This window comes from Caulobacter zeae, assembly GCF_002858925.1.
Lineage (GTDB): Bacteria > Pseudomonadota > Alphaproteobacteria > Caulobacterales > Caulobacteraceae > Caulobacter > Caulobacter zeae.
This window is the reverse complement of sequence record NZ_PJRS01000018.1, coordinates 1-55222: the sequence shown is the minus strand read 5'-3', so window position 1 is coordinate 55222 and position 55222 is coordinate 1. Positions and strand designations below refer to the sequence as shown.

At 67.7% G+C, this 55222-nt stretch carries 53 protein-coding genes, 1 tRNA gene and 1 riboswitch (1 of these 55 cut by a window edge); of the genes, 21 read left to right on the top strand and 33 right to left on the bottom strand.

Annotated elements, in window-relative coordinates; genetic code table 11:
• The 4 genes from SGCZBJ_RS09345 to SGCZBJ_RS09330 form a co-directional block, all read right to left on the bottom strand.
• Positions 1-124 carry the beginning of an ATP-dependent Clp protease proteolytic subunit gene (locus SGCZBJ_RS09345; RefSeq protein WP_101717727.1) on the bottom strand. 506 nt of this gene lie to the left of the window's left edge, so 124 of the gene's 630 nt are visible here — the first part of the coding sequence; the start codon lies at positions 122-124; its stop codon lies beyond the left edge, outside the window.
• A gap of 185 nt (positions 125-309) precedes the next feature.
• Complete coding sequence (gene tig / locus SGCZBJ_RS09340) at positions 310-1668, bottom strand: trigger factor (protein WP_276308943.1); 1359 nt, start codon at positions 1666-1668, stop codon at positions 310-312.
• A 175-nt stretch (positions 1669-1843) separates the two neighbouring features.
• Positions 1844-1928, bottom strand: a tRNA-Leu gene (locus tag SGCZBJ_RS09335).
• Positions 1929-1937: 9 nt separating this feature from the next.
• Complete coding sequence (locus tag SGCZBJ_RS09330; protein ID WP_205685353.1) at positions 1938-3275, bottom strand: pentapeptide repeat-containing protein; 1338 nt, start codon at positions 3273-3275, stop codon at positions 1938-1940.
• Positions 3276-3647: 372 nt separating this feature from the next.
• Here SGCZBJ_RS09330 and SGCZBJ_RS25615 point away from each other — a divergent pair, with 372 nt between their 5' ends.
• Both SGCZBJ_RS25615 and SGCZBJ_RS09320 read left to right on the top strand, forming a co-directional pair.
• Entirely contained in the window at positions 3648-3824 is a 177-nt protein-coding gene (locus SGCZBJ_RS25615; protein ID WP_165799284.1) for a hypothetical protein, read from the top strand.
• A 79-nt stretch (positions 3825-3903) separates the two neighbouring features.
• Positions 3904-4005: riboswitch (SAM-I-IV-variant riboswitch) on the top strand.
• A 48-nt stretch (positions 4006-4053) separates the two neighbouring features.
• On the top strand, positions 4054-4971 hold the full coding sequence (locus SGCZBJ_RS09320) for a homoserine O-succinyltransferase (RefSeq protein WP_101717725.1): 918 nt from the start codon (positions 4054-4056) through the stop codon (positions 4969-4971).
• A 15-nt stretch (positions 4972-4986) separates the two neighbouring features.
• On the opposite strand, the gene SGCZBJ_RS09315 is transcribed toward SGCZBJ_RS09320, so the two are convergent.
• The 3 genes from SGCZBJ_RS09315 to SGCZBJ_RS09305 are packed head-to-tail and all read right to left on the bottom strand — an operon-like array spanning position 4987 to position 8584.
• Positions 4987-6456, bottom strand: coding sequence for an NAD(P)H-hydrate dehydratase (locus tag SGCZBJ_RS09315; protein ID WP_101717924.1), 1470 nt, complete (start codon positions 6454-6456; stop codon positions 4987-4989).
• A gap of 14 nt (positions 6457-6470) precedes the next feature.
• The gene (locus SGCZBJ_RS09310) at positions 6471-7040 is read right to left on the bottom strand and encodes a histidine phosphatase family protein (protein WP_101717724.1); all 570 of its coding nucleotides are present in this window, start codon (positions 7038-7040) and stop codon (positions 6471-6473) included.
• On the bottom strand, positions 7040-8584 hold the full coding sequence (locus SGCZBJ_RS09305) for an acetyl-CoA acetyltransferase (RefSeq protein ID WP_101717723.1): 1545 nt from the start codon (positions 8582-8584) through the stop codon (positions 7040-7042). The genes SGCZBJ_RS09310 and SGCZBJ_RS09305 overlap by 1 nt, the downstream gene beginning before the upstream one ends.
• A 246-nt stretch (positions 8585-8830) precedes the next feature.
• Here SGCZBJ_RS09305 and SGCZBJ_RS09300 point away from each other — a divergent pair, with 246 nt between their 5' ends.
• From SGCZBJ_RS09300 to SGCZBJ_RS26600, 3 genes are all read left to right on the top strand, one after another.
• Positions 8831-9169: a P-II family nitrogen regulator gene (locus SGCZBJ_RS09300; protein ID WP_035089775.1), complete on the top strand. Its 339-nt coding sequence runs from the start codon at positions 8831-8833 to the stop codon at positions 9167-9169.
• A 46-nt stretch (positions 9170-9215) separates the two neighbouring features.
• On the top strand, positions 9216-10625 hold the full coding sequence (gene glnA, locus SGCZBJ_RS09295; RefSeq protein WP_101717722.1) for a type I glutamate--ammonia ligase: 1410 nt from the start codon (positions 9216-9218) through the stop codon (positions 10623-10625).
• Between the two features lie 74 nt (positions 10626-10699).
• Positions 10700-10885, top strand: coding sequence for a GFA family protein (locus tag SGCZBJ_RS26600; protein ID WP_476695735.1), 186 nt, complete (start codon positions 10700-10702; stop codon positions 10883-10885).
• Here the strand turns inward: SGCZBJ_RS26600 and SGCZBJ_RS09290 are convergent.
• From SGCZBJ_RS09290 to SGCZBJ_RS09265, 6 genes are all read right to left on the bottom strand, one after another.
• The gene (locus SGCZBJ_RS09290) at positions 10816-13572 is read right to left on the bottom strand and encodes a TonB-dependent receptor (protein WP_101717721.1); all 2757 of its coding nucleotides are present in this window, start codon (positions 13570-13572) and stop codon (positions 10816-10818) included. The genes SGCZBJ_RS26600 and SGCZBJ_RS09290 overlap by 70 nt on opposite strands.
• 134 nt (positions 13573-13706) lie before the next feature.
• On the bottom strand, positions 13707-14711 hold the full coding sequence (locus tag SGCZBJ_RS09285) for a FecR family protein (protein ID WP_101717720.1): 1005 nt from the start codon (positions 14709-14711) through the stop codon (positions 13707-13709).
• A complete protein-coding gene (locus tag SGCZBJ_RS09280) occupies positions 14708-15298 on the bottom strand; it encodes an RNA polymerase sigma factor (protein ID WP_165799283.1) in 591 nt (196 codons plus the stop codon). The genes SGCZBJ_RS09285 and SGCZBJ_RS09280 overlap by 4 nt, the downstream gene beginning before the upstream one ends.
• Positions 15299-15479: 181 nt before the next feature.
• Positions 15480-17108 carry an ABC-F family ATP-binding cassette domain-containing protein gene (locus SGCZBJ_RS09275; RefSeq protein ID WP_101717718.1) on the bottom strand — a complete coding sequence of 543 codons (1629 nt, stop codon included), beginning with the start codon at positions 17106-17108 and terminating at the stop codon, positions 15480-15482.
• Positions 17109-17158: 50 nt separating this feature from the next.
• Positions 17159-17557, bottom strand: coding sequence for a putative quinol monooxygenase (locus tag SGCZBJ_RS09270; RefSeq protein WP_240621462.1), 399 nt, complete (start codon positions 17555-17557; stop codon positions 17159-17161).
• Positions 17542-17901 carry a Kazal-type serine protease inhibitor family protein gene (locus tag SGCZBJ_RS09265; protein WP_101717717.1) on the bottom strand — a complete coding sequence of 120 codons (360 nt, stop codon included), beginning with the start codon at positions 17899-17901 and terminating at the stop codon, positions 17542-17544. The genes SGCZBJ_RS09270 and SGCZBJ_RS09265 overlap by 16 nt, the downstream gene beginning before the upstream one ends.
• Positions 17902-18062: 161 nt before the next feature.
• Between SGCZBJ_RS09265 and SGCZBJ_RS09260 the strand changes: the two genes are divergently transcribed.
• From SGCZBJ_RS09260 to SGCZBJ_RS09240, 5 genes are all read left to right on the top strand, one after another.
• Positions 18063-19526 carry an amidohydrolase gene (locus SGCZBJ_RS09260; RefSeq protein ID WP_101717716.1) on the top strand — a complete coding sequence of 488 codons (1464 nt, stop codon included), beginning with the start codon at positions 18063-18065 and terminating at the stop codon, positions 19524-19526.
• Complete coding sequence (locus SGCZBJ_RS09255; protein ID WP_101717715.1) at positions 19526-20881, top strand: amidohydrolase family protein; 1356 nt, start codon at positions 19526-19528, stop codon at positions 20879-20881. Before SGCZBJ_RS09260 ends, SGCZBJ_RS09255 begins: the two co-directional genes overlap by 1 nt.
• 57 nt (positions 20882-20938) lie before the next feature.
• A complete protein-coding gene (locus SGCZBJ_RS09250) occupies positions 20939-21424 on the top strand; it encodes a GNAT family N-acetyltransferase (protein ID WP_101717714.1) in 486 nt (161 codons plus the stop codon).
• 3 nt (positions 21425-21427) lie between these two features.
• Positions 21428-22087 carry a hypothetical protein gene (locus SGCZBJ_RS09245; RefSeq protein ID WP_101717713.1) on the top strand — a complete coding sequence of 220 codons (660 nt, stop codon included), beginning with the start codon at positions 21428-21430 and terminating at the stop codon, positions 22085-22087.
• Positions 22088-22262: 175 nt separating this feature from the next.
• The gene (locus SGCZBJ_RS09240) at positions 22263-22823 is read left to right on the top strand and encodes a hypothetical protein (RefSeq protein WP_101717922.1); all 561 of its coding nucleotides are present in this window, start codon (positions 22263-22265) and stop codon (positions 22821-22823) included.
• A gap of 144 nt (positions 22824-22967) precedes the next feature.
• Here SGCZBJ_RS09240 and SGCZBJ_RS09230 read toward each other — a convergent pair whose 3' ends face one another.
• Positions 22968-24266, bottom strand: coding sequence for a M23 family metallopeptidase (locus tag SGCZBJ_RS09230; RefSeq protein ID WP_101717711.1), 1299 nt, complete (start codon positions 24264-24266; stop codon positions 22968-22970).
• Positions 24267-24450: 184 nt separating this feature from the next.
• Complete coding sequence (locus tag SGCZBJ_RS09225) at positions 24451-24837, bottom strand: hypothetical protein (protein ID WP_101717710.1); 387 nt, start codon at positions 24835-24837, stop codon at positions 24451-24453.
• A gap of 215 nt (positions 24838-25052) precedes the next feature.
• Here SGCZBJ_RS09225 and parE point away from each other — a divergent pair, with 215 nt between their 5' ends.
• Complete coding sequence (gene parE, locus SGCZBJ_RS09220) at positions 25053-27158, top strand: DNA topoisomerase IV subunit B (RefSeq protein WP_101717709.1); 2106 nt, start codon at positions 25053-25055, stop codon at positions 27156-27158.
• Between the two features lie 36 nt (positions 27159-27194).
• Here the strand turns inward: parE and recN are convergent, their stop codons facing one another.
• The 3 genes from recN to lpxC all read right to left on the bottom strand — a co-directional run bounded on the left by recN (position 27195) and on the right by lpxC (position 30938).
• Positions 27195-28907 (bottom strand): DNA repair protein RecN, encoded by a 1713-nt coding sequence (gene recN / locus SGCZBJ_RS09215; protein ID WP_101717921.1) that lies wholly within the window; start codon positions 28905-28907, stop codon positions 27195-27197.
• Positions 28908-29007: 100 nt separating this feature from the next.
• On the bottom strand, positions 29008-29937 hold the full coding sequence (locus tag SGCZBJ_RS09210; protein WP_101717708.1) for an outer membrane protein assembly factor BamD: 930 nt from the start codon (positions 29935-29937) through the stop codon (positions 29008-29010).
• Positions 29938-30041: 104 nt separating this feature from the next.
• Positions 30042-30938: a UDP-3-O-acyl-N-acetylglucosamine deacetylase gene (gene lpxC, locus SGCZBJ_RS09205; protein WP_101717707.1), complete on the bottom strand. Its 897-nt coding sequence runs from the start codon at positions 30936-30938 to the stop codon at positions 30042-30044.
• Positions 30939-31226: 288 nt separating this feature from the next.
• Here lpxC and SGCZBJ_RS09200 point away from each other — a divergent pair, with 288 nt between their 5' ends.
• A complete protein-coding gene (locus SGCZBJ_RS09200) occupies positions 31227-33293 on the top strand; it encodes an alpha/beta hydrolase family protein (RefSeq protein WP_101717706.1) in 2067 nt (688 codons plus the stop codon).
• A 131-nt stretch (positions 33294-33424) separates the two neighbouring features.
• Here the strand turns inward: SGCZBJ_RS09200 and SGCZBJ_RS09195 are convergent, their stop codons facing one another.
• The 6 genes from SGCZBJ_RS09195 to yajC all read right to left on the bottom strand — a co-directional run bounded on the left by SGCZBJ_RS09195 (position 33425) and on the right by yajC (position 38375).
• Positions 33425-34156, bottom strand: coding sequence for a squalene/phytoene synthase family protein (locus SGCZBJ_RS09195; protein WP_101717705.1), 732 nt, complete (start codon positions 34154-34156; stop codon positions 33425-33427).
• 88 nt (positions 34157-34244) lie between these two features.
• A complete protein-coding gene (locus SGCZBJ_RS09190) occupies positions 34245-34859 on the bottom strand; it encodes a urate hydroxylase PuuD (RefSeq protein ID WP_101717704.1) in 615 nt (204 codons plus the stop codon).
• A gap of 209 nt (positions 34860-35068) precedes the next feature.
• Positions 35069-35428 (bottom strand): Mth938-like domain-containing protein, encoded by a 360-nt coding sequence (locus SGCZBJ_RS09185; protein WP_101717920.1) that lies wholly within the window; start codon positions 35426-35428, stop codon positions 35069-35071.
• An 8-nt stretch (positions 35429-35436) separates the two neighbouring features.
• The gene (gene secF / locus SGCZBJ_RS09180) at positions 35437-36387 is read right to left on the bottom strand and encodes a protein translocase subunit SecF (RefSeq protein ID WP_101717703.1); all 951 of its coding nucleotides are present in this window, start codon (positions 36385-36387) and stop codon (positions 35437-35439) included.
• A 12-nt stretch (positions 36388-36399) separates the two neighbouring features.
• The gene (gene secD / locus SGCZBJ_RS09175; protein WP_101717702.1) at positions 36400-37995 is read right to left on the bottom strand and encodes a protein translocase subunit SecD; all 1596 of its coding nucleotides are present in this window, start codon (positions 37993-37995) and stop codon (positions 36400-36402) included.
• Between the two features lie 65 nt (positions 37996-38060).
• Positions 38061-38375, bottom strand: coding sequence for a preprotein translocase subunit YajC (gene yajC, locus SGCZBJ_RS09170; protein ID WP_101717701.1), 315 nt, complete (start codon positions 38373-38375; stop codon positions 38061-38063).
• Positions 38376-38495: 120 nt separating this feature from the next.
• Between yajC and SGCZBJ_RS09165 the strand changes: the two genes are divergently transcribed.
• The gene (locus SGCZBJ_RS09165) at positions 38496-39335 is read left to right on the top strand and encodes an ATP-binding protein (protein ID WP_101717700.1); all 840 of its coding nucleotides are present in this window, start codon (positions 38496-38498) and stop codon (positions 39333-39335) included.
• A gap of 18 nt (positions 39336-39353) precedes the next feature.
• Positions 39354-39602: a hypothetical protein gene (locus SGCZBJ_RS09160; RefSeq protein ID WP_101717699.1), complete on the top strand. Its 249-nt coding sequence runs from the start codon at positions 39354-39356 to the stop codon at positions 39600-39602.
• Here SGCZBJ_RS09160 and SGCZBJ_RS09155 read toward each other — a convergent pair.
• Both SGCZBJ_RS09155 and SGCZBJ_RS09150 read right to left on the bottom strand, forming a co-directional pair.
• Positions 39599-40501 (bottom strand): DMT family transporter, encoded by a 903-nt coding sequence (locus tag SGCZBJ_RS09155; protein WP_101717698.1) that lies wholly within the window; start codon positions 40499-40501, stop codon positions 39599-39601. The genes SGCZBJ_RS09160 and SGCZBJ_RS09155 overlap by 4 nt on opposite strands.
• 12 nt (positions 40502-40513) lie before the next feature.
• Positions 40514-41800: an adenosylmethionine--8-amino-7-oxononanoate transaminase gene (locus SGCZBJ_RS09150; RefSeq protein WP_101717697.1), complete on the bottom strand. Its 1287-nt coding sequence runs from the start codon at positions 41798-41800 to the stop codon at positions 40514-40516.
• 88 nt (positions 41801-41888) lie between these two features.
• Here SGCZBJ_RS09150 and bioF point away from each other — a divergent pair, with 88 nt between their 5' ends.
• The 3 genes from bioF to SGCZBJ_RS09135 are packed head-to-tail and all read left to right on the top strand — an operon-like array spanning position 41889 to position 44593.
• On the top strand, positions 41889-43043 hold the full coding sequence (bioF, locus tag SGCZBJ_RS09145) for an 8-amino-7-oxononanoate synthase (RefSeq protein WP_101717696.1): 1155 nt from the start codon (positions 41889-41891) through the stop codon (positions 43041-43043).
• Positions 43040-43702 (top strand): dethiobiotin synthase, encoded by a 663-nt coding sequence (gene bioD, locus SGCZBJ_RS09140; protein WP_101717695.1) that lies wholly within the window; start codon positions 43040-43042, stop codon positions 43700-43702. The genes bioF and bioD overlap by 4 nt, the downstream gene beginning before the upstream one ends.
• 3 nt (positions 43703-43705) lie before the next feature.
• On the top strand, positions 43706-44593 hold the full coding sequence (locus SGCZBJ_RS09135; protein WP_101717694.1) for a Gfo/Idh/MocA family protein: 888 nt from the start codon (positions 43706-43708) through the stop codon (positions 44591-44593).
• Here SGCZBJ_RS09135 and SGCZBJ_RS09130 read toward each other — a convergent pair.
• The 5 genes from SGCZBJ_RS09130 to SGCZBJ_RS09105 form a co-directional block, all read right to left on the bottom strand.
• Positions 44590-46842, bottom strand: coding sequence for a TonB-dependent receptor (locus SGCZBJ_RS09130; protein ID WP_101717919.1), 2253 nt, complete (start codon positions 46840-46842; stop codon positions 44590-44592). The genes SGCZBJ_RS09135 and SGCZBJ_RS09130 overlap by 4 nt on opposite strands.
• Before the next feature lie 698 nt (positions 46843-47540).
• Positions 47541-47723 carry a helix-turn-helix domain-containing protein gene (locus SGCZBJ_RS09125; RefSeq protein WP_101717693.1) on the bottom strand — a complete coding sequence of 61 codons (183 nt, stop codon included), beginning with the start codon at positions 47721-47723 and terminating at the stop codon, positions 47541-47543.
• A gap of 404 nt (positions 47724-48127) precedes the next feature.
• Positions 48128-48874 carry an NADPH-dependent F420 reductase gene (locus tag SGCZBJ_RS09120; protein WP_101717692.1) on the bottom strand — a complete coding sequence of 249 codons (747 nt, stop codon included), beginning with the start codon at positions 48872-48874 and terminating at the stop codon, positions 48128-48130.
• 43 nt (positions 48875-48917) lie between these two features.
• A complete protein-coding gene (locus SGCZBJ_RS09115; protein ID WP_133149219.1) occupies positions 48918-49250 on the bottom strand; it encodes an MFS transporter in 333 nt (110 codons plus the stop codon).
• Positions 49251-49841: 591 nt separating this feature from the next.
• Complete coding sequence (locus SGCZBJ_RS09105; protein ID WP_101717690.1) at positions 49842-50126, bottom strand: hypothetical protein; 285 nt, start codon at positions 50124-50126, stop codon at positions 49842-49844.
• 237 nt (positions 50127-50363) lie between these two features.
• Here SGCZBJ_RS09105 and SGCZBJ_RS09100 point away from each other — a divergent pair, with 237 nt between their 5' ends.
• Positions 50364-50900: a hemerythrin domain-containing protein gene (locus SGCZBJ_RS09100; RefSeq protein WP_101717689.1), complete on the top strand. Its 537-nt coding sequence runs from the start codon at positions 50364-50366 to the stop codon at positions 50898-50900.
• 80 nt (positions 50901-50980) lie between these two features.
• Here the strand turns inward: SGCZBJ_RS09100 and SGCZBJ_RS09095 are convergent, their stop codons facing one another.
• Positions 50981-51160 (bottom strand): DUF3008 family protein, encoded by a 180-nt coding sequence (locus tag SGCZBJ_RS09095; RefSeq protein ID WP_101717688.1) that lies wholly within the window; start codon positions 51158-51160, stop codon positions 50981-50983.
• 149 nt (positions 51161-51309) lie between these two features.
• Here SGCZBJ_RS09095 and SGCZBJ_RS09090 point away from each other — a divergent pair, with 149 nt between their 5' ends.
• Complete coding sequence (locus SGCZBJ_RS09090) at positions 51310-53403, top strand: catalase (RefSeq protein WP_101717687.1); 2094 nt, start codon at positions 51310-51312, stop codon at positions 53401-53403.
• Positions 53404-53478: 75 nt separating this feature from the next.
• Positions 53479-54378: an SDR family oxidoreductase gene (locus SGCZBJ_RS09085; protein WP_101717686.1), complete on the top strand. Its 900-nt coding sequence runs from the start codon at positions 53479-53481 to the stop codon at positions 54376-54378.
• Between the two features lie 31 nt (positions 54379-54409).
• Here SGCZBJ_RS09085 and SGCZBJ_RS09080 read toward each other — a convergent pair whose 3' ends face one another.
• A complete protein-coding gene (locus tag SGCZBJ_RS09080) occupies positions 54410-54892 on the bottom strand; it encodes a hypothetical protein (RefSeq protein ID WP_101717685.1) in 483 nt (160 codons plus the stop codon).
• A gap of 99 nt (positions 54893-54991) precedes the next feature.
• On the opposite strand from SGCZBJ_RS09080, the gene SGCZBJ_RS09075 reads away from it, so the two are divergent.
• A partial coding sequence (locus tag SGCZBJ_RS09075) for a hypothetical protein (protein ID WP_133149218.1) occupies positions 54992-55222 on the top strand: 231 nt, incomplete at its 3' end.

Here is a 55222-nt window from a genome sequence, read left to right as displayed (position 1 = left end):
TGAGGAAGATGATCCGCTCCTTCAGGAGGCGCGAGAAGATGTCGAAGGCGCGCTCGCCGCGGCTGGTCTGCTCGACCACCATCGGAACCAGATTCATCGCCGTCTCGACCGGATCGTACATCATGTAGGGTTCGCCCTTCTCGAAATGTCTTTGCGGGCGCGAATCAGCGTCGCGCCGGCGCACCCCACGCATATCGCGTGGCGCTTAACAGGTTGCAAGGCGCCCGCCCCCAACGAAAATGCGCAAAAGAAAAGGCGCGGACCTTGCGATCCGCGCCTTCTTGTTCGTGTCCCGAAGGAACGAGGCTTTTAGCCGCCGTAGCCTTCCGGCAGGTCGTCTTCTTCCAGGAGCTCTTCCTTGGAGACGGCCTTCTCTTCGATCTTGGCCTTGTCGAAGATCAGGTCGACGACCTTGTCTTCGTAGATCGGGGCGCGCAGCGAGGCCTGCAGGTCGGCGCGCTGGCGGTACATGTCGAACACCTGCTGAGCCTGGGCGCCGTACTGGCGGGCTTCGCGGACGATCGCTTCGTTCAGTTCCTGGTCGGTGACGACGACGTCGTTCTTGCGGCCGATCTCGGCGAGCACCAGACCCAGGCGCACGCGGCGCTCGGCGATCTTCTTGTACTCGTCTTGCAGCTGCTCTTCGGTCTTGTCGGCGTCTTCCGGCGGCAGGCCGCCTTGGGTCTTGTCGGCCTGGACCTGTTGCCAGATGCCGGCGAACTCGGCCTCGACCATGCGCGGCGGCAGGGCGAAGTCGTGCTTGCTGTCCAGCACGTCCAGCAGGGCGCGCTTGAGCTTGAAGCGCGAGCTGTTGGTGTAGCGGCCTTCCAGGTTGGACTTCATCAGATCCTTCAGGGCGGCCAGGTCGGCCAGGCCCAGGCGCTTGGCCAGCTCGTCGTCGGCTTCCGCGTCCACCGGGGCGCGGACTTCCTTCACGGTGGTGGCGAACTCGGCGTCCTTACCGGCCAGCTCGGCGGCCTGGTAGTCTTCCGGGAACTTCACCTTCACGGTGACGACGTCTTCCGGCTTGGCGCCGACCAGTTGCTCTTCGAAGCCCGGGATGAACTGGCCCGAACCGAGCACCAGCTCGGCGTCGTTGGCGGTGCCGCCGGCGAAGGCGACGCCGTCGATGGTGCCGACGAAGTCGATCAGCAGCTGGTCGCCGTCCTTGGCCTTCAGGCTCTTGCCCTTGCGCGGCTCATAGGTGCGGGCCTGCTTGGCCAGCTCGGCCAGGGCCTCTTCGACTTCCGAATCCTCGATCTTGTAGACCGGCTTGACCAGTTCGATGGTCGACGGATCGATCGGCTCGAATTCCGGCATGATCTCGACGGCCAGTTCGAAGGCCAGATCCTCGCCGCCGGCGATGACCTTGTCCATGTCGGACGTCGGCTTCAGGTCGGGCTGGCCGGCCGGACGCAGCTTGTTGTCGTCCAGGATCTTCTGGGTGGTCTCGTTGAGCGCCTGCTCGATGACTTCGCCCATCAGGCCCTTGCCGTACAGGCGACGCACGTGCGCGGCCGGCACCTTGCCCGGGCGGAAGCCCTTGACGTTCATCTGCGGGGCGACTTCGGCGATACGAGCCTCGAGACGCGTGGCCAGCTCACTCGCGGGCACCGTAACGCCGTAAACCCGGCTGAGGCCTTCGCCCGACTTTTCAACGATCTGCATCGACATTCTTAGCTTCTCGGATCCGGGCGCCCGCGCCCGTCGTCCGCCCCAGGGGTCAAAAAATCATAGCCGCCCACGTCACCGGGGCGGCGAAAGAGCGCCCTTATGTCACGACACTTCGCGTCGAGCAAAGGGGTATGGCGTCGCCGCGCGCAAAACGCTGCGCGCGGCGACATGGTGCGGATGAGAGGACTCGAACCTCCACGCCTCTCGGCGCTGGAACCTAAATCCAGTGCGTCTACCAGTTCCGCCACATCCGCGTGGGCGCGTCATCTAGCGCGAGTGATCGCGTTCGTCATCCGAAACCGTGCCCCTCGCCAATTTCCCCAGTTCTCGACGGTGAGGCCGATGTAGTCGTAGAGCTTCTTATGAATCGGGCCGCCCTCGGGCGCGTCGCCCCAGGACGCCCAGTCGTCGACAAACGCTTGGGGCAGCGCGCCCGAGAGCACCACCAGGTTGTCGACGGCGGCTACATCGAAGCTCTGCGCGTCCTCCACGGACATGACATAGAATCCGGGCGTCGCCTCAGCCCGCAGATCATCCGCGCCGCCGATCCTGAAGCGACGCGGAAGCGTCGATGCCCGCCGCCAGGCCTCGAGTCGGTCCAGCACCAGATGGTGATGGAAGGGCGTACAGATCAGGAAGCTCGTTTCGCTCGCCATCCGGAACTCGAAGTCCTCGGAGATGAATGCGCCGATCGCCTCCATGGCGACGTCCTCATTCATCCGCAGGGCGCTGCGCAACGCCGAAGCCGCGCCGCCCGCCTTGATGAACTCGACGGTGAGCCGCTTGCCCTCGACCTCCCGTCCCTCGAAGGCCATGGCGAAGCGCAGGTTGTGAGGGAGGTCCATGCCCACCGGAAGCCCTTGCGGTTCCCAGGACAGCACGCCGTGGATCCTCGCTGCGGGATAGGATCGCCTAAGATCAGTCAGATCGCTGGCGGGATGGACGTCGGACACGAACAAATGGCTGAAATACTGCTCTCCGGCCCATCGGTTCATCTGCGTCACGGACGCGACCTGGATCATTTCCGGATCGCTGGAGCCCCGCCGCCCGTCCAGTCCCGGCAGGCCCTTGGCTATGCTTTCCCTGAACTTGTCACGAAGAGCCCTGTGCGGCGCCACGAACACGCCGCGCTCGATCTCGTCCTGCGCCAGAAGCTCGCCGGCCACGCGCTCGAGCACCGTGGTCTTGCCCGCGCCCGACGGCATTACGGCCCATGAGACCTCCTGCCCTCGCAGCAGGGCGCGCGCCGCGCGGAGACGGTGATCGCGAAGAACCGGAACATCCCGGCGCGACCGCACCGCGGGTTTCGAACCGACCGAACCCGCCGCCCTCGCGACAGGAAACCTGGCCCCCTCCACCCGCGCATCCCTGAAACACGCGCCCTTTATACGCGCCTGGCTCAGGTCCGCGCCCGTCAGGTCCGCGCCTGTGAAATCGAATCCCTCCAGGTCAGCGGCGTCGAAGTCGACGCCTCTCAGATTGGCGTGGCGGAAATCCCTCTTCGGATCGAGGCCCGCCGCCGCCATCTGAGCGGCGAACCCCAGCCCCTGCGCCGCGCGAATCGCGCGCACCCGCTCCCGCTGCTCTTCGGTGAGCTCCACTTCCCGCCCCTTTCCCGCGCCGCGCCGCGCGAAACGAACGCGACCCAACGCAAGCAAAACAACCTTCGGTGCTCACTGAAGCTGATCTTGGCGGTCGATTGCAACGCCGCCTCGGCTCACGTGAAGATTTTTATCGCGAGCCCGGAACCGCGCTCTGGCGACGTCGTTTTCTCCGTGTCCCGTCGAGCGAAACGCCACGGGACATTGACCGGCCCGGGCCTTGCCCCCCCGACTGACGCCCGGGCCGGTTTTCCCCCTCCCCACGGATCGGATCCGGCGCGCCATTCGGTCGCGCTTGAACTTTCGTGGATTCGCACGCAACCATTCGCCATCAGCAACGGTTAACTGCGCCATGGCGTAGGAGAACAGCGTATGCGGACGATCGAGGTCAACCAGACCGACGGCGGTTGGGAAGTCACCTGCGACCATCAGGTGGTATTCACCGATTCCCTAGAGCAGCGATCGTTCCAGGCCGCCCTCGACTACGGCAGCAGGCTGTTCGACGAAGGCGTCCGCGCCGAGATCGTGCTGCACCGCCTAGAAGCCTAATCCGCCCCTACCTGCCTGTCCGTACCGCGAGCGCGACCCCGCGTCCCCTTGCGGCCGCGCCGCCGCGCCTTTAAAGCCACGCCTGCATCAAGAGTTGGGCTCGCCCAACGCCAACCTGCTTCCCGAGCAAGGTGGCGCCCTGTCGGGGGATGCGGCCGCGACGGCAACGAAACGGGTGAGCCCTAGAGCCGTCGCGAGTCTTTGGTTTTTCGACGGACGGACGCTGCCCATGCCCATCAAGATTCCCGACGACCTGCCGGCCCGCGCCTCGCTGGAAGCCGAAGGTCTGTCGCTGATGGCCGACACCGAAGCCGCGCGGCAGGACATCCGGCCTCTGCGCATCGGCCTGCTGAACCTGATGCCCGACAAGCCCAGCACCGAGCGCCAGTTCGCGCGCCTGCTGGGCGCCAGCCCCCTTCAGGTGGAACTGTCGCTGATCCAGCTGGCCAGCCATTCGCCCAAGACCACTTCGGCCGAGCACATGCTGGCCTTCTACCGCACCTGGGAAGAGGTGCGGCACGAGCGCTTCGATGGCCTGATCGTCACGGGCGCGCCGGTCGAGACCCTGCCGTTCGAAGAGGTCAGCTACTGGGACGAGCTGTCGCGCATCTTCGACTGGAGCCAAACCCACGTGCATGCGGGCCTGGCCGTCTGCTGGGGCGCCCAGGCGGGTGTGCGGCACTTCCACGGCGTGCCCAAGCACGTGCTGGCCGACAAGCGCTCGGGCGTGTTCCCGCACGCCAACATGGCCCCGGCCTCGCCCTATCTGCGGGGCCTGGCCGACGAGATCGACATTCCCGTGTCACGCTGGACCGAGGTGCGCCCCGAGGACCTACCGGCTGACGGCGGCTTGCGCGTGCTGCTCGATTCTGAAGAGTCGGGCCTGTGCCTGCTGGAGGACGCCCACCGCCGCTGGCTCTACATGTTCAACCATCCGGAATACGAGACCGGCACGCTTGCGGCCGAATACGCCCGCGACCGGCTGATCGATCCCTCGACCCCACCGCCGGCCCACTACTTCCCAGGCGATGACCCCAGCCGGCCGCCCCGCAACCGCTGGCGCAGCCACGCCCACCTGCTGATCGGCAACTGGCTGAACGAGGTCTACCAGACCACGCCGTTCGAGCTGGAGACCATCGGGGCCTGACGAGCAAGCCCCTCCCTATGGGAGAGGTTTCTGGTGGGCTTCCCACAGCCTCTTCAGCACCGCCGGCGCCAATCCGGGCAGGTCCTCCGCAATCAGCCCCGGGCCGTGCGCCGCGCCACATTCGGCATGGATCCAGGCGCCGGCGCAGGCGGCGTCGAAGCTGCCCATGCCTTGCGCCGCAAGGCCGGCGATGAAGCCTGCCAGCACGTCGCCCGAACCGGCGGTGGCTAGCCAGGGCGAGCCGTTCAGGTTCACCGCCGTGCGGCCGTCCGGCGCGGCGATCACCGTGTCAGGCCCCTTCAGCAGCACGATCGCCCCGGCCCGGCGCGAGGCCTCCCGCGCAGCGGCGATGCGCTCGGGCGAGGCCTTGAGCAGACCCGGAAACAGGCGCTCGAACTCGCCCGCGTGCGGCGTCAGAACGTCGTCCCGATCGAGGCGCGCAAAAAGCTCGTCGGGCGCGTGGGCGAAACTGGTCAGGGCGTCGGCGTCGACCACCAAGGCCGCGCCAGTCCCGGCCAACGCGGTCAGGTTGCGAGCCGTCGCCTCGCCCACGCCGGCGGCTGGACCGATCACGGCCGCCGCCGCGCGATCGGCCAGGACGGCGAGGTCGGCGTCGGTTTCGAACGGCGCCAGCATCACCGCTTCCAGATGCGCGGCGTTGACCGCCAGCGCGCCCGGCGGCGACAGCAGGGTGACCACGCCCGCTCCGATCCTCAGCCCCGCACGCGCCGACAGCCTTGCAGCGCCTGTGCTCCACGCCTCGCCGCTGACCACCACCAGCCGGCCGCGCGCATGCTTGTGCGCATCGCTGGACGGCCAGGGGAACCGCGCACCCCACAGGCCCGGATCGTTCTCGACCAGCGCTCCCGCGCCGGTATCGGAAAGGCCGATGTCGACCACCTCGACCTCGCCGCAGGCCGCCCGTCCCGGGGCCAGCACATGAGCCAGCTTGCGGCGATGGAAAGTGACGGTGAGCACGGCCCGGAACGCCGCGCCGCCCAATGGCTCGCCGGTGTCGCCATGGACGCCGCTGGGCATGTCGATGGCGACGATGCGCGCGGCCAGTCCCTCGGCCGCGCGCGCCAGTTCCTCGGCGCCGCCTTCCAGCGGCCGCGACAGGCCTGCGCCGAACAGGGCGTCGACATAAAGCTCGCCCGGCGAGACGGCCGGGTTCAGCGGATGGACCTCGCCGCGCCAGCGCTCGGCCGCCCAGCGGCACGAGGCGGAAGCCGGCGGCGCCAGGGCCTCGACCCGCACCGGCCAGCCGCGTCGCCTCAGGTGGCGGGCGATGACATAGCCGTCGCCGCCGTTGTCGCCAGGGCCGCACCAGATCACCACGGGACGGCGCGACCAGCGCGCGCGGATCGCCTCGGCCGCGCCCTTGCCTGCCCGCTCCATCAGCGTGGTCGTCGGCGTTCCGGCCGCCACCGCCGCCGCATCGGCCGCCTTTATCTCGGAGACGGTCATGATCTGGCGGGGCGACATGCGGCTCGGCTCCATCAAAGAACGCCGGTGGAGGCTTCCCTGCCTTTCTCGACCAGCCGCAGTCGGTTGTCGACGACTTCGAAGACGGTGACGCTGGCATGGTCGGGTCGGAACGCCATGACGGCGCTGGTCCCCTGCGCCGCCGCCACCGCGGCGTTGAGCGCAACGAAATGGCTGAAGACGGCGCATCCCTCGTATCGCGCCAGGGCACCGGCCACCTCAGCCGTCCAGGCAAGGTAGTCGCGGTCGCCTTCTATATCTGACCAATCGCCCGCGAAGGCCTTCCTCAGCCAGGCCGGGCGGTCTTCGGGCGGCAAGGCGGACGGAGTGGGGATCTCGCCGACAGCCGGCTCGATCTCGACCACCACGCCCAGAGCCTGCGCAAGCGGCGCGGCGGTCTCGCGGCAGCGTCGCAGCGGCGAGGAGACCACCCGCGTCGGGCGTTCGCCCGCCGGCAGGGCGGTCAGGACGGCGGCCGCCGCCCTCGCCTGCTCCTGGCCTGTCTCGTCGAGCCCAGGATCGTCGTCATGCCCGCCCCATGTGGCGGCCGGCTTGCCATGACGGATGACGTGGACGCGGCCCATCAGGCGGCGTCCGGCGTGAAGAGGTTGCGGACACCGTCGGGATGTGGACCGACCATGCCTGTTCGCCCGACGCCCTCGCTGGCTTCCAGGTCGGCCAGGGTCGCAACATCGTCCGGCGTGTTGGCCACGAACCGCGAGCCGTCTTGCGTACGGCCTACGATGATGCCCATCCGAGGCCCCTGGCGGGCGTGGACGACGGTGTAGGTCTCGATGGTCGCCCGTCCCTGGGGCTTCTCGACGATCGGCGGATGCGGCAGGGCGTCGATCTCTTTCTGGATCACGGCCAGATCCTCGCGCCGCCACTCGCCCTCGACCGGTCGAGTCGAATAGACGCCGACTGACTGCTTGGTCAGGAACCAGCCATTGGCGGTCGACAGGCCGTAGGCGCCCGGCCGCGCGCGCAGCCGCTCCGTCAGCCGGGCCACGGCGTGGAGGCTGTAGTTGTTCCCCGGCCCGCCGAAGTACGGCAGGCCGCCGGTCACCGTCAGACCGCGCGGATCGTCGAGCGCCAGGCCCAGTTCCTCGGCGGCCACCTGCACGGCTGACGGAAAGCAGGAATAGAGGTCGATCAAGTCGAGGTCACCCAGGCCGATCCCCGCCATCTCCAGCGCCCGCTTGCCGGTCAGGCGGATGGCCGGGCTGGAATGGAAGTCCTGGCGTTGCAGCGGGTACCAGAGGTCGGCGGCGTCGGCGCAGCCGTGCAGGAACACCCAGCGATCCTGCGGCACGCCCAGTTCGCGCGCCATGCCGACGCTGGCGACCAGGACCGCGGCCGACTGGTCCACCTCCATGATGGCGTTCAGGTACTTGGGGTACGGATAGCCGACCATGCGGTTGCGCTCGGTCACGGTGACCAGCTCCTCAGGAGAGCGCTCGATCGGAAACCAGGCCTCGGGATCGGCGGCGGCCACCCTGGTGAACGGCGAGAACAACGCCCCAAGACGTGACTGGTGGTCGGCAAGGCTGCGTCCGTCGCGGGCCCGCAGGGCGTTCTCGAACAGAGGATAGGTATTGACCGGATAGCCCAGGCCGTGGGCGGCCTCCTGCTTCGTCACGCCGGGGCGTGGATCGCCGATGCGGACAGGCTGGCTGTCGATGTCGTCGGCCCAGCCCTCGAAGCCCAGGCCGTTCTTCATCCGCTTCATCAGCGAGCCGAGGAACTCCGCGCCAGTCACCAGGCCCAGCCGCGACTCGCCGCGAGCGATCCGTTCGGCCAGGATGTTGATCGCCTGCTGGGGGCTGTTGCCGCCGGTCTCGGTATAGACCGACCAAGCCGGCGCCGCGTCGATCGCCCGCGCCAGGCTGGCCGGCGGATCCGACAGGCGGGGAAGCGGCAGTTTCGAAAGACCGCCCGGGGCGTCGATGCTGAACGCTACGACCGCCAGAGCGTCCAATTGCGCAAGAACCGTCCCCTGCAACCCGGCGTCGGCGACAGCGCGTTTCGCCGCAATCTTCAGCAATTCCAGCGGCGAAGGTGAATTTTCAGCGGGACCGCGAAATGTGAACTGGCCCGCACCGATCAAAACCGGTGTCTCGTCGCGCATGTTCACCCCCGTTCAAACGATCGTTTTTGCAATCCTAGGCGGCTATCAGGGCTCGACAAGGCCGTTTCCAGCCACAATTCCGAGATGCATATTTTTCAATCAAAAGTCGCTCAAGATTCACTCATATGCCTGAATGAGCGTCCGAACCGCGACAATCCCTGGAACCCCGGCTTGTAGCGCTCCGGGCGGCGTGATCCTTGCCGCTCAAAGTCAGAGGCCATGCGCCGTCGGGCGCGGAAGAGACCGATGAAAAAGATCGAAGCCGTCATCAAGCCGTTCAAGCTGGATGAGGTCAAAGAGGCGCTCCAAGACATGGGCGTCCAAGGGATGACCGTTCTGGAAGCCAAGGGCTACGGACGCCAGAAGGGCCACACCGAGCTCTATCGCGGCGCCGAGTACGTCGTGGACTTCCTGCCCAAGATCAAGGTCGAGGTTGTCGTCGAAGACAGCCAGCTCGAGCCCGCGCTCGAGGCGATCACCAACGCCGCCCGCACGGGCCGCATCGGCGACGGCAAGATCTTCGTTTCGGAGATCACCGAAGTCGTCCGCATCCGGACCGGCGAAACCGGTCCGTCCGCCGTCTAGCCCACGGCCTCCTCCTCTCAGACTTTCTCGCTCAAAGGGGATATCAATGAGCACCGCCAAGGAAATCCTGGACCTGATCAAGGAAAAGGACGTGAAGTACGTCGACGTCCGCTTCACGGACGTTCGCGGCAAGCTGCAACACGTCACCTTCGACATCGACCTGGTCGACGACGAGTTCCTGAACGACGGCACCATGTTCGACGGCTCGTCGATCGCCGGTTGGAAGGCCATCAACGAGTCGGACATGAAGCTGCGTCCGGACCTCAGCTCGGCCATCATCGACCCGTTCTACCAGCAGACCACCCTGGCGCTGTTCTGCGACGTCGTGAACCCGGACGACGGCACCCCCTACAACCGTGACCCGCGCTCGATCGCCAAGGCCGCGCTGAACTACGTGAAGTCGGCTGGCGTGGGCGACACCGTCTACTTCGGCCCGGAAGCCGAGTTCTTCATCTTCGACGACGTTCGCTGGTCGACCGCCCCGAACAACACCGGCTACTCCTACGACTCCACCGAACTGCCGGTGAACTCCGCCAAGGAATACGCCGAAGGCAACATGGGCCACCGCCCGGGCCCCAAGGGCGGCTACTTCCCGGTCAACCCGGTCGACTCGGCGCAAGACCTGCGCGGCGAAATGCTGGCCGTCATGGGCGAGCTCGGCATGAAGCCGGAAAAGCACCACCACGAAGTGGCGCCGGCCCAGCACGAACTCGGCCTGAAGTTCGACACCATGGTCACCATGGCCGACCGCATGCAGCTCTATAAGTACGTGATCCACAACGTGGCCCACGCTTACGGCAAGACTGCCACCTTCATGGCCAAGCCTATGTTCGCCGACAACGGCTCGGGCATGCACGTGCACCAGTCGATCTGGCAGGACGGCAAGCCGCTGTTCGCCGGCGACAAGTACGCCGGCCTGTCGCAAGAGTGCTTGTGGTACATCGGCGGCATCATCAAGCACGCCAAGGCCATCAACGCCTTCTCCAACTCGACCACCAACAGCTACAAGCGCCTGGTGCCGGGCTACGAAGCCCCGGTGAAGCTGGCCTACAGCTCGCGCAACCGCTCGGCCTCGATCCGCATCCCGCACGTCGACAGCCCCAAGGCCAAGCGCATCGAAGCCCGCTTCCCGGACCCGATGGGCAACCCGTACCTGACCTTCGTCGCCCTGCTGATGGCCGGCCTTGACGGCATCATCAACAAGATCGACCCGGGCGCGGCCGCCGACAAGAACCTCTACGATCTGCCCCCCCGCGAGCAGAAGAAGATCCCGGAAGTCTGCGGCAGCCTGCGCGAAGCCCTGGAAAGCCTGGACAAGGACCGCGCCTTCCTGAAGGCCGGCGGCGTCATGGACGACGACTTCATCGACAGCTACATCGAGCTGAAGATGGAAGAAGTGATGCGTCTGCAACTGCACCCGCACCCGGTCGAATTCGAAATGTACTACAAGTGCTAAGCCTTACGGCCTAAAGCACTTTGGGATCGGCCCGGGGCGGAAGCTCCGGGCCTTTTCTTTTGGAAGGACGCCAGATGATCCGCACCAGCTGCCACTGTGGCGCCGTGGGCTTCGAGATCGAAACCGCGCCAACGGAAGTCACAGAGTGCAACTGCTCGATCTGCCGCCGCTACGGGGTGCTGTGGGCTTACTATCCCAGGATCTCGTTGGGCACGATGCAGGTCATCGGGCTGGTCGGCCACGGCCGCATGACGGTGTAGTCGGTGCGCCCCTGCAGGCGGTCCATTACGTCGACCGAGGTCTCGCCGCTGGCGATCCGGGTCTGCAGCCAGCCCAGGGTGGCGTCGAGGCGGAAGTTCCTGACCGGCGTCCAGGCCGCCTCCAGCTCCAAGCCCCAGGTCTTGGCGTCGAAGGTCTCGGTGTGCATCGAGCGGTCGATGAACTGCGAGACCTGGTAGTCCTTGTAATCGTAGTAGAACGCCGAGGCGTTCAGCATCAGCCGCCCGCCCTGCAGGGCGTTCTTCGTTCCCAGCTCGAAGGCGTCTACATATTCGGGATCGAAGGTGCGCGGCAGCTTCGGATAGTTGGAGTTGGCCTCGTTCCAGTCCGGCCCGGGCGGATTGCCGCCGCCGGCCTTGTAGCCGCGCGAGTAGGACGCATAGACCAGGGTGTCGTCGGTGAACGACAGGTCGGGCTTGTAGTCCACGGCCAGGCGGCCGGTCACCGCGCTCCAGTTCTGGGTCTGCTCGGGACCGCGCGGATAGCCCTTGCCGACCGTGCCGCCGCCCCAGAAGCTGTCAGCCGCCAGCAACTGCGTCGGTACCGGGATCGTGCTCTTGGTGTCCTCGGTGTAGCGCAGGCCGGCGGTCACCCGCAGCTTGTCGCTGAGCTTGAAGTAGCCCTCGCCGAACACCGCCCAGGACTCGGTCCGGGCCAGGTCCAGGCTGCGATAGTAGTTGTGACCCTGGCCATCGATCCTGTCGATCGGATTGGGATCGATGTAGACGCAGGCGTTCGGCTTGGCCGTCGCGGTCTTGGGCGTGCAGTCGGGGTTGTAATTGGCGCTGAGGTTCTGCTGCACCGCGATCATCGTGAACGTGTTGCTGAAGATGTAGTAGTCCTCCTGCGTCTTGAACTTCAGGTAGTTGGCGCCGATGTTGAAATTGAAGCGACCGCCGAACGACGACTGAAGACGGAACTCCTGTGAATACTGGCTGCTCTTGGACTGGCTGATGTCGACGGCGGCCAGGCGGTCCAGCGTACCCAGCTGCGGATCCACGAAGGTCCCATTGCCGTTGATCGGCGCCCCAAGCCAAGGGTTCCAGTCGGCCTTCAGGGCTCGCCCCTCGCGGTTGGCGATCAGGCCCGGCGCGGGATCGTAGCGAAAGAAGTCCTGCGAGCCGTAGTAGCTGTCTTCCATGTACAGCGTCTGCGAATGCAGGCTCAGCCGCGGCGTCAGGTCGAACTCGAGGTTCAGCTGGAAGACGTCGTTCTCGGCCTTGAACTTCGGATCGTAGAAGGTGGCGATCTCGCGCAGGTCGGTCGACTGCCGGCCCGAGGCCGAACCGAACGGATCGATGCCCATCCGGAACAGATAGGTGTCGTTGTCCGGGCCGCCCTTGGTGGTGAACGGCAGGATGGTGATCAGGCCGGTGACCAGAGGCATGCCGCGACCGTTGGGCGTACCGAAGGCCTCGTCGGTGTAGAGCGACTTGTTCTGGCAACCGGGCGTCAGGCTGTCCATCGTCCAGCGGGTGAAGACCGGCGAGGTGCGCGAGGCCCCGCTGGGGTCGGTCCAGAGGATCTGGCTGGGCGGGGCGCCGCGCGTGCACAGCTGCTTGCCGGTGCGCGAACGGTCGTCGTCCTCGTTGAAGTGCTCCCACACCAGGTTGGCGCTGAAGCGCTCGTTCGGCTTCCACAGGGCGCCGACGCGGGTGGACCACAGGTCGCGGCCATTCACGTTCTGGCCAGTGGTGGTGTTGAAGTCGAAGCCGTCGCGCTGGGTCAGGGCGCCGCCGACGCGCAGGGCGAAGGTGTCGCCGAGCGGCACGTTGACGAAACCGCGCGCCCGGCGCGTGTCGTAGTTGCCCGCCTCGCCCTGAACCTCGGCCGAGAACTTGCCCAGTTCCGGCAGCCTGGGCAGCATGTTGACGACGCCCGCGGTGGCGTTGCGGCCATAGAGCGTTCCCTGCGGACCACGCAGCACCTCGACCCGCTGGACGTCGAAATACTCCTGCTCGAACAGGCGGTTTCGCAGCAGGGCGGTGTTGTTGAAGCTGATCGCCACGGCCGGGTCGGCGGTGACCGACATCGCCTTGGTGCCCACGCCCCGGATGGCGAAATTGTAGCCCGTGAAGTTGTCCTTGGAGAACGACACGTTCGGCACGCCGCGCAGCAGCTCCGAACCGCCCTCGATCTTCAGGTCGTTCAGTTGCTGGGCCGAGAACGCCGACACCGACACCGGCACGTCGATGATCCGCTCTTCCATGCGGCGGGCGGTGACGACCACCTCTTCCAGCGCGGCGGGAGCGGCGTTGGAGGCGTCGCCGCCAGCCTCGCCGGGCACGTAGCCGACGCGGCGGCGGGTCGCCACCGGCGTCGAGCTGACCGGGCGGCGCACCACGACAGCGCCATCGGCGAGGAACTGGTGCTCGACGCCCAGCCCCGAGGTCATGCGGCGCAGGGCCGCCTGCGGCGTCATCGCGCCGCGAACGGCCACCGAACGCAGGCCGGCCACCTGCCCGTCGTCGACCGCGATGCGCAGGCCCGCCTGGCGTCCGAACACCTGCGGAGCCTCCGGCAGGGGCTGAGCGGGAATGTCGAACGTCCTGGCCTGCTGAGCGAAGGCGGCCGCCGGCGCGGCCCCCACGGCGAGCGCGACGCCCGCTCCGAAATAAACAGCGGTCGCGCCCAGCAAGGCCCGGATCCGCTTCCTACCAACCGTCATGTAGCCCCCAAGAACCTGAAGCGGGACCGCACTCGGCCCCACTTGAAGGACGTGGGCTGGGGGAGCCCCCCTATGGTTTTTCGCGTGAAGTTTTTGCGTCGTTTCCGCCCACGGACGAAGCCGGGCGGACGGGTTCAGCGCGGGGCCAGCACCAAGTCGCCGTTGGGCGCGCGCCGCACCGACAGGTCGTAAAGCGCCGACAGCACCGTCGCCGCGCCGTCGACGTCGCCGGCCTTCAGCTCGCCCCGGAACCGCTGTCCGGCGGCGCCGCTGACCACCAGGCGGCCGGGGCCGTAGCGATTGAGCTCGGCGGCGACCTGCGCCAGCGAGGCGCCGGCGAAGACCAGGCGGCCGTCCGACCAGCCCCAGGCCCCGTCGCGATCGAACCGTGCGACCATCAGCGGCTCGGCCGAGGCCGCGACCCGCACCCCGTCGCCGGGGGCAAGACGGACCGGCCGCACTGATCCGTGCTCGTTGTTGCGCACCTCGACCGCGCCCTTGAACAGGTTCACCGCCGCCGAGCCGGCGTCCAGGCGCACGTCGAAGACCGTGCCCAGGGCCTCGACCCGCGCTGGACCCGCTTCGACCACAAACGGGCGTGTCGGATCACGCGCCACGACGAAGCGCGCGCGCCCCTCGGCCAGGCGGATGTCTCGCCGGCGCGGGCGCATCTCGACGGTCAGCCGGGTGGCCGTGTCGAGCCGGATCGTCGAGCCGTCGCTCAGCGTCACCGAGCGCTGCTCGCCCAGGGCGGTCTGGTAGACCTCCGACCGTACGGGAGCGCCGACGCCGAAATGCAGGGCAAGGCCGCCGCCCGCCGCGCCGGCCAGCACGAAGGCGGCCAGGGCGGCGGCGCGGCGTGTCCAGGCCGCTCCCTGCCCTCGCCGGGCCTGTGCAGACGCCGACGGCGCGCCGTCGATCAGTTCGCGGATCGCCGGATCGTCAGCCAGCGCCCCGGCCAGCCCCCAGACATCGTCGATCTCGGCGGCGACCTTGGCCCGGGCGGCATTGCGCAGCCGCCAGCGGGCGTAGGCGGGCCTGAGCCGTCGACCGTCGGGACCGCGCAGGCGCGCGAACCAGGTCGCCGCGGCCTGGATGGCCGCGGGCGTGGCCCTGCGATCGAAGCGGTGCTCGGTCATTGTCGATCCTCTCCGCGTAAGGACGCACCGGAGCGATCCGACCCTACGGCCCGCCGCAATTGGGCAAGGGCCGCCGACACATACTTCTCCACCGTCTTGACGGAAATCTTCATCGCCGCGGCGATCTCGGCGTAGCTCATCTCGCGGTAGCGGCTCATCACGAAAGCCGTCCGCATCGGCTCGTCCAGGGCCAGGATCGCGGCGCGGGTCCGCGCCAGGGCCTCGCGGTGCTGCACGACGACGTCCGGCTCAGGCCTCGGATCGGTCAGGTCGTGATCCTCGATGGGCTCGTGCCGATCCTGGCGGCGCGCGCGGGCCCGGCGCCGGCGATCGCGCATCAGGTTCTCGGCGACCCGGAACAGGAAGGCCCTGGGGTTCTCCAGCGCCGCCACCGCCGGATAGGCGGCCAGGCGCAGAAAGCTTTCCTGGACGATTTCCTCGCGTTCCCACGGATCGACCTCGCGCGCGGCGAGGAACCGCCTCAGGTCGCCGGTGTGCGCCTGCGCGATGCTGTCGATCTCGCGGCGCTGGTCGCCGACGGCGGACGGCGCAGGGTCTGCGATCGAGGGCCTGTCGGCGCCGTCCATCCCAATAGCCTCGCACGCGTCACGCCAACTTCGACGCCTCCGCCTTTGCCGCATTTGCGCGGCGCATTCAACCGGCAGCCGAGCAGGCTTCGCCACGCAAACCCTTGGTGCAAAAGGGTCGTCGCAAAAAATTCACGGCCGCCGCCAGGCGCTCAGCCCAAAATCGGCGAGGCCTCCCGGGTCATGCGCCCGGATGCAACCCCGGCGCTTCCTGGCCCGTGCGGGCGACATACTCGGTGTAGCCGCCGCCGTACTGGTGGACGCCCTCGGGCGTCAGCTCCAACACGCGGTTCGACAGCGCCCCCAGGAAATGGCGATCGTGCGAGACGAAGAGCATGGTGCCCTCGAAATCGGCAAGCGCCGCGACCAGCATCTCCTTGGTGACCATGTCGAGGTGGTTGGTCGGTTCGTCGAGCACCAGCAGGTTCGGCGGATCGAACAGCATCTTGGCCATGACCAGACGCGCCTTCTCGCCGCCCGACAACACACGGCAGGGCTTCTCGACATCGTCGCCGGAGAAGCCGAAGCAGCCGGCCAGGGTGCGCAGGGCGCCCTGGCCGGCCTGCGGAAACGAGCGTTCCAGGGACTGGAAGATCGTCTCTTCGCCGTCCAGCAGGTCCATCGAGTGCTGGGCGAAATAGCCCATCTTCACGCTGGCCCCGATGTTGACCGCGCCCTGGTCGGGCTTGGTGTCGCCAGCCACCAGCTTCAGCAGGGTCGACTTGCCAGTCCCGTTGGCGCCCAGCACGCACCAGCGCTCCTTGCGGCGCACCAGGAAATCGAAGTCGTCATAGATCGGCTTGTCGCCATAGCCCTTGCGGACCCCGCGCAGGCTGATGACGTCCTCGCCCGAACGCGGCGGGCTCTGGAACTCGAACTGCACCGTCTGGCGCCGGCGCGGAGCCTCGACGCGTTCGATCTTGTCGAGCTTCTTGACCCGGCTCTGCACCTGGGCGGCGTGCGAGGCGCGCGCCTTGAACTTCTCGATGAACTTGATTTCCTTGGCCAGCATCGCCTGCTGGCGCTCGTACTGGGCCTGACGCTGCGCCTCGCTGAGCGCGCGCTGCTGATCGTAGAAATCGAGATCGCCCGAATAGGTGATCAGCGAACCGGCGTCGATCTCGACCACCTTGCCGATGATGCGATTCATGAAGGCGCGGTCGTGCGAGGTCATCAGCAGCGCGCCGTCGTAGTTCTTCAGGAACGCCTCCAGCCAGATCAGGCTTTCCAGGTCCAGGTGGTTGGAGGGTTCGTCCAGCAGCATGCCGTCGGGGCGCATCAGCAGGATGCGGGCCAGCGCCACGCGCATCTTCCAGCCGCCCGACAGCAGGCCGACATCGCCGTCCATGCGTTCCTGGCTGAAGCTCAGGCCCGCCAGCACCTCGCGCGCGCGGGCCTCCAGCGCATAGCCGTCCAGTTCCTGGAAACGTTCCAGCACCTCGCCATAGCGCTCCATGACGGCGTCCAGCTGGTCGGCCTGGTCGGGATCGACCATGGCCGCCTCGAGCGTGGCCATCTCGGCGGCCAGCGCGCTGACGGGGCCGACGCCGTCCATCACCGCGGCGACCGCGCTCTGGCCCGACATCTCGCCGACGTCCTGGCTGAAATAGCCGATCCGCATGCCCGGATCGATTGCGACCAGCCCGTCGTCGGGCTGCTCCTGGCCGGTGACCATACGGAACAGCGTCGTCTTGCCGGCGCCGTTCGGGCCGACGAGGCCGACCTTCTCGCCCTTCTGGATGCCCATCGAAGCTTCGATGAACAGGATCTGGTGGCCGTTCTGCTTGGAGATATTGTCGAGGCGGATCATGGGCGGTCTGCTAACGCGAGCGGAAGCAGAACGCCAGCCTTCGGGTCACATCAATTCGAACCGATCCCCACCCCGCCTACCGGCGTGGTCTCGAACCGGTGGCCGAAGCCGGCGATGATCGGCCTGGCCTTGGCGATGGCGGCCTGCACCGAAGGCAACTTCAGCGACGCGGCGTGGCTGTCCTTGTCGGTCCAGACCTCGGTGATCCAGATCGCGTCGGCGTCGGTGGGGTCGAGCGCCAGGATGTAGGACAGGCAGCCGGGCATGGCCTCCGTCCCCTCCTTCAGGATGGCGACCAGGTCGTCTCGCTTGCCCGGGGCGGCCTTCATCTGCCCGATCAGTCCGTACATCGTCTTGCCTCCCGCAACGGCGAGCGACGGCGCAAGGGCCGCCGCCGCGCCGCCGATCATGGCCTGCCTGCGGTCCATTCCTGTCAGGAGGCCTTGCACTCGCCCTCGTGGGCGACGCTGACGCCCTGGCCCGCCGCGCTGCAGGCGTTGCCGTAGGTCTTGCCGTCGCAGCCGCAGACGGGGCGGTAGTCCATGGTGCAGGCCTGCGGGCGCGGACGGCAGATCCCCGAAGCATCGGCGACGGTCTTGCAGGCGCCGACCGGCATCACGCAGGACAGGCCCTCGCCGCACTGGAAGCCTGCGATGCCGCCGCACATGCCGCCCTCAGCCACGGGCGCACGCGACATCGGCGGCGGAGCCCCAGTGGAGGGGCCGGCGAGCTGGCCCGCGCACGCGCTGATCAGAAGGACGGCCACGAGGCCCAGCCAGGGACGCAAGCTCATGATGTTCCTCCCGCGCGGATTCGACCGCAGGTCGCGATCCTCGCACGAAGCACGCGCGACAGACAAACGCCGCGATCGGGGAAAAATGGGGCGCCGTGCTGCTTGATCAGGGGTCTGAATTGGTCTGTCCTCGCGGCCTCTTCGAGAGTCGGGGAAAATTGATGACACGATGGGGTACGACGGCCGCGGCCGTCAGTCTGCTCGCGCTGGGCCTTTCGGCCTGCGCCACGACCGGAACGACGGCAAAACCGCAGGCGTCCGCCAAGCCGGCCGAGAAGGCCGAGGCCAAGCCGCTGCCCAAGGGCCTCGACGGCGAGGCCTCGTCGGGCTTCCCATCGACCTATGCGCCCCTGCCCTCGCGCCCGACGGCCTTCGTCGGCGCCACGGTGCTGACCGCGACGGGCCAGCAGATCGACAACGGCGTGGTCGTCGTGCAGGACGGCAAGATCGTCGCCGTCGGCGGCCCCGAGACCGCCATTCCGGCCGGCGTGACCACCGTCGACGCCAAGGGCAAGTGGATCACCCCCGGCATCATCGACTCCCACAGCCACCTGGGCGTCTACCCCTCGCCTGGCGTGTCGGCCAAGTCGGACGGCAACGAGGCCACCGATCCCAACACCGCCCAGGTCTGGGCCGAGCACTCGGTGTGGCCGCAGGACCCGGGCTTCAACCGCGCCCGCGCCGGCGGGGTCACCACCCTCCAAATCCTCCCAGGCAGCGCCAACCTGTTCGGCGGCCGTTCGGTGACGCTGAAGAACGTGCCCTCGACCACCATGCAGGGCATGAAATTCCCGGGCGCGCCCTACGGCCTGAAGATGGCCTGCGGCGAGAACCCCAAGCGCGTCTACGGCTCCAAGAACCGCTCGCCCTCGACGGCGATGGGCAACGTCTTCGGCTATCGCAAGGCCTGGATCGACGCGGCCGACTACGCCCGCAAGTGGGACGACTACCGCGCCAAGAAGGAAAAGGGCGAGAAGGCCGACGCCCCCAAGCGCGACCTGCAACTGGAAACCCTGGCCGGTGTGCTGAAGGGCGAGATCCTGGTGCAGAACCACTGCTATCGCGGCGACGAGATGGCCGTGATGATCGATGTGGCCAAGGAGTTCGGCTACAAGATCACCATGTTCCACCACGCGGTGGAGAGCTACAAGGTCGCCCCCCTGCTGGCCAAGGAAGGCATCTGCTCGGCCACCTGGGCCTCGTGGACCGGCTTCAAGATGGAAAGCCTGGACGGCGTCGACTCCAACGCCGCCATGGTGTGGAAGGCCGGCGCCTGCGTGGTCATCCACTCCGACGACCCGATCATGACCCAGCGCCTCAACCAGGAGGCCGCCATCGCCATGACCGCGGGCAACAAGATCGGCTACGGCGTCACCCGCGCCGAGGCCATCAAGTGGATCACGGCCAATCCGGCGAAAGCCATGGGCATCGCCGACAAGACCGGCAGCCTGGAAGCGGGCAAGGCCGGCGACATCGTGGTCTGGAGCAGCGATCCGTTCAGCGTCTACGCCAAGGCCGAGCAGGTCTATATCGACGGCGCCCTGACCTACGACCGCAACGACAAGCGCTATCAGCCCAAGTCCGACTTCGAGCTCGGCCAGCCCGGCCAGGGAGCGTTTAACTGATGATCCGGTCCATCCTTCTCGCCGGCGCGGCCCTGACCGCGGTCATCGCCGCTCCCGCCGCCGCCCAGACCTTCGCCATCGTCAACGCCCGCATCGAGCCGGTGTCGAGCGCGGCGATCCCGTCGGGGACGATCCTCGTCCAGAACGGCAAGATCGCCGCCGTCGGCGCCAATGTCGCGGTGCCGGCCGGCGTGACCGCGATCGACGCCAAGGGCGGGGTCGTTACCCCGGGCCTAGTGGCGCCGTCGTCGAACATCAGCGCCTCGGAGATCGGCGGCGTGCGCGAGACCCGCGACGACGGCACCGGCAGCTCGCTGTCGGCGGGCTTCGACATCGCCTACAGCGTCAACCCGTCCTCGCCGATGATCGGCCTGGCCCGCGACGGCGGCGTCACCAGCTCGGCCGTCACCCCGGTGCTGTCGGGCGTCGGCGGCGGCAGCCACGAGCACGCCGACGACGGCGTGGTCGAGGAGATGACGGCCGGCAAGGACGGCGGCGGCGATCCCCCGCTGTTCGGCGGCCAGGCGGCGTTCGTGCGCCTGAAGGCCGGCGAGGCCGACATCGTTTCGAAGTCCAAGACCGCCGTGACCCTGTCGCTGGGCGAGGCCGGGGCCCGCGCGGCCGGCGGCTCGCGCGGCGCCTCGATCGTGCTGGTCAAGTCGGCCCTGCAGGACGCCCGCGCCTTCGCCAGGAACCGCGCCGCCTTCGAACAGGGCGCCACGCGCGACTATGGCCTCTCGCGTCTCGACCTCGAGGCCCTGGTTCCGGTCGTGCAGGGCAAGACCCCGCTGCTGATCCGCGCCCATCGCGCCTCCGACATCCGCCTAGCCCTCAAGCTGGCGGCCGAGGAGAAGATCAGGATCGTGCTGGAAGGCGCCGAGGAAGGCTGGCTGGTGGCCGGCGAGATCGCCAAGGCCGGCGTGCCGGTGATCGTCGACACCCAGGCCGACCTGCCCGACAGCTTCGAGACCCTGGGCTCGCGCCTCGACAACGCCGCCCGCTTGAACGCGGCCGGCGTGACCGTGGCCATCAACGGCGCGCGCGACTTCAACAACCTGCGCCAGGAGCGCCTGAACGCGGGCCTGGCCGTCGCCAACGGCCTGCCCTACCCCGCGGCCCTGGCGGCGATCACCCTGACCCCGGCCAGGATCTGGGGCATGGCCGACCAGATCGGCTCGCTGGACGTCGGCAAGACCGCCGACCTCGTGCTGTGGACCGGCGATCCGCTGGAAACCACCACCTGGGCCGACAAGGTGTTCATCGGCGGCGTCGAGCAGCCGGCCGACAGCCGCCAGAGCCAACTTCGCGACCGCTATGCGGCGGGCGACAACGGCCTGCCCCCGGCCTACCGCTAGGACGACCAGACGGCCCCGCTCCTCCCTGGAGCGGGCCGTCGCTTTTCGAGGGAAGCCATGCAAGCCGCCAACGTCGTCATCCGCCCCTACCGGACCGACGATGCGCCCCACATGGCGCGGCTCTACTACGACGCCGTTCATGGCCTCGGCCGACGCGCCTACTCGGCGACCCAGGTCGCCGCCTGGGCGCCGGCCCCGCTACAGCCGATCGACGTGCTGAACCGCGCCGCCGACGGCCGCACGACGTTCGTCGCGGCCGACGCCAGCGACCAGGCCGTGGCCTATGTCGACCTTGAGGCCGACGGCCATGTCGACCACCTCTATTGCCATCCCGATTTCGCCGGCCAGGGCGTGGCTTCCCGCCTGCTGGAGACGGTGGTCCGGCAGGCCTTGGAACAAGGCCTCGCCGTCCTTTACGTAGAGGCCAGCGAGCTGGCCCGACCGGTGTTCGAGCGGCACGGCTTCACCGTGACCGCGCGGCGCGATTTCGAGGTGCGGGGCGTGCCGATCCACAACTACGCCATGCGGCGTGAACTGACCTGAGCCATGCCTGTCTTCGTTCACCTGACTTCGCACGACAACCTGCCCGCCATCCGCCGGGTCGGCATCGCCCCGGCCAAGTGGAGCAAGCGGGTCTTCGCCATGCCGGTGACCCGCAATTTCCAGATCTCGCACCAGTGGCTGCGGGAACTGCGGCGGGGCCAGAGCGGCACGATGCTCGCCGTCTACTTCCGGGTTCCGGACGACGAACCCGTCGAGATCGGCCACTACAGCTCGCCGCAGCGATCGGTGACCGCGGCCGAGGCCGTGGCCATCATGATGTCGGTCGAGACGGCCGATCCGGTCGTCGCCCTCGCGACGGACAAGGCGGACAAGAACCGCAAGGACATCCAAGCCGGCCGGCGCCTGCCGGCCTCGCCGCAGGGCTATCAGGTGCTGCTCAGCCGTCGCATCCAGCCTTCGGAGATCCTGCGGGTGAAGGTTCCTCCGCAGGTCGTGGGCTGGCGCTACCAGCCCGGCTCGAACGGCATGCCGCCCTGCCGCTGCATCTGCTGCACCAAGGGAACCTGGGGCATGGGCAAGCTGCTGCGCGCGGTCGAGGAGGCCGAAGCCGTCGGCCGTCCCACCAAGATCATCATGGGCGGTCGCGAGGACAGCTCCTACGAGCGCGTGGAACGGCTGCGGGCGCGACTGGCGAAGGGCTGAGCCCGCCCGTCCCATGAGGCCGCACTAGACCTAGGTCTAGTCGCCGCCTCCCCATGCCTTCGCGCGGCAAACCCATGGATGGCTACCTCGCCGGCCGCCTCTGGCCGAAAGTCCTGACGTCGCCCGGCGGCCGCATTCGGCGCTGCGGGCAAGCTTTCGACGAAAGGACATGGCGATGTCGGACATCATCATCACGGGCAAGCAACTGTCGGCCTCGGCCTATACGGCGACCATCAACGCGCCGATCGAGACGATCGACATCGCCGACTGGCTGTTCACCCTGCCCGAGGCCGAATACCAGCGCTGCTGCGCGCCCGACCACATCTCGGCCGGAGCGACCTTCACCGACGACGGCCGGCGCATGTCGATCAATGTCGAGATGATCGGCCAGACCCTGATGGTCCAGCACTACGTGGCCGAAATCGCCACCCCGACCCTGTGCAGGATGGTCTCGACCTCGGACGCCTTCACGCCCAATGGCCGCACGCGGGTTCAGGTTATCTGGACCCTGAGCGCCCGGAAGATCGACGAAGCGACCTGCGAATACACCAACAGCGTGGTCGCCCACCCCACCCAGGAATTCCTCGACTTCATCGACAAGCACGGCATGCCGTTCGAGGACGCCGCCGACGCCCGCCAGCGTGACGGCGGCGACCACAACAGCCGCGAGACGCCGCTGTTCGCCGCCAGCATCGAGCGCCGCGCCCTGGCCCGCATGGCGGCCAAGGCGGCTTGAGGGCAAACGGCGTCCGAGACGAAAACCTCGCCCTTCGACAGGCTCAGGGTGAGGTTTTCGAGCGGCCAGCCAGTGGTCCTCATCCTGAGCTTGTCGAAGGACGAGGACCACGCGCGGAGCCTGAACATCACTCCGTCCTACCCCTCAGGGCCAGACATTGTTGGACGTCACGCTGTCTCCGCCCGTTGGGACCTGGCAGTCGTTGAAGGTGATCGCCACCGACTGGCCCCAGTTGGTCGAGTCCGCCTGGACCTGGAAGTGCAGGTGCGGCCCCGAGGTGCGCCCCGTATTGCCCGAGGTGGCGATCGGCTGGCCGCGCTGGACGACGTCGCCGACATTCACCAAGACCCCGTTCTGCTGGATGTGGAAGTACCAGCTGGTGAAGCCGCCCGGATGGCGGATGCGCACGGCGTTGCCCCAGTTCTGCAGGCTGCCGCCCGGGAACGGCGTGTTGCTGGGCGTGGTCGGGGCGTTGGGGTTGTAGGTCGTGGACTGGCTTTCCTGCAGCCATTCGACCGTGCCGCCGCGCACCGCCCGGATCTGCGTGCCGACCGGCTTCGAGAAGTCGAAGGCGAAGGCCTGGCTGCCGTTGTGCGAGCCGCCGGGATTGTTGTTGCCCTGGCCGACGTTGCGCGTGTCGCCCGCCTTCCAGGGATAGCGATAGGCGCCAACGGCGCTGTCCTGCTGCTCGATGAACTCCATGCGCAGGCCGCGGCTGAAATAGGCGGCGTCCTCGGTCTTGAAGTCGACCGTGCAGCGGCGGTGGCTCCACCACTGGGTTCCGCTGCCCGTCCGCCAGACGGCGGCGTAGGCGTCGCCGTCCACCGACAGCGCTGCCAGTCGCAGGCCCTGGTTGAAATAGGTCTGGTCCTGGGTCTCGACCTGGGCGCTGGTCATGCCCGAACGCCACCACTGCGCGCCGCTCCCCGGCCGCCAGACGGCGGTGTAGCGCCCGCCGTCGACCTCAAGCAGGGTGATGCGCAGGCCGTTGTCGAAATGGGTCTGGACCTGCGCCTTCATCTGGTCGACCGTCATGCCGGTGCGCCACCACTGGGCGCCCGAGCCGGGCCGCCACACGGCCGTGAACCGGCCGCCGTCGAGTTCCAGGGCCGTCAGGCGAAGGCCTTGGTTGAAGTAGGCGCCGTCCTGCGCCTTCAGTTCGTCCAGCGTCATGCCCGAGCGCCACCACTGGGCCCCGGTCCCCGGTCGCCAGACGGCGGCGAAACGACCATCCTTCACCGACAGCGAATGGATGCGCAGGCCGTTGTCGAAGTGGGTTTTGTCCTGGGCCTTGAACTGTTCGAGGCTCATGCCCGAACGCCACCACTGGGCGCCGCTACCGGGCCGCCAGGCGGCTGCATAGCCGATGTCAGCGCAGGCCAGACCGGGCGCAGCCACGGCCAGCAGGCCGACGCAGAACGCCGGTGCAAGGATCGCACGCATCAAACCCTCCCATTCGGGCGCGTCTCTACGGAGCGCCGCTCGAAAGCCGGATACCGATGAAAAGCTTGGAACCGTGCGCCGATCGCCGGTCAGGCCCCGACGCCGCGCACGACAAGCTTAGGCGCGCCGGCCCGCTCCAGGAAGGGCGTATGGGCCTCGCCGCACAGGCAAGGCCCACGAGGCGTCAGGTCGCCCAGGTGATCTTCACGATCGAGGGGCGATCGCTGTTGTAGGAGACCGTGTGCTGCTCGCGGCGGCTGGCGGTGATGGCCAGCTTGTAGGTGTCGCCGGTCTGGTCGGTGAAGGCCAGGTTGATGCTGCCCGAGAAGATCCCCGACGGTCCTTGGGCGTCGACCTGCACCTGGTAGCTGTAGATGCCGGCGTTCGACACCAGCCGGATGCCGTAGACCTTGCCCTCGCTGTTGCCGATGATGCACGAGCTGAGGTCGGTGTTGCCGTTGATCGAGACGGCCGAGCCGACCGGCAGCAGCCCGTTGGCCGTGCCGCTGGTGTCGCCGCAGTCGGTGGTGGTGAATTCGGCGGTGCCCGCCTGCGCAGTCGCAGTCGTCATGACGCTTCTTCCTCTTCCGATGGGCCGGCCGCCGCTCGGGCCGGTGGAAAGGAGCATTCACTCAACTGCAGGCGATATCAACGGAAATACACGTGAAGATTGTCACATTCGTGCATGCACACTGAAGCTGCAACCCGATCCACAAGCAGCGCTTTCCTTGGGGGCGAGCTCGGGTCATACGGGGCGAGACACCCGAATCGCCGCAAAATCATCCGATGTCTTCCAAAGACCCCAACTCGCTGTTCTCGCTGTTCGACGACGACGCCCTGGCGCCGCCGAGCGCCCCGCCCTTGCCCGCCCGCGAACCGCATCCGCAGCCCAAGCCTCAGCCGCCGCCTCCTCCCCCTCCGGGCAAGGTCGAGGCCGCGCCGGCTGCTGTTCCCTCGTCGGGCGGCTATGACGCCAGTTCGATCGAGGTGCTGGAAGGCCTGGAGCCCGTGCGCATGCGTCCGGGCATGTACATCGGCGGCACCGACGAGCGCGCCCTGCACCACCTGTTCGCCGAAGTGCTCGACAACTCGATGGACGAAGCCGTCGCCGGCTTCGCCAAGTCGATCGAGGTCAAGCTCGACGCCGACGGCTACCTGTCGGTCAAGGACGACGGTCGCGGCATGCCCGTGGACCCGCACCCCAAGCATCCGGGCAAGTCGGCGCTGGAAGTGATCATGACCGTCCTGCACGCGGGCGGTAAGTTCAGCGGCAAGGCCTACGAGACCTCGGGCGGCCTGCACGGCGTCGGCGCCAGCGTCGTCAACGCCCTGTCGGAGCTGGTCGAGGTGACGGTCTGGCGCGACGGCTTCGAGCACCGCCAGAGCTTCGCCCGCGGCAAGCCGCTGGGCCCGGTCGAGAAGATCCAGCCCAGCCGCAAGCGCGGCACCATGGTGCGTTTCAAGCCCGATGACCAGATCTTCGGCGAAGGCTGCGCCTTCAAGCCGGCGCGCCTGTACCGCATGGCCCGCTCGAAGGCCTATCTGTTCCGCGGCGTGCAGATCAAATGGTCCTGCGCCCAGGAGCGAATCCACGACCAGACGCCCGCCGAGGCGGTGTTCCACTTCCCCAACGGCCTGGCCGACTTCCTGGCCGAACGCACCAAGGGCCTGGAGACGGTCACCCCGACCAGCTTCGCCGGCCGTATCGAGCGCGAGGGCGAAGCCGGCGCGGTCGAATGGGCCGTCACCTGGACCCCGCGCGGCTTCGGCGAACACGACGGCTTCATGCAGTCGTACTGCAACACCGTGCCGACCCCCGAGGGCGGCACGCACGAAAGCGGCTTCCGCGCCGCCCTGACGCGCGGCCTCAAGGCCTATGCCGACCTCAAGGGCGAGAAGCGCGGCACGATCATCACCGCCGACGACGTGGTGGCCCAGGCCGGCGCGCTGATCTCGGTGTTCATCAAGAACCCCGAATTCCAGGGCCAGACCAAGGAGAAGCTGTCGACGACCGAGGCCCAGCGCTTCGTCGAAAACGCCCTGCGCGACCCGTTCGACCACTGGCTGACCGGCAGCCCCAAGGCCGCCCAGGCGCTGCTCGAGTTCGTCATCGAGCGCGCCGAGGAACGCCTCAAGCGTCGCAAGGACAAGGAAGTCAGCCGCGCCAGCGCGACCCGCAAGCTGCGCCTGCCCGGCAAGCTGGCCGACTGCGCCGGCGGCGCGGTCGACGGCGCCGAACTGTTCATCGTCGAAGGCGACTCGGCCGGCGGCTCGGCCAAGCAGGCGCGTAACCGCAAGAACCAGGCGATCCTGCCCCTGCGCGGCAAGATCCTGAACGTGGCCTCGGCTTCGGGCGAGAAGTTCACGGCCAACAAGGAACTGTCGGACCTGATGCTGGCCCTGGGGGCCCAGGGCGGGAACAAGTACCGTGAAGAAGATCTGCGCTACGAGCGGATCATCATCATGACCGACGCCGACGTCGACGGCGCCCACATCGCCTCGCTGCTGATCACCTTCTTCTACCGGACCATGCCGGACCTGATCCGCGCCGGCCGCCTGTACCTGGCCCTGCCGCCGCTCTATCGCATCAGCCACGGCGGCAAGACCGAGTACGCGCGCGACGACGCCCACAAGGACGAGCTCCTGGCCACCATGTTCAAGGGCAAGAAGCCCGAGATCGGCCGGTTCAAGGGCCTGGGCGAAATGATGGCCTCGCAGTTGAAGGAAACCACCATGGACCCGGCGGTCCGCACCCTGGCGCGCGTGACCCTGCCGCGCCACGAGGAAACCGTCGAAGACCTGGTCGAGACCCTGATGGGCCGCAAGCCCGAACTGCGCTTCAAGTTCATCCAGGACAACGCGGCCTTCGCGGCCGACGACCTGGATCTGTGATGACAGGAACCTCCCCCACGGGGGGAGGTTTCCAATTTACCCGATCAGCGCCCGAGCCGCCGCCCGCGCAGCCTCGGTGACTTCCGCGCCCGAGAGCATCCGCGCGATCTCCTCCTCGCGTTCGGCTGGCGACAGGGGCTCGACCTTCGTTCGGGTGGACGTGTCGTCGCCGGATTTCGAGATCCGCCAGTGGGCGTCGCCGCGCGCGGCCACCTGGGCCGAGTGGGTCACCACCAGCACCTGGGCCCCACCTTGCCCTTCACCGCCGGCCAGGCGCTTCAAACGCAGACCAACGGCGTCTGCCACGGCCCCGCCGACGCCCTGGTCGACCTCGTCGAAGATCATCAGCGGCTGGGGACCGCCCCCCTTCCCCGCCAGCGCCGCCTTCAGGGCCAGGGCGAAGCGGGCCAGTTCGCCGCCCGAGGCGATGGCCTCCATCGGCCCGAACGGAGCGCCGGGGTTGGTCGAGATCTCGAAGGTGATGCGGTCCAGGCCCGACGGGCCGGCCTTGTCCTCGTCCAGAGGCTCCAGGGCGACGCGGAAACGGGCCTTCTCAAGTTTCAGCGGGCCCAGCTCGGCCTCGACGGCCTTGGCCAGGCGGTCGCCGGCGGCGCGGCGCTCGGTCGACAGCGCCTGGGCGGCGTAGAGATAGGCCTCGCGGGCCTCGGCGGCCTGGGCCTCGGCGGCGACCAGGGCCTCGGCCGAGGTCTCGACGGCCTGCAGGCGGGCGGCAAACTCGGCGCGGACGGCCGGCAGGTCCTCGACCAGCACGTTCAGCTTGCGGGCCATGCCGCGCAGGGCGAACAGACGCTCCTCGGCCTTCTCCAGGCGGTCGGGCTCGAATTCGAAGCTGTCGGCGGCGGCGTCGATGGCGGCGCTGGCCTCCTGGGCCTCGACGAGCGCCCGGTCGACGGCGTCACAGGCGGCGGCCAGGCGGGTCATGGCCGGACCGTCGGCCGGCGCGCCGGCGTTGGCGGCCCTATCCCGCGCTCGCTCAAGAGCGCGGAAGGCCTGGGCCAGCTTGCCCGACAGGTTGTCGCCGCCCAGGGCGTCCTGGGCCGAAGCGATGTCGGCCAGCGCCTTTTCGGCCGAACCCAGCAAGGCCCGCTCCTCGGCCAGGGCGGTCTCCTCGCCGTCGCGCGGATCGAGGCGGTCGAGCTCGGACAGGCGGAGCGTCAGCTCCTCGGTCTCGGCTGCGGCGCGCTCGGACAGGGCCTTCAGCTCGGCGGCGGCCTCGCGGGCGGCGCGCCAGCCGCTCCAGGCCGACGAAACGGCCCCGACGCTGACCTGGCCATAGGCGTCCAGCAGGGTGCGGTGGGTGCGCGGATCCAGCAGGCCGACCGTCTCGTGCTGGCCGTGCACTTCGAGCAGCAGCGCGCCCAGATCCTTGAGTACGCCGACGCTGGTGGCCTGGTCGTTGACGAAAGCCCGCGAACGGCCGTCCGGCGACAGCTGGCGGCGCAGGACCAGGTCCTCGTCGCGGGCGTAGTCCAGGCCCTTGTCGTCGAGATAGGCGAAGGCGGGGTGGTCGGGCGCCAGGGCGAAGATGGCCGTGGCGCTGGCGTGGCCTGCGGCTCCGCGGCGCACCAGGCCGGCGTCGGCGCGGGCGCCGGTGGCCAGGCCCAGGGCGTCGAGGATGATCGACTTGCCCGCCCCGGTCTCGCCGGTCAGCGCGGTCAGGCCCGGCCCGATGGCCAGGTCGAGGCTCTCGATGAGCACCACGTCGCGGATGGAGAGACCGATCAGCATGGCCGGAAGGATCACCGGGAATCGGGCTTTTTCAAAGAGGAAGCGGTAGGCGTTTGAGAACAAAAGAAAAACGGGCCGTTTTGCAACGGCCCGCTTTGCCTTACATCCCGAGAACGCCCATCAGGCCGCCCTTTTTCTTCTTCTCGCCGGGAGGGGCCAGGGTGGCGCCCTTGTCCTTGTTGAAGGTCCGGTCGATCAGGTTGCGCTTGTTGCCGGCCTTCAGCGGCTCGACGGCCGGCTTCAGGCCCGCGTCGTTCAGCAGCTTGTAGGCGTCAGCGTACCAGCGGTCGCCCGGGAAGTTGTAACCCAGCACCGCGCCGTTGCGCTTGGCTTCCTCGGTCAGGCCCAGGGTCATGTAGGCCTCGACCAGGCGATAGAGCGCCTCGGGCGTGTGCGAGGTGGTCTGGTGACGGTCGACCACGGTCTTGAAGCGGCCGATGGCGGCCAGGGTCTTGCCGTCACGCAGGTACCAGCGACCGATGGCCAGTTCCTTGCCGGCCAGCTGGTCGTTGACCATGTCGATCTTCAGGCGGGCGTCCTGGGCGTATTCGCTGTTGGGATAGCGCTGGACGACGTCGCGCAGCGCGGCGAGCGCCTGCTCGGTGGCGGCCTGGTCGCGGTACACGTCGACGATCTGCTCGAAGTAGCAGATGGCCTTCAGATAGTAGGCGTACGAGGCCGACGGGTTCCCCGGATAGAGCGAGATGAACCGGTCGGCGTCGCCGATGGCGTCGGCGTACTGGTTGCCCTGGTAGTGGGCGTAGCCGGTCATCAGGATCGAGCGGCGCGACCATTCCGAATAGGGGTGCTGGCGCTCGACCTCGCGGAAGTAGTCGACGGCCTCGTTCCAGCTGCCGCGGTCCAGGCGATTGGCGCCGGTGGAATACAGCAGCTCGACCGGACGCTCCTCATAGGCCAGCGTCGGCTTCTTGGGCTTGCCCGCGCAGGCGGTAACCGACAGAGCGGCGAGCACGGCCACGATGGAGACGGCCGAACGTCCCGAGATTTTGCGAAGCACGGACTCTCTCACCCTCGAAGCAACCTTGCGCGCCCCCGCGCCGAACCAAGGCTTCTACACCACGTCGATGCGGGCGCAAACGAAAGCCGAGCGGCGGGAGCGATCCCCCGTTTTGATCAGACCGCTTCGGCCAGCTCCGGCGCATAAGCGCGCCAGCGCCAAGCGCGCGGTTGCTCCATCAACGCACGAACAGCGGCGTTATTGAGGCCGTGTCCGGCCAGAATTCCTTCGAACCTGCCAAGGATCGGAGCACCAACGACATAAAGGTCGCCGACGGCGTCCAGGGCCTTGTGGCGCACGAATTCGTCCGAGCGGCGCAGGCCTTCCGGGTTGAGCACGCGGTCGCCGTCGATGACCACGGCGTTCTCCATCGAGCCGCCGCGGGCCAGGCCGATGTCACGCAGGGCCTCGACCTCGCGCAAGAAGCCGAAGGTGCGGCAGTTCGACAGTTCCTTGCGGAAGCTGGCCTCGTCGATGACGAGATCGACGCGCTGGCGGCCGATGGCCTTGCTGGCGAAGGCGATCTCGAAGGCCACCTCGAAGGATTCGGCCGGCGTCAGGGTCGCGCGCTTGTCGCCCTCGACCACCTCGATCGGCGAGAGAATCTCGATGTAGCGGCGCGCGGCTTCCTGGCGACGGCGGCCGGCGCGGTCGAGGATCTGCACGAAGGGCTCGGACGAGCCGTCCATGATCGGCACTTCAGGGCCGTCCAGCTCGACGACGCAGTTGTCGACCGACAGGGCGGCCAGGGCGGCCATCAGGTGCTCGATGGTCGAGACGCGCACGTCGGCGGCGTTGGCGATGACGGTGCCCAGCTGGGTCTGCACCACGGCGTCGCCGCAAACCGGCACGCGGTTGTCGCGGTCCTGGACGTCGGTGCGCACGAAGACGATCCCGCTGTCGGGAGCGGCGGGGCGCACGGCGACGCGCACGTGCGCACCCGTGTGCAGGCCGATCCCTGCGAAGATCACCGGTCCAGCGACCGTGTGCTGATGATAAGGCGAAACCGACACGAGAAACCTTTGTAAACTTGGGAGCGGCTCTGCGGCCGCATATTCGTCCCCATTTACCGTCTACGAGCTTTGCCGCGACGCAGCAACGCAAGTCCTGTTTCGGATTGTTACCTTCATAAGTCGTTGTCCGATATGGCATTTTCGTCACGCGAAAGGCCAATTTTCGCCACCTTCGCTAACGGCGTTGCAGCATGGAGCAAAGCTTGCCCTTCGGGCTGGCCTCGTCGGCACGGCGCCGCTAGGCTCGCGCCGATTTTTGGCAACCTTGCCGCCTGGACCACGACTTCCATGACCAAGACCTTGCGCCTCGCCGCCTCCGCCCTCGCCCTATCGCTGGCCGCCTTCGCGATCGTTCCGGCCGCACATGCGGAAGGCCGGGGCTTCACCGCCAAGGACATGGTCACGCTCGACCGCGTCAGCGAGCCGAAGGTGTCGCCCGACGGTCGCCAGGTGATCTACCTGGTGCGGACGATGGACCTGCCGGCCAACAAGGCCTCGTTCTCGCTGTGGGTCGCCGACCTGAAGGCCAAGATCGCACCGCGTCGCCTGGCGGTGTCGGACGGCGGCGTCTCCAGCGCGCGCTGGTCGGCCGACGGCAAGAGCATCTACTTCCTGTCGGGCCGCGCGGGCTCGGACCAGGTGTTCCGCACGGATGCTTCGGGCCAGACCGCCGTCCAGGTCACCAAGGCCCCGTTCGACGTCGGCGCTTTCAAGGTCTCGGCCGACGGCAAGACCGTGGTGGTCAGCCAGGCCGTCTTCCCCGACTGCCCCACCCTCGCCTGCACCCAGGAGCGCCTGGACCAGAAGAAGGCCCAGAAGACCACCGGCGTCGTCTACGACAAGCTTTTCATCCGCCACTGGGACACCTGGAACGACGGCACGAAGAACCACCTCTACGCCTACGGCCTGGACGCTTCGGGCGTGGCGGCGGGCGAGCCCGTGGCCCTGATGGCCGGCTTCGACGGTGATTCCCCGACCAAGCCGTTCGGCGGCGACGAAGACTTCACCATCAGCCCCGACGGCAAGACCGTGGTGTTCTCGGCCAAGATCGCCGGCCGCGACGAGCCCTGGCAGACCAACTACGACCTGTGGTCGGTTCCGGTCGACGGCTCGGCCAAGCCGGCCAACCTGACCGAAGACAACAAGGCCTGGGACGCCCAGCCGACCTTCTCGCCGGACGGCAAGGTCCAGGCCTGGCTGGCCATGAAGCGCCCGGGCTTCGAGGCCGACCGCTTCGGCGTCATGGTCCGCGAGAACGGCAAGGTGCGTGAAGTGGCCCCGGCCTGGGATCACTCGGCCCAGTCGATCACCTTCAGCGCCGACGGCAAGACCATCTACACGACCGCCGAGGACGTGGGTCAGACCAAGCTCTTCGCCATCGACGTCAAGAGCGGCAAGGCCACCGCCCTGACCGGCGAAGGCCACGTGGGCGCGTTCAGCGCCGCCGGCGGCTCCACCGTGATCGCCCAGGACAACCTCAAGACCCCGGCCCAGCTCTACGCCCTGGCCCCCAAGGGCGCGCCGATCCAGTTGACCGGCCTCAACGCCGACAAGCTGCAAGGCATCGCGATGGGCGAGGCCGAGCAATTCAGCTTCAAGGGCTGGAACGACGAGACCGTGCACGGCTACCTGGTCAAGCCGGCCAACTTCGATCCGTCGAAGAAGTATCCGGTCGCCTTCCTGATCCACGGCGGCCCGCAGGGCTCGTTCGGCAACCTCTTCCACTATCGCTGGAACGCCCAGACCTACGCCGGCGCCGGCTACGCCGTGGTGATGATCGATTTCCACGGTTCGACCGGCTACGGCCAGGCGTTCACCGACGCCATCAGCCAGCACTGGGGCGACCGCCCGCTGGAAGACCTGCAGAAGGGCTGGGATTTCGCCACCAAGACGTACGGCTTCCTCGACCAGGACCGCGCCTGCGCCCTGGGCGGCTCGTACGGCGGCTTCATGATCAACTGGATCGCCAGCCAGTGGAAGGAGCCGTGGAAGTGCCTGGTGAACCACGACGGCATCTTCGACAGCCGCTTCATGGGCTACTCGACCGAAGAGCTGTGGTTCAGCGAATGGGAGAACGGCGGCGCGCCCTGGCAGCCGAACACCACCTATTCGAAGTTCAACCCGGCCGACCACGTGGGCGAATGGAGCGTGCCGACCCTGGTCGTGCAGGGCCAGAATGACTTCCGCGTGCCGCTGGAGGAAGGCATCGCCACCTTCACGGCCCTGCAGCGCAAGGGCGTGCCCAGCAAGTTCCTGTACTTCCCCAACGAGAACCACTGGGTGCTGAAGGCCCAGAACTCGGTCCAGTGGCACGACGAGGTGCTGGGCTGGCTGAACCAGTGGACGGGGAAGTAAGGCCCAAGACGCCCTTCCCCTTGATGGGGGAAGGTGGCCCGCGAAGCGGGTCGGATGGGGGTTAAGCGGCCGCGGCCCTAGTCACCCCCATCCCCGGCCCTTCCCCCATCAAGGGGGAAGGGAGCCAAGGATCAAATCCGGCCCGTCGCGACCGACCAGGTCAGGCGGGCCTTTTTTCCGAGCTCGCTTATCTCTCGCCCCTTGGCCTGGCGCGCCGCCAGGGCGGCAGGCGCCACGGCCGGAAAGGCCGCGATCGGCAGGGCCTTGAGCTCGGCGGCGGCCGCCTTGCGCTGCTGCGCCACGCGGGTCTCGACGTCGGCGGCGGTCCAGGCCAACGGCAGGCGCGAGCGACCGGCCAGCTTCAGTCGCCACAGCCCGGCCAGGCCATAGGCGCGCGCAGCAGCTCGGACGGCGGCGGGATCGGCCGAGGCGTCCAGGCGGCGCGCCATCAGGCCGGCCAGGGCGCCGGCGGTGGCGTCCAGATAGGCCAGCACCGCGGCCTCGTCGGCGAACGGCGCCTCTTCCAGGTCGGCCAGGCGGGCCTCGGCCATCGCCGCCAGGGCCAGCGGATCGACGCCCGAGGCGGCCAGGGCCTCGACGGCCGGATGCTTGCGCGGAGCCTTGCCGGCGGCCAGCTCCTCCATCGCCTCGCGCCACCAGGTCAGGCGGATCTCGCCCATCAGCGCGTTGGTCACGCCGCCGGCCACGCGGGCCAGTTCGTAGTTGAAGGCGACCAGGGCCACGACGTCGCTGCGCGCCGCGAGGTCGGACACGAACCGGCTGGCCAGCCAGCGATCGTTGTCCATGCGGCGGACCAGATCGTCGAGACCGGAATCGTAGGGGTTTTCGGGGGCGGCGGACATGGCGCGGCTTATGCCCCCCTCTCGTCGCAAGCTCAAAGAAAAAGGCCCGCCGTTTCCAGCGGGCCCTCGTTGAGCGCTCGGCGACGGATCAGCCGAACAGCGTCTGGTACATCGTCATCGTCACCAGCATCGGGATGCTGAGCAGCATGTTGATGCGCGAGAACAGCATGGCGGTCGTGGCCGCCTTGGCCTTGGTCGCGTCGTCGGCCGGCACGAGGCCGAGAGCCCGCTTCTGGTTTGGCCAGATCAGGCCCCAGACGTTGAAGAACATCACGGTGGCCAGCCACATGCCCATGCCGATGAAGGTGAAGCCCATGTCGACGCCGCGCTGGTAGCCCTGCCAGGCGCCCAGTGTGATCGCTTCCATCAGGTAGCCGCGATTGAAGGCCACGATCATGCCCATGATCCAGGTGGCGAGCGCCGACCAGCGGAACCAGAACAGCGCCTCGGGGGCGATGTACTTGCTGACCGCCGGCTTCAGCTCGGCCGGAATGGTCGGCATCACCCGCATCTGCACGAAGTTGAAGTAGTAGAGCAGCCCGATCCACAGGATGCCGAACAGCACGTGCAACCAGCGGAACACCGCCTGCCAGTAGGCGCCGTGGAAGCCGTTGGGGCTGTGCCCGAAGCCGAACACCATCACCAGGGCCAGCACCAGGCTGACGATGATGGTGCTGCGGAAGTTGGTGAGAATCCCAGTCAATTCAGCCCCCTGAGCCGTGTCTTGGCGCGCAGGATAGGCGTTGCGGGAGAGTCGGGGAAGGCAGGACCCTCCCCCCTGAAGGGGGAGGTGTCGGCAAAGCCGACGGAGGGGGATGTCTCTGATGAGGTCGAAGCGGTCGTTGAGGGTAGCAACCGCTTCCCCTTCCGGCCCTTCGGGCAACCTCCCCCTCCAGGGGGAGGGTGGCGAAGTCAGACCGCGATCAGCGCCGCGGCCAGGCGCCGGCCTTCGCTGGCCAGGACGTTGTAGGTGCGGGCGGCGGCCTCGGTGCTCATGAACTCGAGGCCCAGGCCCGCGGCCTTCAGGGCGTCGCGCACGGGGCGCGGGGGCAAGGCGTTGGCCAGGCCCATGCCCAGCAGCACGAACTCGACCGCGCCACCGGCGGCGAACACCGGGGCGAAGGCCTCCGGCGTCAGCTCGGCCAGGCCGGCGACGGCCCAGTCCTGCGGCTGGTCGTCGATGACCAGCAGCGAACCGGGCCGCCAGACGCCGGAGACCCGGAAGCCGCCGCCGCCCCAGGCGTCGATCGACGGGGGCTGGCGCGGGTTCAGCGGCTGGCTCACGGCTGGCTGGCCGCGCCGAGCTTGATCGGCTTGGCGTCTTCGTCGCCGCGCTTGACGCCCCAGACCAGGATCAGGGGCAGAGCGATGTAGATCGACGAATAGGTGCCGATGGCGATGCCGAACACCATGGTGAAGACCAGCGGGAACAGCACCGGACCGCCGAAGATCATCGTGCCGCCCAGCGCCAGCAGCGCGGTCGAGCCGGTGATGATCGTCCGCGACAGACGCTCGTTCTCCGACAGGTCGATGATCTCGCGCAGCGGCGTGGTCTTGTACTTGCGCAGGTTTTCCTTGAGGCGGTCGAAGGTGATGACCTTTTCGTTCATCGAGTAGCCGATGACCGTCAGCAGGGCCGCGACCGAGGTCATCGAGAACTCGATCTGCATCACCGACAGGATGCCCAGGGTCAGGATGATGTCGTGGAACACGGCCACGACGGCGCCGACGGCGAACTGCCACTGGAAGCGGAACCAGATGTAGCCGAGCATCAGCAGCAGGGCGATGCCCAGGGCCTTGAAGCCGCCGAGCAGCAGTTCGCCCGACACCTTGGCGCCGATGACCGTCGGCGCCGGCATGGTCATGCCGGGGAACTTGGCGATGATCTCGCTCTTGATCCGGTTGGCCTCGACGTTGGCGTTGGCGCCTTCGGTCGGCAGGAAGCGGATCATCGCCGAGTTGGCCGAGCCGAAGCCCTGGACCTGGACGTCGTGCGCGCCGGTGGACTTGGCCACCTTGCGCAGGTCGTCAAGGTCGATGGCCGTGGGCATGCGGGCTTCCAGGGCGACGCCGCCCTTGAAGTCGATGCCCAGGTTCAGGCCCTGGGTGAAGAACGACACGCCCGAACCGAGGATCAGGATGAGCGAGAAGACGGCGGCGACCGGAGCCCAGCGCACGAAGCGGTAGTGGGTCGAGCGCGGGATCAGGCGAATGAGGGGCCAAGCAGCCATGAGCTTTGATCCTTACGCGATCGGCAGCTTCTTCGGCTTGGCGGTCTTGAACCACCAGCCGATGAGCACTTGAGTGATGATGATGGCGGTGAACAGCGAGGTGAACACGCCGATCGCCAGGGTCCAGGCGAAGCCCTTCACGGGGCCCGAGCCGAAGCTGAACATGATGCCGGCCGAGATCAGGCTGGTGATGTTGGCGTCGAGGATCGACACCAGCGCCAGCTTGTAGCCGGTATCGGCCGCCGACATCGGCGACCTCCCTGCCGCGGCCTCGTCGCGCATCCGCTCGTAGATCAGCACGTTGGCGTCGACGGCGACGGCCAGCGTGAGGATCAGGCCGGCGATGCCCGGGAAGGTCAGGGTCGCCTGGGTGAACGACATGATCCCGACGATGAGCAGCACGTTGGCGATCAGGGCGATGGCCGCGAACACGCCGAACAGGCCGTAGGCCAGGATGATGAAGACGAACATCGCCGCAGCGCCGATGGCGAGCGAGATGGCGCCGGCCTTCACGGCGTCCGCGCCCAGTTCGGCGCCGACGGTGCGTTGCTCCTCGATGTTCAGCTGGGCCGGCAGCGCGCCCGAACGCAGCAGCAGCGACAGTTCGCTGGCGCTTTCGACGGTGAAGTTGCCGGTGATCTGGCCCGAGCCGCCGAGGATCGGCGTCTGGATGGTCGGGGCCGAGATGACCTTGTTGTCGAGGACGATGGCGAAGCGCTTGCCGATGTTGCGCGAGGTGGCGTCGCCGAACTTGCGGGCGCCCGAACCGTTGAAGCGGAACGAGACGACCGGACGGCCGCTCTGGCCGTCGAAGGCCTGCTGGGCGTCGACCAGTTCCTCACCTGAAACCACGGCGCGCTTCTTGAGCGCGTAGGCGGGCGCGTAGCCGTCGCCGCTGGCCACGACCACCGTGCCAGGAGGCACGCGGCCCGAGGCCATCTCTTCCGGGGTGACGGTCTCGTCGACCATCTGGAAGGTCAGCTTGGCGGTCTTGCCGATGACGGCCTTCAGGCGCTCGGGATCGCTTTCGCCGGCCGCCTGGATGACGATGCGGTCCGCGCCCTGGCGGGTGATCGTCGGTTCCTTGGTGCCCAGGCTGTCGATACGGCGACGGATGGTCTCGATCGACTGGTCGACGGCCTTGGAGGCGTCGGCGCGGGCGGCTTCGGCCGAAAGGCTCAGCTCGATGCGCTGGTCAGGCTTGGTCGCGACGTTGACGTCGGTGCCCACGCCGCTGGCCAGCGGATTGCCCAGCTTGCGCAGTTCGGTGACGGCGGCGTTGACCTTGGAGGCGTCGTCGATGCGCACGCCGATCACGCCGTTGGTCACGGCCAGGCCGTTGAAGTCGATTCCCGCGGTGCGCAGGGTGTTGCGGGCGTCCTCGACCAGGTTGTCGAGGCGCTCCTTGCGCAGTTGGGCGGTGTCGACCTCATAAAGGAGGTACGACCCGCCCTGGAGGTCGAGGCCAAGGTTCAGCTTCTGCTTGGGAACCCATCCCGGCAGGGCGTCTAGCGTCTTCTGCGGCAGAAGATTCGGCAGGGTGAAGACGATGCCGAAGATCACCGACAGGGTGACCAGGATAATCTTCCAGCGGGATAGGCTCAGCATGGACTACGAGGCTCTCGACGACGCCAGGGGCGCCAGGGCGGGCTTGATACGAACTAGACTTAAGCTCAGTTCTTCGGGTCGTTGGCAGGGGCCGGTTCGCCCTTGGCCGTGACTTCGGTGATCATGGCCTTGCGGACCTTCACCGTGACGCCCTGAGCGATCTCGACGCCGACTTCCTTTTCTTCCACCCGCACGATCTTGCCGATCACGCCGCTGGACAGAACGACACTGTCGCCGCGCTTTATGTTGTTCAGGGTCGCGAGGTGTTCCTTTTGGCGCTTCTGCTGAGGACGGATCAGCATGAAGTAGAACAGCACGACCATGAGGATGATCGGCGCGATGCCGATGAGCTGCTGCTCCAGGCCACCAGAGGGGTTCATAACGTCTCCACGAATTTCTGCGGGCGGAGCGCCTGAAATAGGGTCCCCGCCAAGTCGGCGGAAGCTATGCGTTCACCTCCTCTTTTGCAATGAGGGCGCGAGAGCGTTAGGAGCGTGGCCATGACCGAAGCCGCCCTGCCCCTGCTCGCCCGCATCGCCGACGCCCTGGATCGCCTGGCGCCGCCCGCTCCCGTCGCCCCCAGCTTCGACGGTGCACGCCTCTTCCGGCACGAGCCGGTCTCGGGCGCCTTCCTGCCCGCGCCCGACTACGCGATGGACATCGAGCTGCTGGTCGGCATCGAGCGGCAGAAGGAGCGGTTCCTGCAGAACCTGCGCCGGTTCGCCACTGGCCTGCCCTGCAACCACGTGCTGCTGTGGGGCGTACGCGGCACGGGCAAGAGCTCGCTGACCAAGTCGGCCTTCATGGCCTTGGCGGCCGAATATTCCGACCTGAAGCTTGTCGAGGTCGACCGCGACGAGGTCGCCGCCCTGCCCCCGCTGTTCGACGCCCTGCGTGCGCGCACGGAGCGCTTCGTGGTGCTGTGCGACGACCTGTCGTTCGAGGACGGCGCGGCGGCCGCCAAGGCCCTGAAGTCGGCGCTGGAAGGCGGCGTCGCCGGTCCGCCGGAGAACGTGCTGTTCGTCTCGACCTCGAACCGCCGCCACCTGATGCCGCGCGACCATGCCGAAAGCCAGGGCGCTATCGCCTCGGCCGAGAACGCCGAAGAGGAGATGAGCGTCTCCGATCGCTTCGGCCTGTGGATCGGCTTCCCGCCCATGGACCAGCCGACCTACCTGGCGGCGATCAACACCTATGCCGAGCGCTTTGGTTTGCAGGTCGAAAACCTGGAGCGCCGGGCCCTGCAATGGTCGCAACTGCGCGGCGCTCGCTCGGGCCGTGTGGCGTGGCAATTTGTCCGCGACCTCGCCGGCGAACTGGGCGTACGCTTGCCCGGATAACACTATCCGGGGGGAAACGTGGCCAACGGCAAGCCGTGGTTCAGGGTCAAGCGTCATGGCTATGGCGCGGGCCCGCCTTGCAGTTGGGAAGGCTGGGCGGTCGTCGCGCTCTATATCGGCCTGCTGCTGGCTTGCGCCGTTCTTTACGGCAAGGACCACCCGCGCCTCGTCGGCGTGTTCGTCGTGGTCATGACCCTGGTGGTGATGCTGGTCGCCCGCTGGAAGAGCGACGCACCCTGGCAGTGGCGCGACGGCGAGGAGGACTAAGCCGGGTCGCCGGAAGTCGCAGGCGGGGTCTTCTTCTCGGTCAGGGCCACCAGCGCCACGCCGACCATGGTCGCGCCGCCGCCGATGACCAGTTGCAGCGACAGGGCGTCGCCCATGAACAGCACGCCGATCGTGCACGAGACCAGCGGCGTCAACAGAAAATAGGGCGTCACCCGCCCCGGCTCGCGCCGCTGCACCAGCCAGAACAGCAGGGCGCTGGCCCCAATGGTCGACACGACGCCGGCGAACACCACGCAGGCCCAGGCCAGCGGCGGCGCGGACGAGACCTTGGCCACGACGTCGTCCTCGAAGGCGAAGGACATGGCGATCAGGATCGGCGCGGCGACGAAGGCCGTCAGGCCCTGCACCTTCAGCGGCTTCACGCCCGGCGTCTTGCGCACCAGCACCGTGGCCACGGCCCAGATGGCGGCGGCGGTGACGCCCAGGACGATGGCCGGCAGGTCGCCTGCACCGTGCGGGTCAAGGCTCATCCACGCCACGCCGGCGAAGGCGACGCCCAGGCCGACTACGGCGGGAACCCGCATGGTCTCGCCCAGCATGCGCCAGGCGAACAGCGCCGTGAACGGGATCCAAAGCTGCGTGGCCACCACCAGCGGGCTCAGCGACTTGGCCATGCCGAAGGCGATGTAGATCAAGGCGAAGTGGATCGGCCCCGACAGCAGCACGATGGTCAGCAGCCGCTTCCAGTCCGGAAACGGCGGCCGCACGAACGGAAACAGGAACGCCAGCGCCAGGGCGAAGCGCAGGCCGCCCACCATCATCGGCGGCAGGGCTGCGGTGGCGAACTTGGCCGCGGCGTTGTTCAGCCCCCAGGTCAGGATGATCGCCAGGATCGCCAGGCGCTCGATGCTCGTCAGGGGGCCGGTGGACGCGGACATGGGCCGCTTGGATCAGACCCCGCCGCTTCCTTCAACCCCGCCAGCGCCGATGACGTCGCGAATGGCCGACAGAAGGATGTCGAGGTCCGCGTCGAGCGTCGTATAGGCCGGGGTCAGATAGACCACCTTGCCCATCGGCCGGATCCAAGCGCCCTTCTCGGCGAAGGCCTGGCACAGGGCGCCGACGGCCACCGGCGAGGCGAACTCCACCACGCCGATGGCGCCCAGCACCCGCACGTCGACGACGCCGGGCGCTGACCGGCAGGGTTCCAGCCCCTCTTTCAACGCCGCCGAGACCCGCGCCACGTCGGCCTTCCAGGTTCCGGCCTCGAACAGGTCCAGCGAGGCGTTGGCCGCGGCGCAGGCCAGGGCGTTGCCCATGTAGGTAGGGCCGTGCATCAGGGCCGCGCCGGCGTCATCGGACCAAAAGGCCTCGAACACCTTGCGCGAGGCCACGGCGGCCGACAGCGGCAGCGTGCCGCCGGTCAGGGCCTTCGACAGGGTGACGATATCGGGCTCGATCCCGGCGGCCTGCATGGCGAAGAGCTCGCCGGTCCGGCCAAAGCCGGTGAAGATCTCGTCGAAGATCAGCAGCACGCCGTGCCTGTCCGCCAGGCGGCGCAGGCGGCGCAGCACCTCCTGATCGTGGAACAGCATGCCGCCGGCGCCCTGCACCAGGGGCTCGGTCAGCATGGCGGCGATCTCCCCGCCCCGCTGCGCCAGCAAGGCGTCGAGCGCGGCTTCGGAGGCGTCGTCCAGCGGCAGGTCGGCGATCACCTGGGCCGGCATGACGCCCGAGAACAGGCTGTGCATCCCCTCCTCCGGGTCGCAGACCGTCATCGTCGCCAGGGTGTCGCCGTGATAGCCGCCCCGGAACGACAGGAAGCGCGTGCGGCCCGTCTCGCCGCGATTGATGTGGAACTGCAGCGCCATCTTCATGGCGATCTCGACCGACACCGAACCGGATTCGGCGAAGAACACGTGGTCCAGTTCTCCCGGCAGGATCGCCGCCAGCCGCGCGGCCAGGCGATAGGCGGGCTCATGCGCCAGGCCGCCGAACATTACGTGCGGCATGGCCTCCAGCTGCGCGCGCACGGCGGCCGCGATGTGCGGGTGATTGTAGCCGTGCACGGCCGTCCACCAGCTGGCGATGCCGTCGACCAGCTCGCGCCCGTCCTCCAGCACGATCCGCGAGCCGTGGGTTCGCACCACCGGAAGCGGCGCCGGGGCCGTCTTCATCTGGCAGTAGGGCCGCCACACGTGCTTGGCCCCTTCAGCGAGCCAGTCGGGAGTGGTCATGGCGATCCTTTCGTTGCGCCGGAGGGGCCGCTTGCCTAGAGCGTCCCCGCTCCCGAGCAAATCGGAATCTGGGCAAACAGGAATCGGAATGCACAGTCTGGACGCCTTCGCGAGCGGCAAGCTCGCGGCCCTGGAGGCCATGAGCCTGCGCCGCCGCCTCAAGCCCACCCGCCGGCTGCCCGGCGCGGTCGTCGAGCGCGACGGCAAGCGGATGCTGTCGTTCTCCTGCAACGACTATCTGGGCCTGTCGCAGCACCCGGCCGTGATCGCCGCCGCCCAGGCTGCCGTGGCCGAGCACGGCGCGGGCTCGGGGGCCTCGCGCCTGGTCACCGGCGACAACCCGTTGATCGAGGAACTGGAACAGCGCCTGGCCCGCCTGAAGGGAACGGAAGCCTGCGTGGTGTTCGGCTCGGGCTACCTGGCCAACACCGGGGTGATCCCCACCTTCGCCGGCAAGCAGGACGTCGTGTTCGTCGACGAGCTGGCCCACGCCTGCATCTGGGCCGGCGCGCAGCTTTCCGGCGCGAAGGTCGTGTCCTTCCCGCACAACGACAGCGACGCCCTGGCCGAACTGCTGGCCGAGCATCGCGGCAGCTTCCGCCACGCCATTGTCGCCACCGACGGGGTGTTCTCGATGGACGGCGACGTCGCCCCGCTCGACTGGCTGTCGGCGGTCTGCGAGGCCAACGATGCCTGGCTGCTGGTCGACGACGCCCATGGCGTGGGCGTCCTGGGCGACGGCAAGGGCACGGCCGCCCTGTTCCCCGAAGCGGTGATCCCGTTGCAGATGGGCACCCTGTCAAAGGCGCTGGGCTCGTATGGCGGCTATCTGTGCGCCTCGCAGAGCGTGGTCGACTTCCTCAAGACCCGCGCCCGTACGGTCGTCTACACCACCGGCCTGCCGCCGGCCTCGGCCGCCGCCGCCATCGCTGCCCTCGATCTGATCGAGGCCGACCCGGCCTTCACCGCCGAGCCCCTGCGCAAGGCCCGCCTGTTCACCCAGGCCGCCGGCCTGCCGCGCGCCGAAAGTCCGATCGTGCCGGTTATCCTCGGCGAGGCCGACGCCGCCCTGGCCGCCTCAGCTTCCCTGGAGGCCGAAGGCTTCCTCGTGGTCGCCATCCGTCCGCCGACCGTGCCGGCCGGCGCCGCCCGCCTGCGCCTGGCCTTCAGCGCCGAGCACCCGGACGAGGAAGTCCTGCGCCTGGCCGCCCTCGTCCGCCCCTATGTAGATGCCAAGGCATGAGCGCCCTCTTCGTCGCCGGAACCGGCACCGACATAGGCAAGACACACGTCGCCTGCGCCCTGATCCGGGCCCTGAAGGCCCGCGGTGTCGCGGTGGACGCCTTCAAGCCGGTGGTCAGCGGTTTCGATCCGGCCGATCCGACGGTCAGCGATCCGGCCCGCCTTGCGCATGCGTTGGGCGACCCGAGCGCCCTGCCCCGGATATCGCCGCGCCGCTACCTGGCGCCGCTGGCCCCGAACCTCGCCGCCCGCCTCGAGGGCGACGTGCTGCGGATCGCCGACCTGGCCGCCGACTGCCGCGCCGCCTTGGCCGGCGACCATGACCTGATGTTGGTGGAAGGCGCCGGCGGGGTCATGTCCCCGCTGACCGACGAGGCGACCAATCTCGACCTGATCGCAGAGCTCGACCTGCCCGTCCTGCTGATCGCCGGCTCCTATCTCGGCACGATCAGCCACGTGCTGACCGCCCAGGTCGCCCTGCGGGCCCGGGGCGTCACCGTGGCCGCCATCGTCATGAGCGAAAGCCTAGACGCGCCCGACCTCGTCCAGACCGCCGAGGCCCTGGCCGCCTTCGAGCGCGACACGCCGATCTTCCTTGCGCCCCGCGACGAACATTGGGACGCAAGCGCGCTGGCCGAACACTTGGCGAAGGGGATCTGACGCATGCGCGTGGCGATGATCGGCCTGGGCGACATCGCCCGCAAAGCCTACCTGCCGGTGCTGGGAACCCGCGCCGACGTGCAGCTGGCCTTCGTCACCCGCAACACCGCCACCCTGGACGAGCTGGGCGCGGCCTGGCGCGTCGACCGCCTGCACACCGACCTGGACGAGGCCTTGGACCAGGGCCTGGACGCCGCCTTCGTACATGCCGCCACCGAGGTCCATCCGGTCATCGTCCGCCGCCTGATCGAGGCCGGCGTGCCGACCCTGGTCGACAAGCCGATCGCCGACACGCTGGAGGCCTGCGAGCCGCTGGTCGACCTGGCGGAAACGCGCGGGATTTCATTGATGGTCGGCTTCAATCGCCGTCACGCCGCCGCCCAGGCCGAGGCGGCGGCGCTGAACGCCCCGTTCGTGCTGATGCAGAAGAACCGCGCGGGCCATGCCGACGGCGTGCGGCGCACGATCTTCGACGACTTCATCCACGTGGTCGATTCCTTGCGCTTCCTGGCGCCGGGCGCGACGCAGGTCCGGATCAGCGTCCGCCTCGACGGCGACCTGCTGGAGCACGTGGTGCTGCACCTGACCGGCGGCGGCCGCGACGCCGTCGGGATCATGAACCGCGTCAGCGGCGCCAACGAAGAGGTGCTGGAGGTGATGGGCGGCGGGATCAAGCGCCGGATCGTCAACCTCGCCGACGTCACCGACTTCGCCGGCGGCGAGCGGCTGGCCCGCCGCGGCGACTGGACCAGCGTCGGCCACCAGCGCGGCTTCGAAGCGATGATCGAGACCTTCCTCTGCGCCGTGCGCGAGGACCGACGGCTGTCGGCCCTCGACGCCCTGGAAACCCATCGCCTGTGCGAACAGGTCGTAGCCGGCCTGTCGACCTAGAAGTCGGCCGACAGCGTCACCTGGAAGGTCCGGTGCGAGCCGGGCCGGAAGGTGGCCAGGGTGTCCACGGTGGTGCTGATCGTGCCGAGATAGTCCTCGTCGAACAGGTTATCGACGTTGATCCGCGCCTTGACCTGCTTCAGCGGCCCCACGCCGAAGCCGTCGCCCAGGTCGACATAGGCGTTCCACACCGTGTAGCCGTCCGTCTTCTCGGTGTTGCGCATGTTGGTGTAGCGGTCGCTGAGGTGGCGGGCCGAAATGTTGACCAGCGCCCAGTCGGTCGGCTCCCAGGTCACCCCGCCCTGGAACAGCCAGGTCGGGAAGTCCGGCAGGGTGTTGCCCGCGATCGGCTGGACCCCGAAGTTGTTCTCGAACTCGGCCCGGTTGTACGACAGGTTGGCGTTGAAATAGACCTTGCCGCCCAGAACCTCGGGCTTCCACTGGCCGCTGAATTCGGCGCCGTGGGCCTCCACCCCGCCGACGTTCTGGAAGAAGGTCTCGGTCGTCGTGCTGCCCGGCACCACCGAGGCGTAGGACTGCAGGCGGTTCTCGAAGGCGGTGTAATAGGCCACGACCGAGGCGTTGAAGGTCGGCCGGTTGGCGCGATAGCCGATCTCGAGGTTCTGCGAGGTCTCGGCGGCGGGTCCGGGGGCCGCGGGACTGGCGGCCGAGAAGATGTCGTCGGCGCCGCGCGGCAGGGCCAGGTTCTCGGAGTACGAAGCGAACACCTGGTCGCGGCTGTTGATCGAATAGACCAGGCCCACCTGCGGCAGGAAGCTGTCCTTCCAGTTGTCGGTGATCCTGGGCCGGCGCTGGGCGATGTAGTCGGCCGGATTGCGATAGCCGGCGATCTCGTAGTCGATGTCGGTGGCCTTGAAGCCCAGCTCGACCTTCAGCCTGTCGTCCAGCAGCCGCACCGTGTCCTTCAGGAAGAACTGGGTGGTCTCGCGGGTGGAGACGTAGTTGCGCTGCAGGTGCACCGGCTCGTTCAGCAGCGCCGCGCCGTCGGGGTGGCCGCCCGCGGTGTTATAGCGGGCCTGGGTGCGGTGGTAGTCGTCCTTCTCCAGCCAGACCCCGGCCTGGACGGTGTGGACGCCCGCCCTCCAGGTTCCGCCGACGGTGATCCCCTTGCGCGTGCCGTCGACGCCCGAGAGGCCATACTGCACACCCTTGGGCGCGGTCAGGCCGGCCACGATCAGGCGTTCGGCGTTGTAGCTGGCCAGCGAGGTCGAATAGGCCTCGGGCGAGACGCCGTAGCCGCCCTTGTCCTCGTAGTAGGCCGTGGAGCGGACCTCGAACGCCTCGCCGATCGGCTTGTTCAGAGACAGGCCGTAGAGGTGGTCCTGCCGGGCGTTGACCGCGAACTTGTAGTACTGGTTGTAGGCGGTGTTGGAGTACGGCACGCCCGCCGTCGTCACCGGCAGGCTGGGCACGTAGCCGAGATAGGCGAAGTCCCTGCCCCTGCGGCCGAACAGGTCGCCCGCCGTCCCCGCATACTGGGCCTTGGTGATCGACGGGGAGTCGTAGTCGTAATAGTCGTTGTGCACGGTCTGGAACGTCAGGTTCCCGCCGCTCTCGAACGCGTAGTCGAGCTTGCCCTCGTAGTGCTCGCGCTTGATGAAGCCCGGCCCGCGCCACAGGTCGCCCTTGATCCATGATCCGGCCACGTAGCCCGACAGCCGGCCGATCTTGCCGCTCTCCAGGCGCAGGAAGCTGCGACGCAGGTTGTCCTCGCCCAGGGTCTGGCTGATCGAGCCGCCGGCCTCCACGTCCGGGGCCTTGGTGAAGTAGTCGACGATCGGCCCCAGCGACGCATAGCTGGGCAGCGAGACGTCGCCGGCCCCGGCCGAGGCCTGCACTCGCGCCAGGTTCTCGTTGTCGACATAGCGATAGATCGGGCTGCCGCCGAACTGGTCGCTGCGGCCCATCGGAACGCCATCCAGCAGGAAGCCGATCTGCTGGAAGTTGAAGGCCCGCACCGAGACCGAATTGCCGAACTCGTACATGCCCAGGGCGTCATTGGCCTGGACGTTGAACCCCGGCAGGCTCTCCAGCATCTTCAGGCCGGTCACGCCGGCCGGCGCCGACAGCAATGCCTCGCGGGTGATCGAGACCGTGGCTGTGGCCTGGTCGGTGCCGATGGCGACGCTGGCCTCCGACACACGCTTGCCGGTGACGACGACGGCATCGACGGTGTCGGCGGAGGTCTTGGGGTCTTCCTCGGCCAGGGCAGGCGCCCCAGCCCCCATGACGCTGGCGGCCAGCAATGCCGCCTTCAGGCGACGAAACGCACGCTTGTTCGACTGGACTTGGATCACGGCTATCCCCTGCTTTTTGATCCCCCGACGAGACTGGCTCCCGACCGCAGGTCAAAAAACAGAAATCGCCGTTACAGGAGCCCACTTTTCTTCGTGGTCCCGCCAGCGACAAACGAGATCATTTAATATGCACCAGCACCGTTACTCGACAGGACACGGAAAGCACGCCCTCACCCGCCCCGCATACTGACGGCGAGGCGGCCATTGGTCGATCAGGCCTTGGCGCGCGGCGATCACCACCAAACGCCCTTCACGGAGACACTGCACGCCGTCCCGCCCCGCGCGTCAAACGCCGCGACGCTCATAGGCCCACTGCCGGCCTTCGGCGCCGCGCGCTCCGGCGCCGAACGCGCAAAGAAAAGGCGGCCGCCCTTTTCGGACCGGCCGCCTCTTCACATTCGTCCGTCGACGGACGCCTAAAAGGGTTATGCACACCCATCTGGCTGCAACAGCCAGCAAGCACCTGATTCAACGAAGGTTTTTCGTTTCCACTCGGCAAAAACGACAACAACTTGCTGTTTTCCTTCGTTTATTGCGCGGCGCGAGCCTTTCCGCTCGCGCCGCGCATCTTTTCTTTCAAGATGAGGTTGAGGGGGGCCGGGGGAGAAGGAGAAGATTTCCCTCGCGCCTTAGCCCTCGAAGCCTTCGGGCTTCAAAAGGGACCATGGCTCGACCGTGAGGGCGACCGCCAAACGCTCGATGTTGTCGATTGAGAGGTTGCGCTCGGCACGCTCGATAGACCCGACATAGGTCCGGTGAAGCTGGGCCTGGCCCGCGAGCTCCTCTTGGCTCCAGCCCTTCAGGCGCCGCATGTGCCTGACGTTAGGCGAATTCTCCTCAGCGCGCTTTACCTGCAAACCCAGCGCGAAGAACGCGAATGACGGATCTCAAAGGCGCGTTTGGGGCGCAGCGTCGCGAGGAGCTCGTTGATGGATGATCAAGATCACCAAAGTCTGGCAAAGCTACTGCTCCAAGCTCGCGAGGAACTTGATGCCGGCCTCGGGTTGCACGGTGACGCTGCCGTCGAGTTTCTCGATCAGATGATAGAGCGGATCAACGCACATTGTATGGGATCGGCGTATGGGATCGGCTGCCACCTCTTCGGAGGAGTCGGACTGCTGAATTGCGCCAGTTGCTGACCTTGAGGTGCCTCCCGGAACCAGACATTCAGCGCGCGACGCTGTGCCGCTCCCCGCCTTTGCAGGCGTTTCGCGACCTACTGGAAAATCGCGCGGTTGAGGCGGGGTAAAAACTCAGGCTCAAGATTGGTCATGTCATCTCCGGCGCGCTCCATAACCACAGCCAACACCAGATCCCGACGCGCAGGCAGGCGGGCCTTCTCCGCAGCGGCCAGGGCCGGCGGTACCTCATCCCTGCTAAGGTCAGTGCAATACACAGGTGAGCCGGGCTGCTGCCGCCACGATTCCGCAAGACTGCCCGCATCCACCGCGTCGAGGCCGCTGTCCTCCACCAGCGACATCGCTACTCGGCGATCGCCATCGCGATCCGCTGCAACGGGAATTGCGATGCGCCCCGGCGCCCCGGCGGGTTTGGCTTTGTTGGCGAAGGAGGCCGCGCCGATGGCGTTCCAGGCCTTGACGACCGGATGGCCGATCTGGTCCACGACCCACAGGCTCTCTACCTGTCCAGCTTCGATCGGCTCGATCTTGCCGTCACGGGCCGGGTAGTAGTTCGATGTGTCGATGATCACGGTATCTTGCGGAACAGTCGCGATCAGCGGTGCGATGTCCGGGATACGGTTGAGCGGGATTGAGAGGATGATAACCTCAACGTCGCGCACCGCCTCCTCCTTCGTCACCGCGCGTGCGCCGGACGCAAGGAGCCCCGCCTCGATGGTGTGCGGGCCACGGGAGTTGGCGACCTTCACATCGTGACCTCCCGCGCTGAACCGTTTGACGAGGGTGGCGCCGATATGGCCGGTGCCCAGGATGCCGATCCTCATGACTGCAATCTTCCTTTGTTAGAATTCATTCGCGCGCTGGCGCTTAGTGCGCCGCGATCGGCATGCCGTTCAGCGGGCTCTTCCTGGGCATCATCAGGGCTGCCAGCAGGCCGACGACCACCATCCCAAAGGCGACGAGGTAGGAGTGCTGCGCGCCTCGGGCCATGGCCGGTCTAATCGACTCGCCGCCCGCCACAAGGGCCGTTTTCGTCGCGGTCGTTACCGAGAAGGCGATTGCTATGCCTGCGGCGCCGACGAGTTGCTGGATCGTGTTCATGATCGCGCTTCCGTGCGGCAGCAGGTGCTTGTTCAGGGCGCCGAGCGAGGCGGCGTAGGTTGGCGTCCACAAGAAGGCCTGCCCGACGATGATGAACATGTATGTGCGCCGAGGTCACCAACCGATCGCGGGGTTCCCGCGTAGAGTTCAAGCATCACCAGATACTGAGGGAAGGTAAGCCCAAGTGGATCGAGGAAGGGCTTGTGCATGCGCGCCATTCGGCCCGCCACCCCGTAGATGGCGAACGACAGCTGTGTCCCCAGCCGGTGGGCCATGGAGGTTTTCTCTACCGAGGTGCGCGGCGGGCTCGATCCGGATGCGGATCTCTACCGGGGATGAGGCGAACAGATAGAAAAGGCCCGGCGGCGAGCAAGTCTGAATTCCTAGAGCCCCACCGTGACCGCCTCAAGCAGCCACTCCTCCTTCAGCTCCCGACCGAAGTCATGAGTCTCGATCCGCACATCGCCGTCCGTGCCGGCTCCACCTGTGTGGTCAGCCAGACGGCGCGCCTCCCGCTCGGCCTATTCCCCCGAAGCGAAGAACAGGACCTCGCCGGTCTCCCAAAGCTTCACCGCCCATCCGCTTTCAAAGCGGGAAATCTCCAGCACGCTACTCAAAGCTGATCTCCAGACGCATCGATCGGGCGTCGCAGGAAGAAAGGCCGACCCGAAGGCCGGCCTCGACGAACGTTTAGCGTTCCACGTCGCCTTGACCAGTGCGGCCCGGCTGGATGGCGCCGGTGTCGACGCCGCCCGCGAGGCCCTCGCCCTCGCCCTCGATGTCGCGCCCTTCCTGGCGCTCGCCCGGACGACGCTCGCCCTGCTGGTTCTGCTGATCCGGCTGGGCCTGCTGGGGGCTGGTCTGCTGTTGCTGCGGCTGGCGGGTGTCGCCTTGCTGGTTCTGCTGGCCGACTTGCTGGCGCTGAGCGTCGTTGGACTGCTGCTGCATGCGATCGTTGTTGGCGTTCTCGCCCATGGCCGTCTCCCTGATGGGTTGATCGCCGGATGCTCCGGCCCATCTCCAATGCGGTGGAAGCAACGAGCGTTCCTCCGTCGAGAACCCGACGAAGAGCACCTCATAAGTCGCTGATTCGACTTAAATAACGTCGCGCGAAAATCACCGGTGAAATCGTCTCTCAACTAGCACGGCCATGGGAACCGGCGGCCGACGCTCCGGCTTGAAACGGCGCACAATCGCAACCGGAGCGCCGACATGCCCACCGCCAAAGCCGCCTCGAAATCCGCCGCAAAAACCACCAAGTCGCGCCGCACCCGCCGCACGGGCCGGCGCGACCCGCTCGCCATTCGCCTGCTCAAGGCCGACCACCGAGAGGTGGAGGCCATGTTCGACGAGTACGAACAGCTGGAGAGCGACCGCGACAAGCAGGCCCTGTTCGACAAGATCGCGCTGGCCCTGAAGGTCCACACCCAGATGGAGGAGGAGATCCTCTATCCCGAAAGCCGCGGCGAGGTGGAGGACGACCTGATCGACGAGGCCTATGTCGAGCACGACGGCGCCAAGAAGCTGATCGCCGAGATCGAGGCGATGAAGCCCGGCGAAGAGTTCTACGACGCCAAGGTCAAGGTGCTGGGCGAGTACATCAAGCACCACGTCAAGGAAGAGGAACAACCCGGCGGCTTCTTCGCGCAGGCCAAGAAGGGCGACGAGGACCTCGAAGCCATGGGCGAACGCATGGCCGCGCGCAAGGAAGAGCTGATGGCGGAGTTCTCCAAGCAGCCCTCCCACTAACATCTAGTAGGATCGACCGGGCGGCGATCGTTCCCCTCAGGAGCAGGTCGTCGCTCGGTCGGACCGGCGCATCGAAGGGGTCAATGCTTGTGCTCGGGCATGGCCTTGCGCTTGGTGTGCGCGAACTCTTCCAACTGCTTCTCGCTCATCGACAGCATCGATTTCGACGCGCCCTTGAGCTTGCTCTTGGGCGTGTCGCCACGCTTGGCGGACAGGGCGGCTCCGGCGGCTTTTTGCTGGGCGGCGGACTTGGCGGGCATCGGCGATCTCCTCTGGGATGGCTTGCCCTCAACGCCCGTCCGGTCTGCGCAGCTTCATCATCGACACGATCATCAGACGGGTCCGGCCAAGCTCGGACCCGGCTTCGGGGCTTTTGGATCGCCCCACGATCCCATCCCAGGAGACTAACATGGCCAAGGGCATGACCACCGAACGCGGCGTCGGCGACGAGACCCACCAGCGCGTTCCGGAGGGCGGCCCGCACACGCCGGACGGCCACCTGACCACCAACCAGGGCGTGCGGATTTCCGACAACCAGAACCAGCTGAAGGCGGGTCCGCGCGGTCCGGTGCTGCTGGAAGACTTCGTGCTGCGAGAGAAGATCTTCCATTTCGACCACGAGCGCATCCCCGAGCGCATCGTCCATGCGCGAGGTTCGGCCGCCCACGGCTATTTCGAGGCCTACGAGGCCGCCGCCAAGCTTAGCAAGGCCGACCTCTTCCAGCGCCCTGGCGAGAAGACGCCGGTGTTCGTGCGGTTCTCGACGGTCGCAGGCGGGGCCGGCAGCGTCGACACGCCGCGCGACGTGCGCGGCTTCGCGGTGAAATTCTATACCCAGGAAGGCAACTGGGACCTCGTGGGCAACAACATCCCGGTGTTCTTCATCCAGGACGCCATCAAGTTCCCCGATCTCATCCACTCGGTGAAGATGGAGGCTGATCGCGGCTATCCGCAGGCCGCCAGCGCCCACGACACCTTCTGGGACTTCATCAGTCTGATGCCCGAAGCCACCCACATGATCATGTGGGCGATGAGCGACCGGACGATCCCGCGCTCGCTGCGCACCATGGAAGGGTTCGGCATCCACACCTTCCGGCTCGTGGACGCCAAGGGTAAGACGACCTTCGTCAAGTTCCACTGGAAGCCCAGACAGGGCGTGGCCTCGACCCTGTGGGACGAGGCGGTGAAGCTGGCCGGCGCTGATCCCGACTTCCAGCGGCGCGACCTCTTCGAGGCCATCGATCGCGGCGACTTCCCCGAATGGGAGCTGGGCGTGCAGGCCTTCGACCAGACCTTCGCCGACGCCCTGCCCTACGATGTGCTCGATCCGACCAAGATCATTCCCGAGGAAGTGCTGCCGGTCACGCCGATCGGCCGCATGGTGCTGGATCGCAACCCCGACAACTTCTTCGCCGAGACCGAGCAGGTCGCCTACTGCCCGGCCAACATCGTGCCAGGGATCGACTTCACCGACGATCCGCTGCTGCAGGGGCGGTTGTTCTCCTATCTCGACACCCAGAAGAGCCGGCTCGGCACCGCCAACTTCAACCAGTTGCCGATCAACGCGCCCAAGTGTCCGGTGATGAACTTCCAGCGTGACGGCATGATGCAGATGCAGGTCCACAAGGGCCGCGCCAACTACGAGCCTAACAGCCTGGCGGAAACGGCAGGCGAGGATGGCGGACCGCGCGAGTGTCCGGTGACGGGCTTCCGCACCACGCAGGACGGCGCCGACATCGTGGCCGAGAAGCTGCGCGTTCGGCCCGAGAGCTTCGCCGACCACTACAGCCAGGCTCGGATGTTCTTCCGTTCACTGGATCCGGCCGAGCAGGCCCACCTGACCTCGGCCCTGGTGTTCGAGCTTTCCAAGGTCGCCATCGAGGCGATCCGCACGCGGATGCTGTCTAACCTGGTCAATGTCGATCCGGACCTGGCCAAGCGGGTCGCCACCGGTCTGGCCATGGACCTGCCCAAGGCTTCCAAGACCCCCGCGCCCGTCCAGGACCTGGAGCTGTCGCCGGCCCTGCGGATCGTGGAAGGTCCGCGCGCGCCCAAGGACATCAAGGGCCATGCGATTGGCATCCTGGTCGCTGACGGCTCGGACGCCAACGCGGTCGAGAAGCTTAAAGCCGCGATCAAGGAGGCCGGCGCCGTCGCCAAGGTCATCGCCCCCAAGATCGGAGGGGCCAAGGGCGCCGACGGAGCCCTGATACCGGCCGACGGCCAACTGGCCGGCACGCCCTCGGTGACGGTCGACGCGATCGCGCTTGTCTTGTCCGACGACGGCTGCGCGGCCCTGCTCAAGGAGGCGGCCGCCGTCCAGTTCGTGATGGACGCCTTCGGGCACCTCAAGGCGATCGGCGCAAGCGAGGGGGCAAAGCCCCTGCTCGAGAAGGCCGGCGTCGAGCCGGACGAGGGCGTCACCGATCTCGGCGTGGACTTCATCGCCGCGGCGGCCAGGCGCTTCTGGGACCGCGAACCAAAGGTGCGGATGCTGGCCTGACGGTCGGCTCGCTTCCTCCCTCCTCCCGGCGGCGCGTCCCTGGGCGCGCCGCCTTCCCCCACACCGGAGACGATGATGAGCCAGGACGATCGCCTGCGCATGCAGGACCCGCGCGAGCAGTATCCCAAGCCGCCCTTCCCGGCCCAGCCGCAGCCGGCCCCGGGCCTCGCCGCGAAGATGCACCCCAAGCCCGACCACGGCGAGGAAAGCTATCGTGGCTCAGGCAAGCTCGTCGGCCGCAAGGCGCTGATCACGGGCGCCGACTCCGGCATCGGCCGCGCCGCCGCCATCGCCTATGCCCGCGAGGGCGCGGACGTCGCCATCGGCTATCTGTCGAGCGAGGAAAGCGACGCCCGCGAGGTCATCGCCCTGATCGAGGCCGAGGGTCGCAAGGCGCTCGCCCTGCCTGGCGACATCAAGGACGAGGCCTTCTGCCGCGAGCTCGTGGCCAAGGCCGTGGAGGGCCTGTGCGGGCTCGACATCCTGGTCAACAACGCCGGCAAGCAGGTCAGCCGTCCCGACATCGCCGCCATCGACAGCGAGCAGTTCGACCACACGCTGAAGACCAATCTCTACGCCATGTTCTGGATCACCCAGGCGGCGCGCCCTCATCTGCGGCCCGGCGCAGCGGTGATCAACACAGCTTCTGTGCAGGCCTACGAGCCGTCCGAAAACTTGCTGGACTACGCCACCACCAAGGCCGGCATTGTCGCCTTTACCAAGGCCCTGGCCAAGCAGCTGATCAAGGACGGCGTGCGGGCCAATGCAGTAGCGCCCGGTCCCTTCTGGACGGTGCTGCAGCCCAGCGGTGGCCAGACCCAGGAGAAGGTCCAGCACTTCGGCGAGCACAGCCAGTTCGGCCGCCCCGGCCAGCCGGTCGAGATCGCGCCGGTCTATGTGCTGCTCGCCTCGCAGGAGGCCGGCTTCACGACCGGCGAGGTCTATGGCGTCACCGGCGGCGCAGGCATCGCCTGACGCCGCCCGACGTCGACGGAGGGGCGCCGCGTCAGCCGCGGGCTCCCCACTGCTGGTGCGTGAAGAAGGCGATGGTCGCCACGCCCGCGGCGACGACCAGGGCGTCCTCGACGAGACCGCTGGGCGTCTGGCCGAACTTCGCCATGGCCCGCTTGCGCCCCGCCAGGGTCAGATAGGCCAGCGGCACGGCTGTGGCGATCGCCACGCCCGCCCCGGCCTTCTCGCGACCGCGCGGGGCCAGGGCCGCCCCGGCGATGCCGGCGCTGGCGATCCGGGCTAGCAGGCCCAGGAACACCGTGCGGTCGGGCGCGGTCTTCATCTTGTCGCCCAGCAGTTCGCCGATCCCCATGAGCAGGGCGCCGAACTTGAACAGCGGATAGTCGAGCAGGACGAGCTTGCCGGGCGTCGAGCGCCCCGCCAGGCGGGCCGAGGCGATGGTGGCCATCGGGGTCATCGATCGGGCGCTGGCGACGGCGCCGATGAGGGCGGAGGGGATCAGGGCGGTGTTGGTCATGTCGGCTGAACACGCCACGCGCCTCGAGGTTCAGAGCCACGCCACGGAACGCCCCCTCGCCCGCCGGTGTTGTCGCACCGAGCTTCGGTGGAGAGATGCATGTCGGTCTTGGTTCGCCTGCTGGGCGCTCTCCTGGTTCTGATCGGTCTGGTGCTGGGCGTCGGCGGCGCCTGGCTCGCCGTCCTGGGCGGATCGCCCTACTACGCCCTGGCCGGGCTTGGCCTGCTGATCGCGGGCGTGCTGGTCGCTCGACTGAAGCCGGCCGGCGCGATCGTCTACTTCGTCATCTTTGCGCTGACCGTTGTCTGGGCGCTGTGGGAGACGGGGCTG

Bases quoted from the DNA above. Each gene is read 5' to 3' on its own strand.
- SGCZBJ_RS09245 (WP_101717713.1), top strand. From the start codon at position 21,428: ATGCCTGTCTTCGTTCACCTGACTTCGCACGACAACCTGCCCGCCATC.
- SGCZBJ_RS09200 (WP_101717706.1), top strand. From the start codon at position 31,227: ATGACCAAGACCTTGCGCCTCGCCGCCTCCGCCCTCGCCCTATCGCTG.
- SGCZBJ_RS09150 (WP_101717697.1), bottom strand. From the start codon at position 41,800: ATGACCACTCCCGACTGGCTCGCTGAAGGGGCCAAGCACGTGTGGCGG.
- SGCZBJ_RS09285 (WP_101717720.1), bottom strand. From the start codon at position 14,711: ATGACCGAGCACCGCTTCGATCGCAGGGCCACGCCCGCGGCCATCCAG.
- SGCZBJ_RS09195 (WP_101717705.1), bottom strand. From the start codon at position 34,156: ATGTCCGCCGCCCCCGAAAACCCCTACGATTCCGGTCTCGACGATCTG.
- SGCZBJ_RS25615 (WP_165799284.1), top strand. From the start codon at position 3,648: ATGCGGACGATCGAGGTCAACCAGACCGACGGCGGTTGGGAAGTCACC.
- SGCZBJ_RS09320 (WP_101717725.1), top strand. From the start codon at position 4,054: ATGCCCATCAAGATTCCCGACGACCTGCCGGCCCGCGCCTCGCTGGAA.
- SGCZBJ_RS09265 (WP_101717717.1), bottom strand. From the start codon at position 17,901: ATGAGCTTGCGTCCCTGGCTGGGCCTCGTGGCCGTCCTTCTGATCAGC.
- SGCZBJ_RS09315 (WP_101717924.1), bottom strand. From the start codon at position 6,456: ATGTCGCCCCGCCAGATCATGACCGTCTCCGAGATAAAGGCGGCCGAT.
- SGCZBJ_RS09260 (WP_101717716.1), top strand. From the start codon at position 18,063: ATGACACGATGGGGTACGACGGCCGCGGCCGTCAGTCTGCTCGCGCTG.
- bioF (WP_101717696.1), top strand. From the start codon at position 41,889: ATGCACAGTCTGGACGCCTTCGCGAGCGGCAAGCTCGCGGCCCTGGAG.
- SGCZBJ_RS09115 (WP_133149219.1), bottom strand. From the start codon at position 49,250: ATGTTCATCATCGTCGGGCAGGCCTTCTTGTGGACGCCAACCTACGCC.
- SGCZBJ_RS09130 (WP_101717919.1), bottom strand. From the start codon at position 46,842: ATGGGGGCTGGGGCGCCTGCCCTGGCCGAGGAAGACCCCAAGACCTCC.
- SGCZBJ_RS09275 (WP_101717718.1), bottom strand. From the start codon at position 17,108: ATGATCCGCCTCGACAATATCTCCAAGCAGAACGGCCACCAGATCCTG.
- SGCZBJ_RS09290 (WP_101717721.1), bottom strand. From the start codon at position 13,572: ATGACGGTTGGTAGGAAGCGGATCCGGGCCTTGCTGGGCGCGACCGCT.
- SGCZBJ_RS09280 (WP_165799283.1), bottom strand. From the start codon at position 15,298: ATGGACGGCGCCGACAGGCCCTCGATCGCAGACCCTGCGCCGTCCGCC.
- tig (WP_276308943.1), bottom strand. From the start codon at position 1,668: ATGCAGATCGTTGAAAAGTCGGGCGAAGGCCTCAGCCGGGTTTACGGC.
- SGCZBJ_RS09135 (WP_101717694.1), top strand. From the start codon at position 43,706: ATGCGCGTGGCGATGATCGGCCTGGGCGACATCGCCCGCAAAGCCTAC.
- SGCZBJ_RS09080 (WP_101717685.1), bottom strand. From the start codon at position 54,892: ATGACCAACACCGCCCTGATCCCCTCCGCCCTCATCGGCGCCGTCGCC.
- SGCZBJ_RS09105 (WP_101717690.1), bottom strand. From the start codon at position 50,126: ATGGGCGAGAACGCCAACAACGATCGCATGCAGCAGCAGTCCAACGAC.
- SGCZBJ_RS09230 (WP_101717711.1), bottom strand. From the start codon at position 24,266: ATGCGTGCGATCCTTGCACCGGCGTTCTGCGTCGGCCTGCTGGCCGTG.
- SGCZBJ_RS09085 (WP_101717686.1), top strand. From the start codon at position 53,479: ATGAGCCAGGACGATCGCCTGCGCATGCAGGACCCGCGCGAGCAGTAT.
- SGCZBJ_RS09250 (WP_101717714.1), top strand. From the start codon at position 20,939: ATGCAAGCCGCCAACGTCGTCATCCGCCCCTACCGGACCGACGATGCG.
- SGCZBJ_RS09100 (WP_101717689.1), top strand. From the start codon at position 50,364: ATGCCCACCGCCAAAGCCGCCTCGAAATCCGCCGCAAAAACCACCAAG.
- yajC (WP_101717701.1), bottom strand. From the start codon at position 38,375: ATGAACCCCTCTGGTGGCCTGGAGCAGCAGCTCATCGGCATCGCGCCG.
- SGCZBJ_RS09225 (WP_101717710.1), bottom strand. From the start codon at position 24,837: ATGACGACTGCGACTGCGCAGGCGGGCACCGCCGAATTCACCACCACC.
- SGCZBJ_RS09310 (WP_101717724.1), bottom strand. From the start codon at position 7,040: ATGGGCCGCGTCCACGTCATCCGTCATGGCAAGCCGGCCGCCACATGG.
- SGCZBJ_RS09120 (WP_101717692.1), bottom strand. From the start codon at position 48,874: ATGAGGATCGGCATCCTGGGCACCGGCCATATCGGCGCCACCCTCGTC.
- parE (WP_101717709.1), top strand. From the start codon at position 25,053: ATGTCTTCCAAAGACCCCAACTCGCTGTTCTCGCTGTTCGACGACGAC.
- SGCZBJ_RS09155 (WP_101717698.1), bottom strand. From the start codon at position 40,501: ATGTCCGCGTCCACCGGCCCCCTGACGAGCATCGAGCGCCTGGCGATC.
- SGCZBJ_RS09255 (WP_101717715.1), top strand. From the start codon at position 19,526: ATGATCCGGTCCATCCTTCTCGCCGGCGCGGCCCTGACCGCGGTCATC.
- glnA (WP_101717722.1), top strand. From the start codon at position 9,216: ATGAGCACCGCCAAGGAAATCCTGGACCTGATCAAGGAAAAGGACGTG.
- SGCZBJ_RS09125 (WP_101717693.1), bottom strand. From the start codon at position 47,723: ATGCGGCGCCTGAAGGGCTGGAGCCAAGAGGAGCTCGCGGGCCAGGCC.
- SGCZBJ_RS09305 (WP_101717723.1), bottom strand. From the start codon at position 8,584: ATGCGCGACGAGACACCGGTTTTGATCGGTGCGGGCCAGTTCACATTT.
- secF (WP_101717703.1), bottom strand. From the start codon at position 36,387: ATGGCTGCTTGGCCCCTCATTCGCCTGATCCCGCGCTCGACCCACTAC.
- SGCZBJ_RS09165 (WP_101717700.1), top strand. From the start codon at position 38,496: ATGACCGAAGCCGCCCTGCCCCTGCTCGCCCGCATCGCCGACGCCCTG.
- recN (WP_101717921.1), bottom strand. From the start codon at position 28,907: ATGCTGATCGGTCTCTCCATCCGCGACGTGGTGCTCATCGAGAGCCTC.
- SGCZBJ_RS09090 (WP_101717687.1), top strand. From the start codon at position 51,310: ATGGCCAAGGGCATGACCACCGAACGCGGCGTCGGCGACGAGACCCAC.
- SGCZBJ_RS26600 (WP_476695735.1), top strand. From the start codon at position 10,700: ATGATCCGCACCAGCTGCCACTGTGGCGCCGTGGGCTTCGAGATCGAA.
- SGCZBJ_RS09095 (WP_101717688.1), bottom strand. From the start codon at position 51,160: ATGCCCGCCAAGTCCGCCGCCCAGCAAAAAGCCGCCGGAGCCGCCCTG.
- bioD (WP_101717695.1), top strand. From the start codon at position 43,040: ATGAGCGCCCTCTTCGTCGCCGGAACCGGCACCGACATAGGCAAGACA.
- SGCZBJ_RS09240 (WP_101717922.1), top strand. From the start codon at position 22,263: ATGTCGGACATCATCATCACGGGCAAGCAACTGTCGGCCTCGGCCTAT.
- secD (WP_101717702.1), bottom strand. From the start codon at position 37,995: ATGCTGAGCCTATCCCGCTGGAAGATTATCCTGGTCACCCTGTCGGTG.
- SGCZBJ_RS09300 (WP_035089775.1), top strand. From the start codon at position 8,831: ATGAAAAAGATCGAAGCCGTCATCAAGCCGTTCAAGCTGGATGAGGTC.